General features: G+C 71.7%; 41 protein-coding genes (1 of these 41 only partly in view). 28 read left to right on the forward strand and 13 right to left on the reverse strand.

Annotated elements, in window-relative coordinates; genetic code table 11:
• The 4 genes in view from HW837_RS33440 to HW837_RS33455 are tightly spaced (at most 41 nt apart) and all read left to right on the forward strand, a layout consistent with a single transcriptional unit that may run on beyond the window.
• Nucleotides 1-37, forward strand: partial view of a CaiB/BaiF CoA transferase family protein gene (locus HW837_RS33440; RefSeq protein WP_193380904.1) — the end only. 1,337 nt of this gene lie to the left of the window's left edge; the window shows 37 of its 1,374 coding nt (coding positions 1,338-1,374); the start codon falls outside the window, past its left edge; it ends in the stop codon at nucleotides 35-37.
• Nucleotides 34-1,212 carry an acyl-CoA dehydrogenase family protein gene (locus tag HW837_RS33445; RefSeq protein ID WP_045562288.1) on the forward strand — a complete coding sequence of 393 codons (1,179 nt, stop codon included), beginning with the start codon at nucleotides 34-36 and terminating at the stop codon, nucleotides 1,210-1,212. Before HW837_RS33440 ends, HW837_RS33445 begins: the two co-directional genes overlap by 4 nt.
• A gap of 26 nt (nucleotides 1,213-1,238) precedes the next feature.
• Entirely contained in the window at nucleotides 1,239-2,021 is a 783-nt protein-coding gene (locus tag HW837_RS33450; protein ID WP_093789761.1) for an electron transfer flavoprotein subunit beta/FixA family protein, read from the forward strand.
• A 41-nt stretch (nucleotides 2,022-2,062) separates the two neighbouring features.
• Complete coding sequence (locus HW837_RS33455; protein WP_045562290.1) at nucleotides 2,063-3,028, forward strand: electron transfer flavoprotein subunit alpha/FixB family protein; 966 nt, start codon at nucleotides 2,063-2,065, stop codon at nucleotides 3,026-3,028.
• 189 nt (nucleotides 3,029-3,217) lie between these two features.
• Here HW837_RS33455 and HW837_RS33460 read toward each other — a convergent pair whose 3' ends face one another.
• The 5 genes from HW837_RS33460 to eno form a co-directional block, all read right to left on the reverse strand.
• On the reverse strand, nucleotides 3,218-4,084 hold the full coding sequence (locus tag HW837_RS33460; RefSeq protein ID WP_193380905.1) for a 3-hydroxybutyryl-CoA dehydrogenase: 867 nt from the start codon (nucleotides 4,082-4,084) through the stop codon (nucleotides 3,218-3,220).
• Nucleotides 4,085-4,317: 233 nt separating this feature from the next.
• Nucleotides 4,318-5,427: an alcohol dehydrogenase catalytic domain-containing protein gene (locus tag HW837_RS33465; protein WP_177261846.1), complete on the reverse strand. Its 1,110-nt coding sequence runs from the start codon at nucleotides 5,425-5,427 to the stop codon at nucleotides 4,318-4,320.
• 62 nt (nucleotides 5,428-5,489) lie between these two features.
• Nucleotides 5,490-6,041 carry a carboxymuconolactone decarboxylase family protein gene (locus tag HW837_RS33470; RefSeq protein ID WP_193380906.1) on the reverse strand — a complete coding sequence of 184 codons (552 nt, stop codon included), beginning with the start codon at nucleotides 6,039-6,041 and terminating at the stop codon, nucleotides 5,490-5,492.
• A gap of 46 nt (nucleotides 6,042-6,087) precedes the next feature.
• Nucleotides 6,088-7,104, reverse strand: a complete 1,017-nt coding sequence (locus HW837_RS33475) for a VOC family protein (protein ID WP_193380907.1) — start codon at nucleotides 7,102-7,104, stop codon at nucleotides 6,088-6,090.
• Between the two features lie 105 nt (nucleotides 7,105-7,209).
• A complete protein-coding gene (eno, locus tag HW837_RS33480) occupies nucleotides 7,210-8,520 on the reverse strand; it encodes a phosphopyruvate hydratase (RefSeq protein ID WP_045562295.1) in 1,311 nt (436 codons plus the stop codon).
• Between the two features lie 499 nt (nucleotides 8,521-9,019).
• On the opposite strand from eno, the gene HW837_RS33485 reads away from it, so the two are divergent.
• Entirely contained in the window at nucleotides 9,020-9,613 is a 594-nt protein-coding gene (locus HW837_RS33485; protein ID WP_078853891.1) for an NADPH-dependent FMN reductase, read from the forward strand.
• 154 nt (nucleotides 9,614-9,767) lie between these two features.
• On the opposite strand, the gene HW837_RS33490 is transcribed toward HW837_RS33485, so the two are convergent.
• Complete coding sequence (locus tag HW837_RS33490; protein ID WP_193380908.1) at nucleotides 9,768-10,799, reverse strand: LacI family DNA-binding transcriptional regulator; 1,032 nt, start codon at nucleotides 10,797-10,799, stop codon at nucleotides 9,768-9,770.
• 182 nt (nucleotides 10,800-10,981) lie between these two features.
• Here HW837_RS33490 and HW837_RS33495 point away from each other — a divergent pair, with 182 nt between their 5' ends.
• On the forward strand, nucleotides 10,982-11,761 hold the full coding sequence (locus HW837_RS33495) for a fumarylacetoacetate hydrolase family protein (protein ID WP_045562298.1): 780 nt from the start codon (nucleotides 10,982-10,984) through the stop codon (nucleotides 11,759-11,761).
• 77 nt (nucleotides 11,762-11,838) lie between these two features.
• Here HW837_RS33495 and HW837_RS33500 read toward each other — a convergent pair whose 3' ends face one another.
• The gene (locus tag HW837_RS33500) at nucleotides 11,839-13,107 is read right to left on the reverse strand and encodes an MFS transporter (RefSeq protein ID WP_093789766.1); all 1,269 of its coding nucleotides are present in this window, start codon (nucleotides 13,105-13,107) and stop codon (nucleotides 11,839-11,841) included.
• 720 nt (nucleotides 13,108-13,827) lie between these two features.
• On the opposite strand from HW837_RS33500, the gene HW837_RS33505 reads away from it, so the two are divergent.
• From HW837_RS33505 to HW837_RS33515, 3 genes are read left to right on the forward strand one after another with little or no spacing between them, the layout of a single operon-like run.
• Nucleotides 13,828-14,859: a C-terminal binding protein gene (locus HW837_RS33505; RefSeq protein WP_045562300.1), complete on the forward strand. Its 1,032-nt coding sequence runs from the start codon at nucleotides 13,828-13,830 to the stop codon at nucleotides 14,857-14,859.
• Nucleotides 14,856-15,905, forward strand: a complete 1,050-nt coding sequence (locus HW837_RS33510) for a phosphotransferase family protein (protein ID WP_045562301.1) — start codon at nucleotides 14,856-14,858, stop codon at nucleotides 15,903-15,905. The genes HW837_RS33505 and HW837_RS33510 overlap by 4 nt, the downstream gene beginning before the upstream one ends.
• A gap of 52 nt (nucleotides 15,906-15,957) precedes the next feature.
• Nucleotides 15,958-16,488: a cupin domain-containing protein gene (locus HW837_RS33515; protein WP_045562302.1), complete on the forward strand. Its 531-nt coding sequence runs from the start codon at nucleotides 15,958-15,960 to the stop codon at nucleotides 16,486-16,488.
• A gap of 15 nt (nucleotides 16,489-16,503) precedes the next feature.
• Here the strand turns inward: HW837_RS33515 and HW837_RS33520 are convergent, their stop codons facing one another.
• Nucleotides 16,504-17,817, reverse strand: a complete 1,314-nt coding sequence (locus HW837_RS33520) for an ABC transporter substrate-binding protein (RefSeq protein ID WP_193382534.1) — start codon at nucleotides 17,815-17,817, stop codon at nucleotides 16,504-16,506.
• Between the two features lie 359 nt (nucleotides 17,818-18,176).
• Here HW837_RS33520 and HW837_RS33525 point away from each other — a divergent pair, with 359 nt between their 5' ends.
• Nucleotides 18,177-19,241: a LacI family DNA-binding transcriptional regulator gene (locus tag HW837_RS33525; RefSeq protein ID WP_045563458.1), complete on the forward strand. Its 1,065-nt coding sequence runs from the start codon at nucleotides 18,177-18,179 to the stop codon at nucleotides 19,239-19,241.
• Nucleotides 19,242-19,304: 63 nt separating this feature from the next.
• Here HW837_RS33525 and HW837_RS33530 read toward each other — a convergent pair whose 3' ends face one another.
• On the reverse strand, nucleotides 19,305-19,919 hold the full coding sequence (locus HW837_RS33530) for a hypothetical protein (protein WP_193380912.1): 615 nt from the start codon (nucleotides 19,917-19,919) through the stop codon (nucleotides 19,305-19,307).
• A 327-nt stretch (nucleotides 19,920-20,246) separates the two neighbouring features.
• Between HW837_RS33530 and hisC the strand changes: the two genes are divergently transcribed.
• Both hisC and HW837_RS33540 read left to right on the forward strand, forming a co-directional pair.
• The gene (gene hisC, locus HW837_RS33535) at nucleotides 20,247-21,293 is read left to right on the forward strand and encodes a histidinol-phosphate transaminase (protein ID WP_045563456.1); all 1,047 of its coding nucleotides are present in this window, start codon (nucleotides 20,247-20,249) and stop codon (nucleotides 21,291-21,293) included.
• Between the two features lie 5 nt (nucleotides 21,294-21,298).
• On the forward strand, nucleotides 21,299-22,984 hold the full coding sequence (locus HW837_RS33540; protein WP_237270481.1) for an aldehyde dehydrogenase family protein: 1,686 nt from the start codon (nucleotides 21,299-21,301) through the stop codon (nucleotides 22,982-22,984).
• Between the two features lie 58 nt (nucleotides 22,985-23,042).
• On the opposite strand, the gene HW837_RS33545 is transcribed toward HW837_RS33540, so the two are convergent.
• On the reverse strand, nucleotides 23,043-23,534 hold the full coding sequence (locus tag HW837_RS33545) for an Lrp/AsnC family transcriptional regulator (protein WP_045563461.1): 492 nt from the start codon (nucleotides 23,532-23,534) through the stop codon (nucleotides 23,043-23,045).
• A 129-nt stretch (nucleotides 23,535-23,663) separates the two neighbouring features.
• Between HW837_RS33545 and pdhA the strand changes: the two genes are divergently transcribed.
• The 3 genes from pdhA to HW837_RS33560 are packed head-to-tail and all read left to right on the forward strand — an operon-like array spanning nucleotide 23,664 to nucleotide 27,316.
• Nucleotides 23,664-24,785, forward strand: a complete 1,122-nt coding sequence (gene pdhA / locus HW837_RS33550; RefSeq protein ID WP_045563454.1) for a pyruvate dehydrogenase (acetyl-transferring) E1 component subunit alpha — start codon at nucleotides 23,664-23,666, stop codon at nucleotides 24,783-24,785.
• 18 nt (nucleotides 24,786-24,803) lie between these two features.
• Nucleotides 24,804-25,910, forward strand: a complete 1,107-nt coding sequence (locus tag HW837_RS33555) for an alpha-ketoacid dehydrogenase subunit beta (RefSeq protein ID WP_390623595.1) — start codon at nucleotides 24,804-24,806, stop codon at nucleotides 25,908-25,910.
• Nucleotides 25,907-27,316 carry a dihydrolipoamide acetyltransferase family protein gene (locus tag HW837_RS33560; protein ID WP_093792871.1) on the forward strand — a complete coding sequence of 470 codons (1,410 nt, stop codon included), beginning with the start codon at nucleotides 25,907-25,909 and terminating at the stop codon, nucleotides 27,314-27,316. The genes HW837_RS33555 and HW837_RS33560 overlap by 4 nt, the downstream gene beginning before the upstream one ends.
• Nucleotides 27,317-27,323: 7 nt before the next feature.
• On the opposite strand, the gene HW837_RS33565 is transcribed toward HW837_RS33560, so the two are convergent.
• On the reverse strand, nucleotides 27,324-28,088 hold the full coding sequence (locus HW837_RS33565; RefSeq protein WP_045563452.1) for a hypothetical protein: 765 nt from the start codon (nucleotides 28,086-28,088) through the stop codon (nucleotides 27,324-27,326).
• A gap of 261 nt (nucleotides 28,089-28,349) precedes the next feature.
• Here HW837_RS33565 and paaN point away from each other — a divergent pair, with 261 nt between their 5' ends.
• From paaN to HW837_RS33620, 11 genes are all read left to right on the forward strand, one after another.
• Nucleotides 28,350-30,062, forward strand: coding sequence for a phenylacetic acid degradation protein PaaN (gene paaN / locus HW837_RS33570; RefSeq protein WP_045563459.1), 1,713 nt, complete (start codon nucleotides 28,350-28,352; stop codon nucleotides 30,060-30,062).
• Entirely contained in the window at nucleotides 30,055-31,278 is a 1,224-nt protein-coding gene (locus tag HW837_RS33575) for a thiolase family protein (RefSeq protein ID WP_045563451.1), read from the forward strand. Before paaN ends, HW837_RS33575 begins: the two co-directional genes overlap by 8 nt.
• The gene (locus HW837_RS33580; protein ID WP_045563450.1) at nucleotides 31,275-32,021 is read left to right on the forward strand and encodes an enoyl-CoA hydratase/isomerase family protein; all 747 of its coding nucleotides are present in this window, start codon (nucleotides 31,275-31,277) and stop codon (nucleotides 32,019-32,021) included. Before HW837_RS33575 ends, HW837_RS33580 begins: the two co-directional genes overlap by 4 nt.
• Entirely contained in the window at nucleotides 32,018-32,872 is an 855-nt protein-coding gene (locus HW837_RS33585; protein ID WP_045563449.1) for a 3-hydroxyacyl-CoA dehydrogenase family protein, read from the forward strand. Before HW837_RS33580 ends, HW837_RS33585 begins: the two co-directional genes overlap by 4 nt.
• Complete coding sequence (locus HW837_RS33590) at nucleotides 32,863-33,690, forward strand: enoyl-CoA hydratase/isomerase family protein (protein WP_045563448.1); 828 nt, start codon at nucleotides 32,863-32,865, stop codon at nucleotides 33,688-33,690. Before HW837_RS33585 ends, HW837_RS33590 begins: the two co-directional genes overlap by 10 nt.
• An 84-nt stretch (nucleotides 33,691-33,774) precedes the next feature.
• Nucleotides 33,775-34,770 carry a 1,2-phenylacetyl-CoA epoxidase subunit PaaA gene (paaA, locus tag HW837_RS33595; protein ID WP_193383541.1) on the forward strand — a complete coding sequence of 332 codons (996 nt, stop codon included), beginning with the start codon at nucleotides 33,775-33,777 and terminating at the stop codon, nucleotides 34,768-34,770.
• The gene (paaB, locus tag HW837_RS33600) at nucleotides 34,767-35,060 is read left to right on the forward strand and encodes a 1,2-phenylacetyl-CoA epoxidase subunit PaaB (protein ID WP_093790629.1); all 294 of its coding nucleotides are present in this window, start codon (nucleotides 34,767-34,769) and stop codon (nucleotides 35,058-35,060) included. The genes paaA and paaB overlap by 4 nt, the downstream gene beginning before the upstream one ends.
• A 10-nt stretch (nucleotides 35,061-35,070) precedes the next feature.
• Nucleotides 35,071-35,898 (forward strand): 1,2-phenylacetyl-CoA epoxidase subunit PaaC, encoded by an 828-nt coding sequence (paaC, locus tag HW837_RS33605; RefSeq protein WP_193382536.1) that lies wholly within the window; start codon nucleotides 35,071-35,073, stop codon nucleotides 35,896-35,898.
• Complete coding sequence (paaD, locus tag HW837_RS33610; RefSeq protein WP_193380918.1) at nucleotides 35,892-36,401, forward strand: 1,2-phenylacetyl-CoA epoxidase subunit PaaD; 510 nt, start codon at nucleotides 35,892-35,894, stop codon at nucleotides 36,399-36,401. Before paaC ends, paaD begins: the two co-directional genes overlap by 7 nt.
• Complete coding sequence (paaE, locus tag HW837_RS33615; RefSeq protein WP_045563558.1) at nucleotides 36,401-37,516, forward strand: 1,2-phenylacetyl-CoA epoxidase subunit PaaE; 1,116 nt, start codon at nucleotides 36,401-36,403, stop codon at nucleotides 37,514-37,516. The genes paaD and paaE overlap by 1 nt, the downstream gene beginning before the upstream one ends.
• 8 nt (nucleotides 37,517-37,524) lie before the next feature.
• Nucleotides 37,525-38,292 (forward strand): enoyl-CoA hydratase/isomerase family protein, encoded by a 768-nt coding sequence (locus tag HW837_RS33620; RefSeq protein WP_045563557.1) that lies wholly within the window; start codon nucleotides 37,525-37,527, stop codon nucleotides 38,290-38,292.
• A 101-nt stretch (nucleotides 38,293-38,393) separates the two neighbouring features.
• Here the strand turns inward: HW837_RS33620 and HW837_RS33625 are convergent, their stop codons facing one another.
• Nucleotides 38,394-39,842 carry a polysaccharide deacetylase family protein gene (locus tag HW837_RS33625; protein WP_064744374.1) on the reverse strand — a complete coding sequence of 483 codons (1,449 nt, stop codon included), beginning with the start codon at nucleotides 39,840-39,842 and terminating at the stop codon, nucleotides 38,394-38,396.
• 188 nt (nucleotides 39,843-40,030) lie between these two features.
• On the reverse strand, nucleotides 40,031-43,762 hold the full coding sequence (locus tag HW837_RS33630) for an nSTAND1 domain-containing NTPase (protein WP_045563556.1): 3,732 nt from the start codon (nucleotides 43,760-43,762) through the stop codon (nucleotides 40,031-40,033).
• A 578-nt stretch (nucleotides 43,763-44,340) separates the two neighbouring features.
• Between HW837_RS33630 and HW837_RS33635 the strand changes: the two genes are divergently transcribed.
• Both HW837_RS33635 and HW837_RS33640 read left to right on the forward strand, forming a co-directional pair.
• On the forward strand, nucleotides 44,341-45,102 hold the full coding sequence (locus tag HW837_RS33635; protein WP_045563432.1) for a ZIP family metal transporter: 762 nt from the start codon (nucleotides 44,341-44,343) through the stop codon (nucleotides 45,100-45,102).
• A gap of 202 nt (nucleotides 45,103-45,304) precedes the next feature.
• Nucleotides 45,305-45,910, forward strand: a complete 606-nt coding sequence (locus HW837_RS33640) for a dihydrofolate reductase family protein (protein WP_045563433.1) — start codon at nucleotides 45,305-45,307, stop codon at nucleotides 45,908-45,910.
• Nucleotides 45,911-46,170 lie beyond the last annotated feature (260 nt).

Below are 46,170 nucleotides of genomic sequence, written 5' to 3' on the forward strand. Positions count from 1 at the left end.
CACGATGAACACGACGAACCACAGGAGCCCACGATGAACGACGCCACGCCGCTGAAGGACCCGCTCGACCTGCTCGACCTGCCCTCCACCCTCTCCGACGAGGAGCGCGAGATCCAGGCCACCGTCGCCAAGTTCCTCGCCGACCGGGTCCGGCCGCACATCGGCGAGTGGTTCGAGAACGCCCACTTCGCCCGCGAACTCGCCCCGGAACTGGGCAAGTTGGGTGTCCTGGGCATGCACCTCGACGGCTACGGCTGTGCCGGCACCAACGCGGTCAGCTACGGCCTCGCCTGTCTGGAGCTGGAGGCGGCGGACTCCGGCTTCCGCAGCTTCGTCTCCGTGCAGGGCTCGCTGTCGATGTACTCCATCTGGAAGTGGGGGTCGGAGGAGCAGAAGCAGGAGTGGCTGCCCCGGCTCGCCGCGGGCGAGGCCATCGGCTGCTTCGGACTGACCGAGCCCGACTTCGGCAGCAACCCCTCGGGGATGCGCACCCGAGCCGTCCGCGACGGCGCCGACTGGATCCTCAACGGCTCCAAGATGTGGATCACCAACGGCGGGATCGCCGACGTGGCCACCGTCTGGGCGCAGACCGAGGACGGCGTCCGCGGCTTCCTCGTGCCGCGCGGGACCCCCGGCTTCACCACGCAGGACATCAAGCAGAAGATGTCGCTGCGCGCGTCCATCACCTCGGAGCTGTACTTCGACGACGTACGACTGCCCGACTCCGCCCGGCTGCCGCACGCCCAGGGCCTGCGCGGACCGCTCTCCTGCCTGAACGAGGCCCGCTTCGGCATCCTGTTCGGCGCGGTCGGCGCCGCCCGCGACTCCATCCAGTCCGCCATCGCGTACGCCGACTCCCGCGTGCAGTTCGACAAGCCGATCAGCGCCTTCCAGCTCACCCAGAAGAAGCTCGCCGACATGAGCGTGTCCGTCGGCAACGCCGCCCTGCTCGCCGTGCACCTGGGCCGGCTCAAGGACCAGGGCCGCATCCGCCCCGAACAGATCAGCGTCGGCAAGCTCAACAACGTCCGCGAGGCGATCGCCATCGCGCGGGAGTGCCGCACGATCCTCGGCGCCAACGGCATCTCCCTGGAGTACTCGCCGCTGCGCCACGCCAATAACCTGGAGTCCGTCCTCACGTACGAGGGCACCAGCGAGATGCACACCCTGGTCGTCGGACAGGCGATCACCGGCTACCCGGCGTTCCGCTGACCGGCGCGGACCCAAGGAAGACGACCGTGAACATCGTCGTACTCGTCAAGCAGGTCCCGGACACGGCTGCCGAACGCGCCCTCTCCGCCACCGATCTCACCGTCGACCGCGAGGACACCGATCTCGTCCTGGACGAGATCAACGAGCGAGCCGCGGAAGAGGCGTTGACGCTGAAGGAGACGGTGGGCGCCGAGGTCACCGTCATGTCGATGGGACCCGATTCCGCGCTGGAGGCCATCCGCAAGGTGCTGGCCATGGGCGCCGACCGCGGCATCCACATCAGCGACGCCAGGCTCCACGGAGCCGACGTGGTGACCACCGCGCAGGTGCTGGCCGCCGCCGTGCGGACGGTCGGGGACGTCGACCTCGTCCTCGCGGGCAACGCGACGACCGACGGACAGACGAGCGCCGTCCCCGCCGCCCTCGCGGACCTGCTCGGGCTGCCCCAGCTGACGCACGCCCGGGACGTGACCGTGGACGCGGGCCGCGTACGGGCCGAGCGCGAGACGGAGGACGGCGAGGCGACGCTCGACGCGCCGCTGCCCGCGCTGGTCAGCGTCACCGAGAAGATCAACGAACCGCGCTACCCCTCCTTCAAGGGGATCATGGCCGCGAAGCGCAAGCCGGTGCGGACCCTCGACCTCGACGACCTCTTCCCGGACGCGGACGGAACCGGGTTCCGTGTGAGCCGCACCCGTGTGCTGACGGCCGTACCGCGTCCGGCGCGGGTCGCGGGCACCCGCGTCACCGACGACGGCTCGGGCGGCCGGGACCTCGCCGCGTTCCTGATCGCCCAGAAGCTCCTCTGAACCACCCCGCTACACCAGCACCCCCCCGGAAGCAGGCACCCATGCCCGATGTCCTCGTCCTCGTCGACCACGACGGGGCTCGTGTGCACAAGTCCACCTACGAACTCCTCGCCGCCGCACGGCGGTTGGGCGATCCGGCCGCCGTAGTCGTCGGCGGCCCCGGCACCGCGTCACGCCTCGTGGAGTCCCTCGCGCGCCACGGCGCCACGACCCTCTACGCGGCCGAGTCGCCCGAGGCCGCGGAGTTCCTCACCACCCCGGCCGTCGACGCCCTCGAACTCGCGGTCCGCCAGGCCCCTCCCGCCGCCGTCCTGGTCTCGGCGACGACGGACGGCAGGGAGGTGGCCGGGCGACTCGCCGCACGGCTGGACGCCGGGCTGCTGGTCGACGCGGTCGACCTCGACCCCTCCGGCACGGTCACCCAGATCGTCTTCGGCGGCTCCTGCACCGTGCGCTCCCGGGTCACCCACGGCACACCCGTGATCGCCGTACGGCCGGGCTCCTTCGAGCCTGAGGAACGGCCCGTGACGGCCGTCCGGCACGACCTCGCCCTGCCACCGGTCGACCCCGCGGCCTCCGCCCGGGTCACCGACCGCCGCGCCGCGCCCGCCGGTGACCGTCCCGCACTCACCGAGGCGGACGTCGTCGTCTCCGGAGGCCGCGGCGTCGCAGGCGCGGACGGCTTCAAGGTGGTGGAGCGACTGGCAGACGCGCTCGGCGGTGCCGTGGGCGCGTCACGCGCCGCGGTCGACGCCGGCTACTACCCGCACCAGTACCAGGTGGGCCAGACCGGCAAGTCCGTCTCGCCCCAGCTGTACATCGCCCTGGGCATCTCCGGGGCCATCCAGCACCTCGCCGGCATGCAGACCTCCAGGACGATCGTCGCGGTCAACAAGGACCCGGAGGCCCCCGTCTTCGGCCTGGCCGACTACGGCGTCGTGGGGGACCTGTTCGCGGTGGCTCCCCAGCTCACCGACGAAGTGACCGCCCGCCGCGCGGGCGTCTGAGAGCCGGGCCCGAAGGCCGAGGCGGAGCTCCCGTCCCCGCTCACCCAAGAGGTGGGGGACCGCAGCTCCGCCTCGGCCTTCGGCATGCCCGGTGATCCGACGGTCAGGAGGTCAGGAGGTCCGGCGGTCACGGCCACGCGGCCGGCGCGCACCTGCGCACCGGCCGCGCGGCCGTGACCGCCGGACCCCTCACGCCGGCTGGTAGGTGAAGAACCCCTGTCCCGACTTACGCCCCAGCAGACCCGATTCGACCATGCGGCGCAGCAACGGGGGCGGCGCGTACAGCGGTTCGCGGTACTCCTCGTACAGCGCCTCACCTATCGCCGCCACCGTGTCCAGCCCGATGAGGTCGGCGAGGTGCAGCGGCCCCATGGGGTGGGCGCAGCCGGAGGTCATGCCCGTGTCGATGTCCTCGGCGCTCGCGGTGCCGGAGCCGACCATCCGCACCGCCGCCAACAGGTAGGGGATGAGCAGGGAGTTGACCACGAAACCCGCGCGGTCCTGCGTGACGATCGTCTTCTTGCCCAGCGTCTCGCCCGCGAAGGCGCGCACCCGTGCCTCGGTGGCCTTCGAAGTGTGCAGGCTGGGGATGATCTCGACCAGCGGCATGACGGGGACCGGGTTGAAGAAGTGCAGCCCGACCACCGCCTCCGGCCGGCCCGCCGCGGCGCCGAGCCGGGCGATGGGGATGGAGGAGGTGTTGCTCGCCAGCACGGCGGCGGGGTCGGTGACCACCTCGCCCAACTGCCGGAACAACGCCGTCTTGGCCCGCTCGTCCTCGACGGCGGCCTCGATCACCAGGTCCGCCCCGCCCAGTCGGGAGAGGTCGCCGGTGACCGAGATCCCGGCCAGCGCGAGGGCGCGCTCCTCGGGCCCGACGGAACCGCGCTTCTCCGCCTTGAGCAGGGAGTCCGCCACGCCCGCCAGACCGGCGCGGGCCCGCTCCTCGGTCACATCGCACAGCGTGACGCGCAGCCCGGCACGGGCGCACACCTCGGCGATGCCCCGCCCCATCTGTCCCGCGCCGACGACGCCCACGTGCTCGATCGCTGTCATGTGTGTCTCCGCCTGTCACTCCGTCGGGCGGCGGTCGACCACCGCCGACCCGGTGTGTGGTTCACATCGAGCGTAGGCCCGACACACCCCCTCTGACCTGCCCGGACAGTGCGACATCCGCGCACAGACATGCGCCGGACGCGCCATTCCCGCCCCCGGGAACGCCGAAGCACCCCGCGGCGGCGTCAGGGCAGAACAGGACCGCCGCGGGGTGCGCTTGAGGGGTACGCGGGTCAGGGGATGACGACGTAGTTGCCGAAGCCGCCGTCGGGATCCGTGGCGCGCCCCGAGATCGCCTCGTTGACCTCGGCCAGCGGGAACGGCTTGGTGATCAGGTAGGACAGGTCCAGGGTGCCCGTCGCCACCATGTCGGCCACCTCCTGGCCCTGTGCCGTGGTGAACCAGTTGGAGCCGATGAGCTGGACCTGCTCGTCCATGAGCCACTTCACGTCCACGGGCAACCGGTCGGCCACACCGCCGACGTTGACCACCTTGCCGCCCCGGCGCACACCTCGCATCGAGTCCAGCATCGTCTCCACCGGGGCCTTGGCACCGAGCGCGCTGATGACGAAGTCGGCCCCCTCACCGCCGGTACGGGACTTGGCCCACTCGCCGGTGGAGCCCTCGCCCAGCCGCATGACCTCGATCCGGTCCGGAGCCAACTCCTTGACCCGCTTGAGGAGTTCCTCGTTGCGGCCGGTTCCCAGCACCTTCGAGACACCCGACGCCAGCGCGAGCAGGGTGGAGGCGACGCCGAGCGTGCCGGTGACCCCGTCGATCAGCGCCACCTGACCGGGGCCGGCCGTGGCGTGCCGGAGCGCCCCGTAGGAGGTGCCGATGTAGCCGAGCTTGCCGGCCTGCTCGAACGTCATGGTGTCGGGGATGTTGACGATCGCGTACTGCGGTGCGGTCATGTACTCCGCGAAGCCGCCGTAGGGGTACAGGTCGAAGATCCGCTGGCCGTCGCGCGAGGTGCTGAAGTAGCCGTTCAGGGTGAAGTAGCGGCAGCGGCTCAGCTCACCGCCCCGGCACACCTGACAACTGCCGCAGGAGCGCAGCGGACTCACATAGACCCGGTCGCCGGGTCTGGTGTTGAGGACCGCCTCCCCGACCGCCTCGACGACGCCCGCCGGGTCGAGGCCGAAGATCGCGGGAAGCTGGGGCAGCGGCTGGTGCGGGTACCAGGTGGGCCAGTTGTTGATCACATTGGCCATGTTCGGCACGATGCCGCAGGCCTTCACCCGCACCAGCACATCCGTCGGGCGCGGAGTGGGTACGTCGATCGTGTCCACGGACATCGGCTCACCGAGCGCGTGGAGTCGTGCAGCGAGCATTTTCGCCATGGAAATACTCCTTGGAACTGCTCCGCCCCGAGCGGCCGGGCGCGGAGAAAACAAGAATGCGGCTACGAATTGGGGAAAGGGTTCGGGTAGTTGTCTTCGAGGTCGATGCCCAGCAGTCCCATGATGCGGACGCCGGAGTTGTACCAGGCGACGGACAACGAGAGTTCGACCATCTGCCGGTTCGTCAGATGAGCCGCGGCGGCGCGCCAGGTCTCCTCCGAGACGTCGACCCGGAGCGTGGACTCCGCGGCCAGACGCATGACCGCCTTCTCCGTCTCGTCGAACAGGTCGGACGACTCGAAGTCGGCCACCGCCGCGAGCTGTTCCTCGCTGAGCCCGGCCTTGAGCCCGTGCGACTGGTGGTGTGCGACCTCGTACGCCGACCGGGTCGCGTGGCCCACGGTCAGGATGGCCAGTTCCCTCAGCCGGGGGCTGAGGTCGGCGGCCCGCAGCGAGTTGGCGTAGGTCAGGAAGGCGTCCAGCTGGGCCGGCGCGTGGGTCAGGGCGAGGAAGATGTTCGCCGTCGGGACCTTGCGCTCGGCTTCCAGCCGGTCGTACAGGGGCTTCTGCGACTCGTCGGCGTCCTCGCGGCGCAGATAGGGGACGCGTGCCATGGGTGTCTCTCCTCCGGGAACGAAATGGTCGGCGTGACCGGGACGGTCAGCGGGTGGGCCGGGGCTGTTCGAGCAGGAACCGCTCCAGCGACATGGGTTTCGGCGGCTCGGCCGGCGCGATCTGCTCGACCCCGGCGAAGGGCGACGCCTCGAAGTACCACCTCTCCAGCGCCGGCAGGCCCCAGCGGGCGTTGGTGCTCAGCGATCCCGCGTCCCAGCGCACCGGCTCGATCTCGGTGTCGATCGTCTGGTAGTGGCTGTTGAAGACCTCCACCCGGTGTCCGTCGGGGTCCCGGAGGTAGGCGAAGAGCATCCCGCCCGGACCGTGCCGACCGGGACCGCGCTCCACGCCCTCGCCGTACCCGTGGAGACCCGCGAAGTCGCAGGCCGTGAAGATGTCGTGGCTCTCGGAGACGGTGTACGCGAAGTGGTGCAGGGCGGGACCGGTGTTCTCGACGATCGCCAGGTCCAGGCAGGTGCCCTTGCGGTACATGAACGCGCCCAGCAGCTTGTCGCCGTGCGCCAGGTACTCGGAGTTGCGGAAGCCGAGTTCGCCGTAGAACGCGCACAGTTCGTACGTGTCCGGCGCGAAGGTCTGGAAGTGGTCCAGCCGCTGCGCGTGCGCGCCCCTGTGGAGCTGGAAGTCGATGTGCAGCCTCGGCCTGGTCTCCATGTGCGCGCAGAGTTCGAGCGCCGTACCGACCGGGTCGCTGACGTGCAGGGTCCGGCCCTGGTACGGGGCGTCGACCCAGACGGCGGGCAGTCCCCGCTCACGGAACCAGGCGTACGCGAGGTCGAGGTCCTCGTCGAAGAAGACCCGGAACCCGATCCTCCCGCAGGAGCCCGCCTCCGCGCCTTCGTCGGCCTGCTCCAGGACGAGGCTGTGGTGGCAGGCCTCCGACAGACCGCGGAGGTAGCAGGTGCGTTCGTCCTCGTCGCTGACGACGAGTCCCAGCACGTTCACATAGAAATTCCGGCTCTCGGCCAGATCGGCGACGGTGAGCCGCACATGACTGGAGCGGGTGATGTTGAAACTCGGGCGCAGATTGACGGGCGGCAGCATGCTGATCTCCGTGCTCGGAACGGCTCTGGATTTTTCGCCGGCTGTGCTCTTCAGTGTCGCGCGGCGTTTTTCTGTTCGGCGGCGAGGGCCTGAGATATTCCGGTATTACGGCTCGGCCCTGGCGGTGTCGGATCCGGCGAAGGTGAGAGCGGACCAGCCGCTGAATTCGGCGGCGTTCCCGAGGGACTCCTCGATACGCAGCACCTCGTTCCACTTGGCCATGCGCTCGGAGCGGGTGAACGACCCCACCTTCAGCTGGCCGGCGTCCCAGCCGACGCTCAGATGGGCGATCGTGATGTCCTCCGTCTCGCCTGAACGGGCCGAGACGATCGTGCCGAAGCCGGCCTCCTTTCCGGCCCGCAGCGCCTGGAACGCCTCCGTGACCGTCCCGGCCTGGTTCGGCTTCACGAGGACCGCGTTCACCGCGCCGCCGCTCGCCGCGGCCTCCACCCGCTTGGCGTTCGTGACCAGGTAGTCGTCGCCGATCACCTGGCAGCGCCGACCGTGGCGCCGGGTGAACTCCACCATGCCGTCGTGGTCGTCCTCGCCGACCGGATCCTCGACGGACAGGATCGGGTACCGCTCGATCCAGCCGCCCAGCATGTCGATCAACGCCTCGGTGTCGAGCGTGCGGTCGTCCAGGGCGAGCGTGTACCGTCCGCCGCTGCCGAACTGCGACGCCGCGACGTCCAGGGAGATGCCCACCTCGGTCCCCGGGGCGAAGCCCGCGGTGACGATCGCTCGGGTCAGCATCTCCAGCGCCTCCTCGTTGGAGTCGAACGCCGGCCAGAAGCCGCCCTCGTCGGCCACGCCCTGGGCCTTGCCGGCCGCGCGCATCAGGCTTCCGGCGGCTCGGTAGATCTCGGCGGTCCAGTCCAGGGCCTCGGCGAAACTGCCGGCGGCCGGGCACATCACCATGAAGTCCTGGACGTCGACCCGGCGGTCCGCGTGGGCGCCGCCGCCGAAGATCTGGATCTCGGGCAGGGGGACGCGGACCGGCCGTCCGCCCGCCAGGTGCTGCCACAGCGGTACGCCCGCCGACGCGGCGGCGGCGTGCAGGACGGCCATAGACGTGGCCACGATCGCGTTGCCGCCGAGACGGCCGCGGTCGGTGGTTCCGTCGAGGTCCACCAGGAGCCGGTCGACGTCTGCCTGGTCGGCCGCGTCCTGGCCGGTGAGGGCGGGGGCGATCTCGTCGTTCACGGAGGCCACCGCGCCCCGGACGTCGAGACCGCCGAAGCGGCTGCCGCCGTCCCGGAGGTCGAGTGCCTCGCCCTGGCCCGTCGAGGCGCCCGCCGGCGCGATGGCCCGACCGAGCGCGCCGTCCGCGAGGCGGACCTCGACCTCCACGGTCGGCCGACCGCGGGAGTCCCACACCCTGCGGCCCTGGAGCTTGGCGATCCGCGCGTCTGACATGCGCTGCAACCTTTCGGAGTTCGGATGCGACCGGGCGGGCGTCGGGGAGCTCGTGCCGCCCGTACAGCTGGTCCGGTCGTCGGGGGAGGGAGGTCCGCACGACGGAAGGCGTGCGGGGTCGTCGTCGGTGAGCGGGAGCGGGTGGCCCCGGGGGCCCGGGCCCTGAGGGGGCGCTCCCCGCGTCGGTTCGGCGGCGCCGAGAGCGAGCGAAGGCTCGTGCGGCTCTCTCGAGGCGAAGACGAAGACGAAGGCGAAGTGCTAACGATAGCGCAATCGTGCGAACTGTTGAGGGTGATGTCAAGGGGCTGGCTGTTCAAGACTTCGCCCGGCCCGCCCCGTCGGGGAGCCTCTTGGTTCGACATGCCGTGAATGCTATCGTTCGCACAATCCCGCTCCGACAAGGCTCCGGCGGGTCCGCACGCTTCCTGGACGGACGGACAGCACAGGAACGGACGGGCCCGCCGGTCCGGGGCGCGGCCGACAGGAAAGTGAGCCCGATATGGCAGCCGAACCCGCTGGGGCGCCGATGACCCTCACCACCGTGGTGGCCAGCACTCGACCGGGACGGGTGGGACGGTCCGTCGCGGACTGGTTCACCACCCGGGCCGCGGAGTGCGAACACTTCACGTCCCACACCGTCGACCTGCGCGAACTCTCCCTCCCCTTCTTCGACGAACCGCATCCGCCCGTCCTGCGGCAGTACACGAGGGAGCACACCCGCGCGTGGAGCCGGATCGTCGAGGCGTCGGACGCGTTCGTCTTCGTCACCCCCGAGTACAACGGCGGCTTCCCCGCCCCTCTGAAGAACGCCTGGGACTACCTGGTGGTGGAGTGGCAGCACAAGCCGGCGGCGTTCGTCAGCTACGGGGGAGTCTCGGCGGGCACCCGGGCGGTCCAGATGGGCAAACAGGTCGTGGCGAACCTCAGGATGCTGCCGATCGGCCCGACCGTCAGCATCCCCTTCGTGGGTGAACTCGTCGAGGACGGCGCCTTCCGGCCCGGCAAGATCCATGAGGCCGCGGCCGAGCAGGTGCTCGACGAACTCCTGCGTACCGCCCGGGTCATGCGCCGGCTGCGCGGCGACGTGTACTGAAGAGGCGGCGCGTACTGAACCGGCGGCGCGTACTGAACCGGCGACCCCTGCTGAACCGGCGACCGTACCGAACCGAGGACGGACCGCGGGCGGGCGCCCGAAGCACGATGCTTCGGGCGCCCGCCCGCGGTCCGTCCCGTTGCGTCTCGGGGGCTCAGCGCTCCCGGGACGGGGCCCGCCCGCCCGGTGACGCCGTACTGCCGCGCACGATCAGGGAGCCGGGGGAGACGGACGCGTACGGCCCGTCGTTGCCCGGCTCGGTCTTGAGGCGGCGCAGCAGCCACAACGCGCAGCCGGTGGCCATCTCCTCGATCGGCAGGCCGGTCGTGGTGAGTCCGCGGCCCCACCAGGAGAATCCCGGCTCATCGCCGAAGCCGACCACGGACAGCTCGCGGGGCACCTCCACGCCCTGCGTGGACAGCTCCTCCAGGACTCCCCGGGTCAGCTGGATCGACCCCAGGACCAGCGCGGTGGGCGCGTCCGGGCCCTCCAGCAGCCGGCGCGTCGCCCGGCGCCCGTGGTCCACGGACGACGGCGGTGCCAACTCCGTTCGCGCGGTGTCGGCCGACAGCCCGCCCTCGGTCAACGCGGTGTGGAAGCCACGCAGTCGCTCCGCGCCGGTCGGCAGTTCCTCGGGGCCGCCGAGGTACGCGATCCGCGTGTGCCCCTGGGTCACCAGGTGCGCGGTGGCCCGGCGCAGCGCCTCATGGTCGTCGACGCCGAACCACTGGGCGCCGAGCGAGGGGTGGCGGCGCAGCAGTTGCAGGTGCGGCACCGTGCGCAGGAGCTTGACCGCATCGCCGTGCGGGCGTGCGGTGGGCACGATGATGACGCCTGCCACGCGGGTCGCGGACAGCTCGCGCAGATGGCGCAGCTCCACCATCCGGTCGTCGTCGGTCTCCGCGAGCATCAGCTGGAAGCCCTCGGCTTCCATGTTCTTGGACAGCTCGTGCGCGATCGTCGAGTAGAAGCTGTTGCGGATGTCCGGGATCACCAGCCCCACCACGTTGCTGGACGCCCCGCGCATCATGCGTGCCGCGCGGTTGCCGACGTAGCCCATCTCCGAAGCCGCCTGGCGGACCTTGAACTTGGTCTCCTCGCTGATCCGGGGATCGTCGGCGAGCGCCCGGCCGACCGTCGAGACGGAGACCCCGAGGCGTTCGGCGATGTCCCTGGTCGTGATCACGTGAAGGTCCCCTCGACTCGCTGATCCCGCGCCGTCACTTTCCGTATGCCAACGATAGCATTCGCGTCGCGCTCCGTGTCGGGGAGGGCGGGGCGCGAGGACGTTCGGGTCGCTCGTGCTAACGTTAGCACTGCTGGATGGGTCATGCAGCCGTCTGCGGCTGCCTAGCTGCGGAGGTTTCCGTGCGCATCATCAGATATGCCCTCGGCGGTGTGTGTCACTACGGAGAACTCGTTTCCGGTGACCGCCGTATCGCGAGATGCGAGGGCGATCCCTTCACCGGACTTTCCCCGACCGGGCACGTCGACGAATTCGCCGACGTGGCCGTTCTGGCACCCCTGGAACGCCCCCGGATCTTCGGTTTCGCCTACAACTACGCCGCACATGTCGACGAGACCGATCGTGAACTCCCCGACGTCCCCGTGTGTTTCATGAAACCGAGTACCGCGGTGATCGGTCCGAACGAGGCCATCGTCTATCCGGCGGACGGAGAACTGGTCCATTTCGAAGGCGAGTTGGTCGTCGTCATCGGAAAGGAGGCCCGGCATGTGAAGCCTTCGGAGGCGCACGAGTACATCCTCGGCTACACCTGCGGCAACGACGTCAGCGACCGTGTCGTCCAGCGCAGGGAGAGCGCGTTCGGCACGCTGCTCATCGGGAAGGGGCAGGACACCTTCGCCCCTCTCGGTCCGGTCGTCGAGACGGAACTCGATCCCTCGGCACTGCGGCTGACGACCCGGGTGAACGGCGCGGTCATGCAGTCGGCCAGCACGGCCGACCTGCTGCTCACCGTGCCCGACCTCATCGGTTACCTCAGCCGCCATCTCACGCTGCTGCCCGGAGACGCGATCATGACCGGCACTCCGGCCGGCGTCGGGCCGATCCGCCCGGGGGACGAGGTCGAGGTGGAGATCGAGGGCATCGGTGTCCTGCGCAACCCGGTGGTGGCCGCGGACCGTTGACCTCGGTCGCCCGCCGGGACGCACGAAAGGGCCTGTCCCACCGCCAGGCGGTGGGACAGGCCCTTTCGTGCGTCCCGCTAGCGGACCGCGTTGTTGAACTGCGAGGTGCGGACGAAGGCCAAGGCCCCGACGCCCACCAGCGGCAGCAGCGTGACCTGCAGCAATCCGGCCTGGGCCCAGCCGAAGGAATCCACCAGGGCGGCGAACAGCAGGCCCGAGAACGCCGCCGGCCCGTAGTAGCTGGTGACGAAGAGGCCGGACGCGCGTCCGATCTGCCCGGGACGCACGGCCCGCTGTATCGCGCTGTTGGTGTTCGGGTAGACGAAGCCCAGCCCGAAGGCGCCCATCAGGAAGGCGAACACGCACTGCGTGCCCACTCCGGCGTCGGTCCGGTAGATGCACACACTGACGGCCGAGACGGCCAGCAGGCTCAGTATCAGCAGGTTGCGCTGGTCGAAGCGGTCGCCGAGCCAGCCGCCGAACACCGCGGTCATGCCGCCGAAACCGAGGAGGCTCATGGCCAGGGCGGCCTGGCCGGGCGTGTAGTGCAGCGAGGTGATGAGGAAGGTCGGGTAGAGGCCGAGGAAGCCGTAGATGGCGACGCCGCTGACGACGGCGTGCACGGCCAGCGCGACGGTGTTGCGGTTGTAGGCGGAGGCCGGCATGTACTCGTACGTCCCGGTGGCGGCGACCTTCTCGACGGAGTGCTCGGTCAGGCCCGTGCGCACCAGGAACAGCGAGGCGGCGGCGATCAGCAGGCCCGCCGCGCCGAACAGGTAGAACGGCGAGTGCCAGGTGCCGTGCATGCTCATGAGCTCGACACCGATGAGCGGGGCGATGAACACGCCGATCGAGTAGCCCACACCGATCACGCCGAAGGCCAGGCCGCGGCGGTGTGCGAAGAAGGCGCCGAGGGCCGCGAAGATGGCGGCGGACTGCATGCCCTCACCGAAGCCGGAGACGACCCGGTACAGCGTCATGTCGGCGAAACCGGTGGCCAGCGGTGTGGCCATGGTGCCCAGGGAGTAGATCACGATGCTGGCCAGCAGCACGGTCTTGCGGCGGAAGCGGTCCAGGAGATAGCCGGCGGGAAGGCCGGCCAGGGCCATGCCGAGGGTGAAGTTCGTGGCCAGCAGTCCGCCCTGCTCCAGGGAGAACCCGTACTCCTCGCGGATGTTGGGCAGCAGCGGCGGGAAGACCTGGCGGTCCATCGCGTTGACCATGTACGACAGGACGATCAGCAGGAAGCCCACGCCGATCATGGGGCGGGAGAGGGGCGGTCGACCGCTCGCCGGTGTCGCGTCGGCGGGCGTCGCACTGGTGTCGACCTGTGCTGTGTGAGACATAGCGGCTCCTGATGGGGACATCGCCGGGGAGTGCCGCGGCGGATCCGTCGACGTCCGGGACCGTACGGACCAGGGCGGTCGGCGGTGTACGGGCGACGACGGGAAAGGGCGAGCTGAACACGGACTCGGGGCCGGCGACGGTGGTGCGGCCGGCGGCCGGTGGAATGGGGACGGTGAGGGGCTGACGCGCGGTCGGACGCCGCATGCGGAATTCAGCCGGGTACCGCCCGTCGGTGACGTCCGTGGCTATGGCGTCTTCGACAGCGGACTTCGTGTGGACGCTGGTCGGTCACACGGTCGGCGCTGGCAGAAACCATGAAGGGAACTGCCGGGCGCGTCAAGATGTGGACAGGGTTTTTCTTCGTTGCCCTTTCTTTCGGGTTTTTCAGCTGCTTCGGTCCTCGGCTGCTTCGGCTGCATGGGCGGGTTCTGCGGGTTCTTTGGGCTGTGCGGTCTTGACGCGCTGGCGACGGCTGGTGCTATCGTTAGCATCACGTGGCTGTGACACAGTGATTCGACGTGCCCCATCACCCCACCATCCCGCCCCCAGGACGGCCTACGGCCCTTCGGACAAGCCGTGGGCCGTTCCATCGGGAGCGAGTGCGAGCGCCCTCCCCGCCGCGACCGTACGATTCTGCGAGGACACCTGCCATGAACCCATCGACAGACCCGTCGACAGACCCATTGACAGACCCATCGAGGGTTCCGTCGAGTAACCCGTTGGACCGCCCGGGAACCGTGCTGCTCACCGACTACGCCTGGCCCGACGACCTCGTCGAGCGTGCGGTCGTCGAGGGGGCGGGCCACACCCTGGTGACCGGCCCCGCCGAGCCCGCCTCCGCCGAGGCCGTCGAGGACCTGGTGGCCGCGCACCGGCCCGACGCGATCCTGACCTGCTGGGCGCCCGTCTCGGCCACCGCGATCGGCACCTCGCCGGACCTGCGGATCGTGGCCCGACTCGGCGTCGGCCTCGACAACATCGCCGTGCAGGCCGCCACCGACCGGGGCGTCTGGGTCACCAACGTGCCGGACTACTGCGTCGAGGAGGTCGCGGACCACGCCGTCGGCATGGTGCTGTCCTGGACGCGGGGCCTCGCCCGTTTCGACCGCGAGGTCCGCGCGGGGCGCTGGGATCCGGCGAGCGCCCGGCTGCGCCGGCTGTCCACGCTGACCTGCGGTGTCATCGGATACGGACGCATCGGACGAGCCACCGCGCGACGGCTCGCCGCGTTCGGCTGCCGTGTCCTCGCGCACGACCCGCACCCGCCGACCGACACCCCGGGCGTGGAGATGGCCGATCTGGAGGAGCTGCTGCGCCGCAGTGACGTGGTGATCCTCCACCTGCCGCTCACGCCGGACACGCACCACATCATCGGAGCCGAGCAACTGGCGCTGATGCCGCAGGGCGGCCTGCTGGTCAACGTCAGCCGGGGTGGTCTCGTGGACACCGACGCCGTGATCAAGGCACTCGACAGCGGACATCTGGACGGGGCCGCCCTCGACGTGCTGGAGAGCGAGCCGCACGTCCCCGACGGACTGCTGGCCCAGCCGGGCGCGCTGCTCACCCCGCACGTGGGGTTCTCCTCCGACGCCTCGGTCACCGAGCTGCGCCGCCGTGCCGCCGAGGAGGTCGTACGGATCCTGGCGGGCGAGGCACCGGCCCATGCCCGCAACCACCCACGCGGTCTGCCGCCGGAGGCGACGGGGTCGAGGCAGGCGTCGGGGTCGGCGGGGACGGGTGACGCGCGATGAGCTCGCCCACAGTGCCGACGGGGCCGGCTCCGGAGCCGGGCGTTTCCCCGGCCGACTTCCTGCTGGCCCATGGTCTGGCCCGGCCCGGTGAAGCCGCCCGCTGGACGCCGCTGGCCGGTGGGGTCTCGTCCGACCTGTGGCGGGTGGAACTGCCGGGACGCTCGCTCTGTGTGAAGCGGGCACTGTCCCGGCTGCGGGTCGCCGCCGACTGGCGGGCACCGGTCTCGCGCAACGCCTACGAATGGGCGTGGATGCGGTTCGCGTCCCGGCACCGGCCGGACAGCGTGCCGGAGCTGCTGGCCCACGACGCCGAGGCCGGCCTCTTCGCGATGGCGTTCCTGCCGCCCGAGTCGTACCCGGTGTGGAAGACGCGGTTGTTCGACGGCCGGGTGGAGGTGACGACGGCCGCGGCTGTCGGAGAGCTGCTCGGCACCCTGCACGCCGCGAGCGCGGCGGACGCGGAACTGGCCGCGGAGTTCGCCACCGACGACAACTTCCACGCACTGCGCGTCGAGCCGTATCTGCTCGCCACCGCGACGGCCCACCCCGAACTGGGCGACCACCTGCACTTCCTCGCCCGACGCACGGCCACGACCCACCTCGCCCTGGTGCACGGCGACGTCAGCCCCAAGAACATCCTCGTGGGACCGTCCGCGCCCGTGCTGCTGGACGCCGAGTGCGCCTGGTACGGCGACCCGGCCTTCGATCTAGCCTTCTGCGTCAACCATCTGCTGCTCAAGAGCCTGGTGCTGCCCGCGTCCCGGGACGGTCTGCTGCGGTCCGCGCAGGTGCTGACCGAGCAGTATCTGCGCTGTGTGGACTGGGAGCCCCGGCAGGCGCTCGACGCGCGGGTGGCCTCGCTGCTCCCGGCACTGCTGCTCGCGCGCGTGGACGGCAAGTCCCCCGCGGAGTACCTCACGGACGAACGGCACCGACAGTTCGTACGCGCCACGGCATCGTCCCTGCTGAGGTCGCCGCGACCGACGACGGCAGACCTTCTGGCCGCGTGGACGACCGCACTCGCCGCCTCGCACGAGACGGCCTGATCCGACCGACGAGACGGGCCCGTCGCGCGGGAGCCCCGACCAGGAGAGACACATGCGCAGAGTTGTCACCGGGCATGACGAGCACGGCAGATCGGTCGTCGTCAGCGACGGCCCCGTCCCCCGCAGCCGGGAGTTCACCAGCCTGCCGGGCTGGGTCTCCCGCCTGCCGTGGGCGACGGAACCCGGGGAGCCGGTCCGCCGGAGCGGCGAGGACCCGACGCCGAAGGTCACCAGCCTGCTCCCGGCGCCGGGCGGCACGCGGTTCATCGTGCTCACGTTCCCGCCGGACAGCGCGATGGCCGACCCGTCGTTCGACCCTGTCGCGTTCGACCGGGAACAGCGGGAGGACTCGCCCGGCATCGCCGACCTCATGGAGCCCGACGGAATGCACACCACGCCGACCGTGGACTACGGCATCGTGCTGCACGGCGACATGGTCCTCGAACTCGACGACGGCCACCGCACCCCGCTCTCCACCGGCGACATCGTGATCCAGAACGGCACCCGCCACAGCTGGCGCAACCCCGGCGACCGGCCGGCCACGATGGCCTTCGTCCTCATCGGGACGGAGCGCGCAGGCTGATCGCGTCGGGCCCGGTCAGTCGGATGCGAAGATCGTCTTCTTCTGCCGCTCGATCGAGCTGAGCAGGCTGTCGACGCCCTTGGGGTCGCGGATGAACTTCTGCAGCGCCGGCTGCATCACCGTGGAGGTGAAGTCGGGGCGGCTGTCGCGGTCCATGAACTGCGTCAGGGTCTTCGCCCCGCTGATCATCTCGAACGCCTTCTGCTGGAGGGGCGTGTACGCGGAGACGTCGGCCTTCCTGGAGGCGGCCACGACGCTGGGGTCGGCCTTGAGGTAGATCTGCTCGGCCTCGGGGGTGCCGAGGAACTCCATGAGCTTGACGGCGCCGGCCTTGTTCTTCGGGGCCTTGCTCATCATGAAGCCGTCGGTGGGGGCCTCGACGGTGTCCTGGCCGTACGCCGGGTCGATCTCCGGGAAGGCGAAGAAGTCGAGGTCGTCCAGGTCCGCCTTGTCGGTGAACTGCTGGCCCACGAAGGTGCCCAGCAGGTACATGCCCGCCTTCTTCGACACCAGCGTCTGCGCCGCGTCCTGCCAGGTGCGGCCGACGGCGCCCTCCTGGTGGTACGGCAGCAGCTCGGCCCACAGGTCGAAGACCTTGCGCACCTTGGCGTCCGTCCACGACGCCTTGCCCGCCATCAGGTCGACGTGGAAGTCGTAGCCGTTGGTGCGGAAGTTGATCTGGTCGAAGGTACCCAGCGCCGGCCAGGCGTCCTTGTCACCGAACGCGATCGGGACCAGCTTGTCCTTCTGCATCTGCTTGCACAGGGCGATCAGCTGGTCCCACGTGGTGGGAACCTCGTAGCCCTTCTCCTGGAAGACGCTCTTGCGGTAGAAGAGCGCCCAGGGGTACGTGGTCATCGGTACGAAGTAGTACTTGCCGTCCTCACCCCTGCTGAGCTGCCTCATCGCGTCGGGGAAGTTGCCGCCGATCTTGTCCCACACGTCGTCGACGGGGGAGGCCAGGCCCTTGGCCGCGAAGAACTGCGCGCGGTAGCCGGCGAACCAGTTGAACACGTCGTCCGGGGTGCCCTGGAGGTAGGTGTTGATCTGCTCCTGGAACGTGTTGTGGTCCTTGGTGTTCACGTCGACCGCGATCCCGGACTGCTTCGTGAAGGCCGCGTAGATGTCGGCGAACGCCTTCTTCGGCACCGCGTCCGAGGCGTTGGAGCCGACGGTGACGGTCTTCGAACCCGCGGTGCCACCGCCGCTGCCGCCGCAGGCGCCGAGCAGGGGTATGCCCGCGCCGAGTACGGCGGCGCCGCCCATGCCCCGCAGCAGGGAGCGGCGGCTCGGACCGGACATGGACTGACCGAAGGACGGAAGGTGCATTTCGGCTCCTGACGGGCGGCCGCAGGTCGGTCATGGGTCGTCGGCCCAACGGGCGTGCGGCGGGAAAGGAGGTCGCCGAGCGACCATAATCGAACACAACCACACAGACCTGACCGGTGGATGGCAGGAAGAGTGAACGGCACAGGGGCGTGCTGTCAAGGCTCTGAGAATCACCGTCGAGGGCGCTCGCGTGTGAGGGGGACGCGTATCGAAGTAGAGCCGCACGAACTCTTGACGCGCACCCCGTCGGCTGCGTAGACATGACCGCGCGATCAGGCCGCGGGGGCGTGGTCGCTGACGTCGTTCGTCGCAGAGGCACAGCGCAGGCCGGTTCAGGGACACAGTCGCCAGGAGAGTTCATGACACCAGCAGAGGGGCGCGCCGAGGCCGCCCCCGTGCCGCGCAGCGCGGACGTCGCGCGGCTGGCCGGAGTGTCGCGCAAGACGGTCTCGCGGGTGTTCAACGACGAGCCGTACGTGTCCGAGGAGGCACGGCGCCGTGTCCTCGCGGCTGCCGAGGAGCTCGGCTACCGGCTGAACCACGCGGCCAGGGCACTGGCTTCGGGGCGCAGCCGCTCCCTCGGTGTCGTGGCCCTGGGAACGGCGGGTTACGGCACGGCCTCTCTGCTCGTGCACATCGAACAGGCCGCGCGGGACGCCGGATACGCGCTCCGCGTGGTGAACACACCGGACGGCGACCCCGACGGCATCGCCGGCGCCGTGGAATCGCTCCTGGAGCAGGGCGTGGACGGCGTCGTCGTCTCCGAACCCGTCGTGAAGGGCGAGGTCCCGCTCCGTGTGGAGGTGCCGGTGCTCTTCCTCGGAGCACCGCCGTCCTTCGACGCCGGCCGAACGGTGAGCGTGAGCGTGGGTGCCCATGAGCTGTCACGAGCGGCGACCGAGCACCTGTTGGGCCTCGGGCACACGACGGTGCATCACCTCGCGGGCCCTCGGCAGTGGTACGCCACGGAGGACCGCATCGCGGGATGGCGGGCGGCGCTGGCTGCTCGGGGCGCGCACGAACCCCCTCTGCTCAACGGCGACTGGTCGGCCGCGTCCGGCTACGCGGCGGGGGGCGCGCTGGCCGCGGACGACTCGGTGACCGCGGTGTTCGCGGCGGGCGACGAGATGGCCATCGGCCTGATCCACGCCCTGCGGGAGGCCGGGCGGCGCGTGCCGGAGGACATCAGCGTCGTGGGCTTCGACGGCAACCCGGTCTTCGCCTATGTCTCACCGCCGCTGACCACCGTCCGCCAGCCGTTCGCCGCCGCGGCGTCGGAGGGGATCCGCCTCCTCGTGCACGCCATCGACCATCCCGACACCGCGCCGCCGCAGCCCGCCGAGCCGCCCGTCGAACTCGTCGTCCGTGGCTCGACCGCGCCGCCGCCGCGCCATCGACGCCGACTCCCGTTCCGCACCGGCTGACCACCGCTCGGCGCGAGCCCTCCCTGCTGACCGTCGACGACGGACCGGGGCTCGCGCAGGAGGTCACGGGTGGTCGCCGCCCCACGGGTTCGGTGTGGTCCCTCCGGACGTGCCGCACGCGGTCGCGGGCGGGAGGAGGTGCCGGGCGGCGACCCGGGTGGTGCCGAACGGTGTGTCCGCCGTGGTGGAGGAGGGCGTCAAGGGGGTCGAGAGGTCGGGCAGTTCGGCCCGCGTCAGGGGTGCGCCCGGGTAGGCCGCCATGAGGACGCCGGTGCAGTCGCCGCGTTCCTCCGGGGCGAGGCTCGTGGGCAGGCCCACGGTCCAGGGCCTGCTTCCGTCGGTGGTCAGGCGGACGCGCAGGACGGACTTCAGGTCGGTCCCCGCCGTTGTGACGGTGGCCGCCCAGAACTCGACCCGCACCGAGATCGGTGCGCACAGGGGCCCGCCGGTGTGCGCACCGATCACCACCGCCTCGTCCTCGTCCGCCGCCCCGCCGGGGAACGACAGGGCGGGGCGAAGCCACGCCGCCCGCTTCCGCACCGACCATCCGCCGTCCGCCCGGCAGACATCGGCGCCGCCCCGTACACCGTCGGCCTGCTGCGCACAGCCGGTCGTCAGCAGCGTCAGAGCCGCCATGAGTGACGTCAACGACCCATGGGCGAGCTGGGGCCTGGACATGTTCTCCCTCGATCGGCGCGGGCGAGGCGCCGGTGGCCCCGCGAGTGAGGGCAGTCTTCGCGGAGCGCGGCGGCGGCCGGGAGGCCGGGAAGGGGCATGTGGCCCACTTGTGATCAACACACGGCGGCCGGGCCGGGCCGTCCGTCTCGTGGGAGCGGGCCCCACGGGGCCCCGGCAGGACTACTTGCCGGTACATGTGCGGAAGACCGGCATTCTGTCGCCTGATTTCCCAATTGGTTGAACGGTTGTCGATCGCTGTCCACGATTCTCCTGTCAAGTGCCCGGAGGCACGACTTCCGGCCCCACCGCTGCAGAAGTGAGTCGAGCATGGTGCGTGTCCGTTCGTCCCTGGCCCAGTTGCCCCCCTACGTCCCCGGCCGCAAGATGCCCGGCGCCATCGCTCTGGCCAGCAACGAGTCTCCGTACGGGCTGCTGCCCGGCGTCGCGGCGAGACTCGCGGAACTGGCCGGCGGGGTGTCCCGGTATCCCGACCTGAGCGCCACCGCACTCGTCCGGGCCCTCGCCGAGCACCACGGTGTCGAGACCGAGCGGATCGCGCTGGGCGCCGGTTCCTCGGAGGTCTGCGCCCAGCTGCTGCACTCGGTCGTCGGACCCGGCGACGAGGTCGTCTTCGGCTGGCGGTCCTTCGAGGCGTACCCGATCCTCACCGCGGTGGCGGGCGGCACCGCCGTGCGGGTCCCGCTGCGGGAACACGGACTGGACCTCGACGCCATGGCCGAGGCGGTCGGTGACCGGACCCGGCTGGTCTTCGTCTGCAACCCCAACAACCCCACCTCCACCGCCGTCGGCGAACAGGCGCTGCGCGACTTCGCGGACCGGGTGCCACAGGACGTCATGATCGTCGTCGACGAGGCCTACCGGGAGTACGCCGACCCGGAGCTGGTCCCCGACGCCCTCGCCCTGCTCGGCGACCGGCCGAACGTGGTGGTGCTGCGGACCTTCTCCAAGGCGTACGGCCTGGCCGGGCTCCGGGTCGGCTACTGCGTGGCCCCGCCCGGCATCGCCGAGCACGTCCGCAAGACGCAGATCCCGTTCAGTGTCAGCGCGCTCGCCCAGGAGGCCGCGACCGTCGCCCTCGGCGAGCACGCGGAGGTCGTCCGGCGGGCCGCCCTCACGGTCGCCGAACGGCAGCGGGTGACACGGCGGTTGCGCGACCTCGGCTTCGAAGTCCCGGGCTCCGAGGCCAACTTCGTCTGGCTGCCGCTCGCCGCCGACAGCGGGGACTTCGCCCTGCACTGCCTCGGCGGCGACGTCGTCGTGCGCCCGTTCGCCGGCGAGGGCGTCCGGGTGACGATCGGGCTGCGGGCGGAGAACGACGCCCTGCTCGCGGCCGCCGCGAGCTGGAGAGGCTGACGGCCATGCGCGTGGGGCCGTACGAACGGCATCGCGGGCTGCTCCAGCAGGCGGTACGGGCCATGGCGGCCGGCGAGTGCTGCGCCCTGTTCACCCGCGCGGGACGGGGCGGCACCGACGCGGGCATGCGGTCGGCACGGACCGCGGAGAAGGTGTTCGGCTCGCTGCTGGGCCGCCCCTTCGACCTCGGCCAGCCCGGTGAACTCGGCCGGGTGCGCACCGAGACCTCGCCGTACGGCGTCGCCATGGACATCGACCACCCGCGGTGCGACCCCGCGGTGCTGATGGCGGCGGCCCGCCGGGCGATGGCCGGCTGGCGGGCCGACGGGCCGTACCAGCGGGCGGGGGTGGCGGTGGAGATACTGCGCCGGCTGAACACCCGCAGCCATGAACTGGCGCTCGCGGTGCACCACACCACGGGCCGGTCCCTCACGGCCGCCTTCCGGGCCGCCGGGCCGCCCGCCCAGGACCGCGCGCTGGAGGTGGTGGCCCGCGCGTTCGCCGAGTCGGAGCGCGTTCCCCCGGACCTGCACTGGGAGAGTCCGCGCCGCCGCAAGGAACCGCTGGCGATGGCGGGCACGTGCGCCCTGGCGCCGCGCGGTGTGTCGCTGCTCGTCGGCTGCCCCGAGCATCCGACCTGGAACGGCTGGCCGGGCCTGTTCGCCAGCCTGGTGACCGGCAACCCGGTGATCGTGGCCCCGCACCCCAGGTCCGTACTGCCGCTGGCGATCACCGTGCGCGTCGCGCGGCAGGTGCTGGCGGAGGCGGGACACGACCCCGACCTCGTCACCCTGGCGGTGGCGGCACCCGGGGAACCCCTGTGGCAGCGGCTGGCGACGGACCCGGCGGTGCGCATCGTCGACTTCACCGGCCCGGCCCGGTGCGCCGACTGGCTGGAGCGACACGCCCGGCAGGCCGCCGTGTTCGCCCACCGGACCGGACTGAATACCGTGGTCCTCGACTCCACCGAGGACTACCGGGGCCTGGTGCGCGGCCTCGCGCGCTCCCTGTGCCTGTGCAACGGAACGGTCCGTACGACACCGCAGAACATCCTGGTGCCGGCGACGGGCATCACGACCGACGAGGGGCGCAAGACCCTCCGGGACCTCGGCGCCGACCTCGGCGAGGCCGTCGACCGGCTGCTCGGGCACCCGGCGCGCGTGGCGAGGCTGCTGGGCGCGATCGTCGACGACGAGGTGCGCACGGGACTGACGCAGGCCGCGCGACACGGCGCGGTCGTGCACGCTTCCGGGGCACTGCGCCATCCGGACCATCCCGGCGCCGACCTGCGCAGCCCGCTCGTGGTCCGGCTGGGGGCGCGCGACGAGCGGGTCTACGCCCGTGAGTGGCCCGGCCCCGTCTCCTTCCTGGTGGGCACCGACTCGACCTCGCACAGCCTGGAGATCTTCCGCCGCACGGTCGGCCGCCACGGCGCGCTGTTCGCCGCGGTGCACTCGACGGACCCGCTGGTGCTGGCGGCCGCCGAGGCGGGAGCGCTGGACGCCGGGGTCCACCTGGTGGAGAACCTCGCCGACGACCTGCCCGCCGATCCCTCCTCGACCGCGCCCGAACCGCCGGACGGGGGCGCGCACTTCGTCACCGGACGTTTTCGCGTGGTGCGCTCGCGCGGCCGCCTCGCCGCTCCCGAGCGCCCGCCCGCGCGCGACCCCGAGGAACTCGTCGGCGCCTGACCGGCCGGGCCCGCCCCACGGGACGGGCCCGGTGGCGCGGTCCGCCCGGTACCGCCGGTCAGACCGTCCAGTCCGCCCCGCGCCCCCGCACCTCGTCGAACACCAGCCACGTCCGTGTCGACCGCACCCCGGGAACGGCCTGGATGCTCTCCAGCACGACCGAGCGCAACGCCTCGTTGTCCGGCGCGCGCACCAGCACCAGGACGTCGAAGTCGCCCGTCACCAGGGAGACATGCTCCACGTACGGGATCTCGCGCAGCTCGCGCGAGATGTCCCGCCAGGCGGCCTGCTCGGTGCTCAGGGTGACGTAGGCGCTCGTGCCGAGGCCGGCCCGCTTGGGGTTCAGCTGCGCGGTGAAGCCTGTGATCACCCCTTCGGTCAGCAGCCGGCCGATGCGGGTGTAGGCGTTGGCGCGCGAGATGTGCACCTGTTCGGCCAGCGCGCGGACCGATTGGCGGGCGTCCTTCAGCAGCCGGGCCAGGATCTGGCGGTCGGTGTCGTCGAGCGGCACGGCAGTTCGTCCGGGCACGGGCCCCGTCGGCGAGTCCATCTCGGACACATTGCTCTCCAGAACATCGGAATGCGGCACTTCATCTGCGGTTCACGCGAAGTCTTGAACACATATTCCCTCGTCGTCACCATTCTCCTGTCAAGCGTCCAGAGAAAGCGAGTGGCCTCCATGTCCGTGAAGAGCCTCCGACAGACGGTCCAGGGGTTCCTGCCGTCCCTCACGCCGGTGCGGTTCGTGGCCGAGGACGGTACCCCCGTGGCCAAGCCCCCGGTCGGCTACCCCGAGCCCTCGGAGGAGGCCCTGCGCGAGGCCTACCGCCTGATGGTCCTGGGGCGCCGCTTCGACACCCAGGCCACCGCGCTCACCAAGCAGGGCCGGCTCGCCGTCTACCCCTCCAGCCGGGGCCAGGAGGCCTGCCAGATCGGCGCCGTCCTCGCACTGCGTCCGGACGACTGGCTGTTCCCGACCTACCGGGACTCCGTCGCCCTGGTCACCCGGGGCATCGACCCGGTCGAGGTGCTCACCCTGCTGCGCGGCGACTGGCACTGCGGCTACGACCCGGCCGCCACCCGCGTCGCCCCCCAGTGCACCCCGCTGGCCACCCAGGTGCTGCACGCCACCGGCATGGCGGAGGCGCAGCGCCGCAAGGGCGAGGACGGCGTGGCCCTGGCCCTCGTCGGCGACGGCGCCACCAGCGAGGGCGACTTCCACGAGGCGCTGAACTTCGCGGCCGTCCTCCGCGCGCCGGTCGTCTTCTTCGTCCAGAACAACCAGTACGCGATCTCCGTCCCGCTGGCCCGGCAGACCGCGGCCCCCGCCCTCGCCTACAAGGGCATCGGCTACGGGATGCGCTCCGAGCAGGTCGACGGCAACGACCTGGTCGCCGTACTCGCGGTGCTCACCGACGCCGTCGCGCACGCCCGCGCCGGGCACGGCCCCGTCCTGGTCGAGGCGCACACCTACCGCATGGACGCGCACACCAACGCCGACGACGCGACCCGCTACCGCGACGCCGAGGAGGTCGAGCGCTGGAGCGCCGCGGATCCCCTCGGCCGGCTGGAGACACATCTGCGCGCCCGGGGCGCGCTCACCGACGCCGACGCGGCGGCGGCACGGGAGGAGGCGGAAGCGCTGGCCGCGGACCTTCGCACCCGGATGAACGCGGACACCACCGCCGACCCGATGGAGCTCTTCGACCACGTCTACGCCGAGCCGACCCCGCAACTGCTGGAGCAGCGCGCCCAGTTGGCGGCGGAACTCGCCGAGACCGCACAGCCCGAGGAGGACTGACCCATGACCGATGCCACCATGACCACCGATGCCGCCACGGCCACCGATGCCGCCACGGCCACCGATGCCGCCAGGGCCACGGACGCGGACAGCACCAGGGCCGCCGCCGCCAAGATCACCATGGCGCAGGCGCTCAACACCGCGCTGCGCGACGCACTGCGCGAGGACGACCGGGTGCTCGTCTTCGGCGAGGACGTCGGCCCGCTCGGCGGTGTCTTCCGCATCACCGACGGACTGACCCGGGACTTCGGCGAGGAGAGGTGCTTCGACACCCCGCTCGCCGAGGCCGGCATCGTCGGGCTCGCCGTCGGCATGGCGATGGGCGGCTTCCGCCCCGTGGTGGAGATGCAGTTCGACGCCTTCGCCTACCCGGCCTTCGAGCAGATCGCCTCCCATGTCGCCAAGTTGCGCAACCGGACCCGGGGACGGCTCACCCTGCCCATGGTGATCCGCGTCCCGTACGCGGGCGGTATCGGCGGGGTCGAGCACCACTGCGACTCCAGCGAGGCCTACTACGCGCACACCCCCGGCCTGAAGGTCGTCACCCCGGCGACGGCCGAGGACGCGTACTGGCTGCTGAGGGACGCGATCGCCGACCCGGACCCAGTGGTCTTCCTGGAACCGAAGAAGCTGTACTGGTCCCGCGAGGACACCGACCTGGAGCGCCGGGGCGCACTGCCGTTCGGGCGGGCCGCCGTACGGCGGGAGGGCCGTGACGCCACGGTCGTCGCGTACGGGCCGTCGGTTCCGGTGGCCCTGGCCGCGGCCGACGCCGCGGCGGCCGAGGGCATCGAGCTGGAGGTCGTCGACCTGCGCACGATCGTCCCCTTCGACGACGAGACGGTGACGGCTTCCGTACGGCGGACCGGGCGCTGTCTGGTCGTCCAGGAGGCGCAGGGCTTCGCCGGGGTGGGGGCGGAGATCGCCGCACGCGTGCAGGAACGCTGCTTCCACTCGCTGGCCGCCCCCGTCCTGCGGGTGAGCGGTTTCGACATCCCCTATCCGCCGCCGAAACTGGAGCACGCGCATCTGCCCGGTGTCGACCGGGTCCTCGACGCCGTCGACCGCCTCCAGTTCGGGGACGAACCCGACACCCTGCATCTGGTGAAGGGAGCGGTCGCATGACCACGGCAACGCGTCCGGAGCAGTTGTTCCGGCTGCCCGACCTCGGCGAAGGGCTGACCGAGGCGGAGATCGTCGAATGGAAGGTCGCCGTCGGCGACACGGTGACCGTCGACCAGGTCGTGGTCGAGGTCGAGACCGCCAAGGCCGCGGTCGAGGTGCCGGTCCCGTACGCGGGCACCGTGCTCCGGCTGCACGCGGAGGCGGGCTCGGCGCTGCCGGTGGGGGAGCCGCTGATCACCGTGGGGGCGGAGGCCCTCGCCGGGGCCGACGGTTCCGCGCGCGTGCCCCGGCGAGAGGACGCGGGTGGCGCACCGGACCCGGTGGCGCCGGCCGACGCTGCGGCGGAGCGTTACCGGGAGGAGGAACAGGCCGGATCCGGCAATGTGCTGATCGGCTACGGCACCGGCCACGGCCCGACGACCTCGCGCCGGCGCCGGCGTCGCCCCGCCACGTTCCACAGCGCGGCACCGGCGAGCGCCGCCGCCGCTGCCACGGAAACTCACGCCCCGCGGGCGATCTCGCCCCTCGTGCGGAGGATGGCCCGGGACCACGGCGTCGACATCACCGGTGTGTCACCGTCCGGCCCGGCGGGAGTCGTCCTCAGAAGGGACGTCGAGCAGGCCATCGCCCTGGCCGGCCGGACCACGAGCCGGAGCCCGGCCGACCAGGCCGTGGCGCCCGCCCCCGCACCGCGGGGGACGACCACGACGACCGGCCCCGAGCGCATTCCCCTGCGCGGAGTCCGCCGCGCCGTCGCCGACAAGCTCTCCCGCAGCCGGACCGAGATCCCCGACGCCACCACCTGGGTCGACGTCGACGCGACCGGGCTGCTCCAGGCCAAGAAGGCGTTGGAGTCCGCCGGAACCGGCACCCGTGTCGGTCTGCTGGCGCTCTTCGCCCGCATCTGTGTCGCCGGGCTGCGCCGCTTCCCCGAGCTGAACTCCACGGTCGACACCGAGCGCCGGGAGATCCTCCGTCACGCCGAGGTGCACCTGGGCTTCGCCGCCCAGACCGAACGCGGGCTGGTCGTCCCGGTCGTCCGTGACGCCCACCTCATGACCACCGTCCAACTGGCCGCCGAACTGGCCCGGTTGACCGAGCTCGCGCGCGGCGGGAACCTGCCGCCGCACGCACTGACCGGGGGCACGTTCACCCTGAACAACTACGGGGTGTTCGGCGTCGACGGGTCCACCCCGATCATCAACCACCCGGAGGCCGCCCTCCTCGGCGTGGGCCGACTCGTCGACAAACCCTGGGTCGTCGACGGGCAGTTGACGGTCCGCAAGGTCACCCAGCTCTCGTTCAGCTTCGACCACAGGGTCTGCGACGGCGGAGTGGCCGGTGGCTTCCTGCGCTTCGTGGCCGACTGCGTCGAGCGCCCGGCGACCCTCCTCGCGGATGTCTGACCCGCGGTCAGGGCCGAGCCGGCGCGTCCTCCGCCGTGGTGCCGTCGGTCGCGGCGGGCGGGGGACCGCTCTGCCGGAGTCGGCGCTGTCTGTGGACGACGAGCATCGCGGCCGTGGCACCGGTGGCGACCGGGACGAGCGGCCAGAACCGGGGATGGTCGGTACCGAGGGCGGCGGGGACCAGGGCCAGCGGGACGATCGTGGCCGCTCCGACGATGATGCCGAACGTGCTTCCCCAGAAGACGTCGTGCGAGTCGGTCGCGTCGGTGCCGCCCCGGCGCGACCCCCGGACGCGTGCCGCCACCAGCAGGACGATCGAGTAACCCATCGCCAGGGGGTAGAGGACGAGGAGGACGGCGCCTCCGGGGCCGCTGTTCCACCCGTGCCAGACATAGTCCCCGTCGAGCTCGACCACGTGTCCGTGCCACAGGCCGACCCGGGCGTGATCACCCATGTCCAGCCCGCTGCTGCCGTCGTCCGTCACCGACCGGACCTCGCCGTTCACCCGCAGGTCGAGCGTGACCTCGTGGCGGATCGTCACCTCCGCGGTGCGGTCCTGGCCCGTACCGCCGAGCGACTCCTTGCGTTCGTCCGTCCGGTTCACCACGGTGGCGTCCGCCCGTTCCAGGGTCCCCGAGGAACGGGCCGCCGCGATGGCCACCTCCTCGTACGTCCGCCAGGCGAACAGCGCGATCACCACCGCCATGGCCAGGCGGAACACCATCATGAACACCCGGGCCCGTCTCGACCGGCCCTCGCGTACGTCCGACATGGCTGCCTCCCCTCCCACACCCCGCGACCCGCAGGATCAGGTGTTACCCCCACCGGAGATCTTTGACGCGACGGAGCAGGTGACGGAGCACGTGACGGCACGTGACGGAGCGCGCGCCGGCGGACGTCGCGTCCGCGCGAGATCCAACTGAGTGGCACGTATCACGATTTCTCGCGCCTTGTCTCCCGACCGAACATTCGGTTAGCGTGCGGCACGGCTCAATGATCCAGTCGCACCGCCGCAAGCCAAGAGGTGGAACACATGCCCCCAACTCCCCCTGACCGCCCGGACTTCTTCACCCGCCACCGCGCCCTGCTGGAGGAGGCGGTCGCCGCCACCGCCGCCCGGGACCACTGGACGCCGTATCCCGAGTCGCCCAGCAGATCCGCGTACGGCGAGGACGCCGCCAAGGAGGGAGAGGCCGCGTACCGGGCGAGCCTGGGCGGCCACTTCGAACTCCCCGGCCATCCGGGGCACGGCGCGGTGGCGGCGGCCGAGAAGTCCCCGTACGGCTTCGCGCTGGGCGTGACCTACCCCCGAGTCGCCCCGCAGGAGGCGCTGTCGGCCGCGAGGACCGCCATGGTCTCGTGGCGCGACGCAGGGCCGGACGCCCGTGCGGGGGTGGCCGCGGAGATCCTCGCCCGGCTGAACGCGTCGAGCTTCGAGATCGCCCACGCCGTGCAGCACACCACCGGCCAGGCGTTCGTGATGGCCTTTCAGGCGGGTGGCCCGCACGCGCAGGACCGCGGCCTCGAAGCGGTCGCCCTCGCCTGGGCCGAGCAGAGCAGGCACCCGGCCACGGCTCGCTGGAACAAGCCGCGGCCCAAGGGCGCGCCGCTGGTGATGGACAAGAAGTTCACGCCCGTCGGACGCGGGGTGGCGCTGTTGATCGCCTGCAACACCTTCCCCACCTGGAACGGTTATCCGGGCCTGTTCGCCTCCCTCGTCACCGGCAATCCGGTTGTCGTCAAACCGCACCCGGGTGCCGTCCTGCCGCTCGCGATCACCGTGCGCGTCGCCCGCGAGGTGCTGGCCGAGGCGGGCTTCGACCCGAACGTGGTGATCCTGGCCGCCGAGAGCCCCGAGGAGCGCACGGCCTCGGTGTACGCCCTCCACCCGGACGTGCGGATCATCGACTTCACCGGCTCCACCGAGTTCGGCGACTGGCTGGAGACCCACGCCCGCCAGGCCGTCGTGCACACCGAGAAGGCCGGTCTGAACACGGTGGTGCTGGACTCCACCGACGACTACCGCGGACTGCTGGGCAACCTCGCCTTCTCGCTGTCCCTCTACAGCGGCCAGATGTGCACCACCCCGCAGAACCTGCTGATACCGCGCGACGGCATCGCCACGGACCAGGGCGTCAGGAGCGCGGACGACTTCGCCGTCGACCTCGGGGCCGCCCTGGACCGGTTGCTAGGCGACCCGGCCCGCGCGGCCGGGACCTTGGGAGCCATCGTCGGCGACGGGGTGCGCGCACGTCTGGAGGAGGCCGCCGGGCTCGGCCGTACGGTGCGCGCGTCGGCGCCGGTCGAGCACCCGGAGTACCCGGAGGCGGTGGTCCGTACGCCGCTGGTGGCGCGGCTGGACGCGGAGAGCGACCGCGAGATCTACACCCGCGAGTGGTTCGGGCCCGTCTCCTTCGTCATCGGCACCGACTCCACCGAGCACAGCCTCGCGGTCCTCCGCGAGACGGTGCGCGCACACGGCGCGCTGACCGCAGCCGTCCACTCCACGAGCGAAGACGTGCTGGCCACCGCCGAGTCGGCCGCCCTGGACGCCGGCGTGCACCTGTCGGAGAACCTCACCGGCGCGGTCTTCGTCAACCAGTCCGCCGCCTTCAGCGACTTCCACGGCAGCGCCGCCAACCCGGCGGCCAGCGCCACCCTGTCCGACCCCGCCTTCGTCACCGGCCGTTTCGCGACGCTCCAGTCGCGCCGGCCCGTTCCCGCCGAGGAGTCCGCCCATGTCTGACGACGTCTTCCTGATCGACGGCGCGCGCACCCCGCAGGGCCGCTACGGCGGCGCACTCGCCTCCGTTCGCCCGGACGACCTGGCCGCCCTCGTGGTGGGAGAGGCCGTGCGCCGTGCCGGAGTCCCGGCGGAGGCCGTGGACGAGGTGGTCCTGGGGGCCGCCAACCAGGCCGGTGAGGACAACCGGGACGTGGCGCGCATGGCCGTGCTGCTGGCGGGGCTGCCGCACACCGTCCCCGGCTACACGGTCAACCGGCTCTGCGCCTCCGGCCTCACCGCCGTCGCGAGTGCCGCCCAGGCGATCCGGTCAGGGGAGGCGGACCTGGTGGTCGCGGGCGGGGTGGAGTCCATGACCCGCGCCCCCTGGGTGATGGCCAAGCCCGGCACCCCCTGGGCCAAGCCGGGGGAGGTGCACGACACGTCACTGGGCTGGCGTTTCACCAACCCCCGCTTCGCCGCCGCCGACCGGGCCGTGCCCGCGGGCGCCGGTCCCGAGACGGTCAGGGTGACCCTCGCGATGGGGGAGACGGCCGAGGAGGTCGCGGCGCTGGACGGCATCACCCGGGCCGAGTCCGACGCGTTCGCGTTGCGCAGTCACCAGCGGGCCGTGGCGGCACGGGAGGCCGGGCACTTCGACCGCGAGATCGTGCCCGTTCCGGTGAAGGGCGGCGAGGTCACCCACGACGAGGGGCCGCGCCCCGGCACCACCCTGGAGAAGCTCGGCGCTCTGCGGACCAGTTTCCGCGAGGGCGGCATCGTCACCGCCGGTTCCTCCTCGCCGCTGTCGGACGGCGCCGCCGCGCTGGTGGTCGCGAGCGCCGACGCCGTACGGCGGTACGGGCTCACCCCGCGGGCGCGGATCGTCACCTCCGCGTCGGCCGGCGTCCAGCCCCAAGTCATGGGCCTCGGCCCGGTCCCCGCCACACAGAAGGCCCTGACCCGCGCCGGCTGGCAGGCCGGGGACGTGGACGCCGTCGAGTTGAACGAGGCGTTCGCCGCCCAGGCGCTGGCCGTCATGCGCCGTCTCGGACTCGACGAGGAGAAGGTCAACGCCGACGGCGGCGCCATCGCGCTCGGCCATCCCCTCGGCTGCTCCGGAGCCCGCATCCTGCTGACGCTGATCGGCAGGCTGGAGCGCGGGGACGCCCGCCGGGGCCTGGCGACGCTGTGCGTGGGAGTCGGCCAGGGCGTCGCCATGCTCGTGGAGCGGGTGTGAGCACCGCCTACGAGACGCTGCTCGTCGAGGAGCGGGAGGACCGGGTCGTCGTCACCCTGCACCGGCCCGAGGCCCGCAACGCCATCAGCGCCCGCATGATCGCCGAACTGCACGAGGTGTGCGGCCTGCTGGAACGCGACCCCAGGCTGCTGCTGCTCACCGGACACGGCCGGGTCTTCGCGGGCGGCGCCGACATCGCCGAACTGCTGCGCCGGGGCCGCGACGAGGCCCTCCAGGGCATCAACAGCCGACTCTTCGAGCGGGTGCGCGGACTCCCCATGCCCACGCTCGCCGCCGTCGACGGCTGGGCACTGGGCGGCGGCGCCGAACTGGCGTACGCCTGCGATCTCCGCATCGCCGGTCCGGACGCCGTCTTCGGCAACCCCGAACCGGGGCTCGGCATCCTCGCCGCGGCCGGAGCCTGCCGGCGGCTGCCCGAACTGGTCGGCTCGTCGATCGCCAAGCAGGTGCTGCTCGCCGGGCGGAACCTCGACGCGGACGCGGCACTCGCGGCCGGGCTGGTCGTCGACGTCGTACCGGCGCGGCGGCTGCTGGACGAGGCGCACGCCCTGCTCGACCGGATGGCCCGCTCCTCCGCCACCGCCCTGCGGCTGACGAAGCTCGTCCTCGACGCACCCGGCTCCCACCCGGTCCTCGACGACCTGGCCCAGGCCGTGCTGTTCGAGGGACAGGACAAGAAGGACCGCATGACACGCTTCCTGGAGAAGAGGAGCCGGGCATGACCTCAGCACCCGCAGTCGTCGGGGTGATCGGCGGCGGCCGCATGGGCGCCGGCATCGCACAGTCCTTCGCGACGGCCGGTTCCGCCGTGACCGTCGTGGAGAGCGGTGCACAGGCCGCGGCCGCGGCACTGGACCGCGTGGCCGCCGGACTCAGGAGGGCGGCCGAACGCGGCGCACTCGCCGAGCCCCCGGAGGAGGTGCTGGCCCGGGTGACCACGGTTCCCTCCGTCGAGGTCCTGCCCCCGCACGCCGACCTGGTCGTCGAGGCCGTCCCCGAGAACGCCGCGCTCAAGGCCCGGCTCCTCGCCGCCGCCGAACAGACGGTGAGCCCCGGCACGGTCCTGGCCAGCAACACCAGCTCCCTGTCGGTCACCGACCTCGCCGCCGCCCTCAACCGGCCCGAGCGCTTCCTGGGCATGCACTTCTTCAACCCCGTGCCCGCCTCCGCACTCGTCGAGATCGTCCTCGCGCCCGGCACCGGGGCCGACACCCTCGAAGCCGCCCTCGGCTGGACCCACTGCCTCGGCAAGAAGGACGTCGTCGTCCAGGACTCGCCCGGCTTCGCCAGCAGCCGCCTCGGCCTGGCCCTGGGCCTGGAGGCGATCCGCATGGTCGAGGAGGGCGTCGCCGAACCGGACGCCATCGACGACGCCATGCGGCTCGGCTACCGGCACCCCATGGGCCCGCTGCGCCTGACCGACCTGGTCGGACTCGACGTACGCCTCGCCATCGCCGAGCACCTGCACAGCACCCTCGGCGAACGGTTCGCCCCGCCCCGGCTGCTGCGGGACAAGGTCGCCCGCGGCGAACTCGGCCGCAAGACCGGAAAGGGGTTCCACACATGGGAGTGAGCGCCACCGACCGGCCTCCGGCCGACGAGACGCGGCACGGCGTCGGCTGTGCCCTGGACGGCGGCGTTGCCGTCGTCGCACTCCGCAGGCCCTCCGCGGGCAACGCCCTGGACGTGTCGATGCGCGCGGAACTGATCGCCGCCGTACGCCGGGTGCGCGGCGAGGGTGACCGCGTCCGGGCGGTGCTGCTCACCGCCGAGGGCCGGCACTTCTGCGTCGGCCAGGACCTCAAGGAGCACGCGCGGGCCCTGGAGCGCGCGCCCGCCTCCGCCTTCGCCGTCGTCCGGGACGAGTACAACCCGCTCGTCGAGGAGTTGCGCGCGCTGCCGCAGCCCGTGGTCGCGGCCGTCGAGGGGGCCTGCGTCGGAGCGGGGCTGGGGCTCGCGCTCTGCGCCGATGTACGGGTCGCGGGGGCAGGGGCCCGTTTCTCGACCGCGTTCACCGGGATCGGCCTGGCCGCCGACAGCGGCCTGAGCGGGGCTCTGGCGCAGGCGGTCGGTCCGTCGCGGGCCGCTGCCCTGATGCTCCTCGGCGACCGCTTCGACGCATCGGCGGCGCAGCGGTGGGGCCTCGTGCACAGCGTCGTGCCGGACGGCGGTGCCGCCGCTGAGGGCCTGGCTCTCGCCCAGCGTCTCGCCGCCGGACCCACCGCCGCGTACGCCGAGGTCAAGGCGCTGCTGCGGGCCGACGCGGCACCCCTGTCCGCCGTGCTGGAACGCGAGGCGGCGGCCCAGGAGCGGCTGGGCACGACCGAGGACCACCGGACCGCCGTGCGGGCCTTCCTCGAAGGCCGGCAGCCGTCCTTCACCGGGCACTGAACCGGCTGCCGCACAACGCCGGAACACGAAACACTCAGCCATGAAGTCTACCGAACGAATGGTCGGTAGGGAAAGTAGGGGCAGATGACCGCGTCACACGCCGACGTGTCGGCGGGGGAGTGCGCAGGGCCGGAGCTACGGGAGCACTTCGAGGCGACGATCGCGCGGGACCAGCGGATCGAGCCGCGTGACTGGATGCCGGAGGGTTATCGCGGGACGCTGGTCCGGCAGATCGCGCAGCATGCGCATTCGGAGATCATCGGCATGCAGCCGGAGGGTGAGTGGATCACGCGTGCGCCGTCGTTGCGGCGCAAGGCGATCCTGTTCGCGAAGGTGCAGGACGAGGCGGGTCACGGGCTGTATCTGTACTCGGCGGCGGAGACGCTGGGTGCGGACCGTGGGGATCTGACGGCTCGGCTGATCGAGGGCCGGCAGAAGTATTCGTCGATCTTCAACTACCCGACGGCCAGTTTCGCCGATGTGGGGGTGATCGGCTGGTTCGTGGACGGGGCGGCGATCTGCAATCAGGTGCCGTTGTGCCGGAGTTCGTACGGGCCGTATGCGCGGGCGATGGTGCGGATCTGCAAGGAGGAGTCGTTCCATCAGCGGCAGGGTTATGAGTTGCTGTTGACGATGATGCGTGGCACCCAGGCGCAGCGTGGGATGGTGCAGGAGGCGGTGGACCGATGGTGGTGGCCGTCGCTGATGATGTTCGGGCCGCCCGATGACGCCTCGCCCAACTCCGCGCAGTCGATGGCGTGGAAGATCAAGCGGCACAGCAACGACGAGTTGCGGCAGCGTTTCGTCGACATGACCGTGCCGCAGGCCGAGAAGTTGGGTGTGACGCTGCCCGACCCGGAGCTGCGGTGGAACCAGGAGCGGGGCCGGCATGACTTCGGCACTCCCGACTGGGACGAGCTCAAGCGTGTGATCTCCGGCGACGGACCGTGCAACGACGAGCGTGTCGCCCGGCGGCGCACCGCTCACGAGGAGGGCGCCTGGGTGCGCACCGCGGCCGCCGCCCACGCCGCCAAGCAGGCCGACCGTAGCCGCCGTGCACAGAGGGGAGCGGTGGCATGACCGCTGAGAAGCAGAACTGGCCGCTGTACGAGGTGTTCGTGCGTGGCAAGCGCGGCCTGAACCACGTCCATGTGGGCTCGCTGCACGCCGCCGACGACCAGATGGCTCTCACCCACGCCCGCGACCTGTACACGCGGCGCAATGAGGGTGTCTCGCTGTGGGTCGTGCGTTCCGCGCACATCGCCGCCTCCACCCGCGACGAGAAGGACCCTTTCTTCGAGCCCAGCGCCGACAAGGTGTACCGCCATCCCACGTTCTACGACATCCCCGACGACGTCCCGCACATCTGAGGAGCAGGGAATGAGTGACGACCACGTCTACCTGACCCTCGCCGAGGGACACGAGGACGACACCCGCTGGGCGTACGGCACCGGTTTCGAGGACCCCCTGCACGGGGTCGACACCACGGTGCCCGAAGGCGTGGACCCCGCCGAACTGGCCGCCGACTGCGTGGCGTTGGCCGACGACGCCCTCGTCAGCGCCCAGCGGCTGGCCGAGTGGACCACCCGTGCGCCCGAGCTGGAGGAGGAGGTGGCCCTGGCCAACATCGGCCTCGATCTCCTCGGCCAGGCCCGTCTGCTGTACTCCCGCGCCGGGCAGGTCGACGGCACCGGACGCGGCGAGGACGCCTACGCCTACTTCCGCGACGCCGACGACTTCCGCAACGTACGCCTCGCCGAACTCCCCTGCGGAGACTTCGCGTTCAGCGTCGCCCGGCTGCTCGTGCTCTCGGCCTGGAGGCTCGCTCACTTCGAGCGGCTCACCGCTTCCGACGATCCGGTGCTCGCCGCGATCGCCGCCAAGGGCGTCAAGGAGCTGAGCTATCACCGGCAGTACGCCGCCGAGTGGGTCGTCCGCCTCGGGGACGGCACCGCCGAGTCGCGTCACCGGATGCGGGACGCGCTGGCCCAAGTCGCTCCGCATCTGGGCGAGTTGTTCACCGCGTACGACGTCCAGGGCGAGGTGGGGGCGGTGCTGACGCAGGTCACGGAGGCGGCCGGAGTGCCCCTGCCGGTGGTCCGGCCGCTGCCCGGCGCCGGCCGCGACGGCCAGCACACCGAGCATCTCGCCCCGCTGCTGGCCGAGTTGCAGAGCGTGGCCCGCGCCCACCCGGACGCGACATGGTGACCGTACCGCCGGATGTGCGCCGGGCCCGGCGCATCGCCGCGTGCGTACCTGATCCCGAGCTGCCCATGCTCACCCTGGCCGACCTCGGTGTGCTGCGGGGCGTCGAGGCCGGGGAGGACGGGACGGTCGTCGTCAGCCTCACCCCGACCTACTCCGGCTGCCCGGCCATGGCCGAGATGCGCGCCCAGGTGGACGCCCGACTCAAGGAAGCCGGATACGAGAAGGTCCGGGTGCGCACGGTGCTCGATCCGCCCTGGACCACGGACTGGATCACCCCGGACGGCCGTCGCACCCTCGCCGAACACGGCATCGCACCCCCTGGTCCGGCGCCGCGCCCGGGCCCGGTGCCGCTGACACTGGACCCCGTCCGCCCCGTTGTGCCCTGCCCCCGGTGCGGCGCGGCCGACGCGGAGGAGACCTCGCGTTTCGGCGCCACCTCCTGCAAGGCGCTGTGGCGCTGCCGCGCCTGCCGCGAACCCTTCGAGCACCTCAAGGAGATCTGATGCAGGACCTGCTGCCACCCGGCACCTCCGCCCCCACGTCCGTACGACGCCGCCGCCCGGCCTTCCACCACCTGCGCGTGGCCGCCGTGCAGCGGCTGTGCGAGGGCGCGGTCGCGCTCGGCTTCGATGTCCCGGACGACCTCGCCGAGGAGTTCGCCTTCACCCCGGGCCAGTCGCTCACCCTGCGCCGCGAGGTCGACGGGCGGGACGAGCGCCGCTCCTACTCGATCTGTTCCCCGGCGGGCACACGGCCGCGCATCGGGGTGCGCGAGGTGCCCGGCGGGCTGTTCTCCTCCTGGCTGGTCCACGACGTACGGCCCGGCGACACCGTCGAGGTGATGGCTCCGACCGGCGCCTTCACTCCCGACCTCAGCGCACCGGCCCACCATGTCCTCGTCGCCGCGGGGTCCGGCATCACGCCCATGCTCTCCATCGCCGAGTCGGTCCTAGCCGCCGACGACCGCTCCACCGTGACCCTCTTCTACGGCAACCGCCGCACCGGCTCCGTCATGTTCGCCGACGAACTCGCCGACCTGAAGGACCTCCACCCGGGGCGCTTCCAGCTCGCCCACGTCCTCTCCCGCGAGCCGCGCGAGGCCGAGGTGCTCTCCGGCCGCCTCGACGCCGACCGCCTCTCCGCCCTCGTCGGCGCCCTGGTCGACGTCGGCACCGCGGACCACTGGTGGTTGTGCGGCCCGCACGGCATGGTCCGCGACGCCCAGCGGGTCCTCGACGGGCTCGGCGTACCCGCCGACCGCGTCCACCGGGAGCTGTTCCACGCGGACGACGCGCCGGTGCAGCCGACGTGGAGGCACGAGGAAGCCGTGGTCGAGGGCCCGGTCAGCCGGGTCACCGTCACGCTCGACGGCCGCTCCACCACCGCCGCGCTGCCGCGCGCGGCGACGGTGCTGGACGGCGCCCAGCGCACCCGCCCCGACCTGCCCTTCGCCTGCAAGGGCGGCGTCTGCGGCACCTGCCGCGCCCTGGTCACCGAAGGCGAAGCCGACATGCGCCGCAACTTCGCCCTGGAGGCCGCCGAGATCGAGGCCGGCTATGTGCTGACCTGCCAGACCTATCCCGTCTCCGAGACGCTGACCGTCGACTTCGACAGCTGAGGAAGCCCATGTCCGTGCATCTGGACGTCGCCGACGGCGTCGGCACGATCCGCCTCGACCGCCCGCCGATGAACGCCCTCGACATCGCCACCCAGGACCGGCTGGGCGCCCTCGCCGCGGCGGTGACCGAGCGCGACGACGTCCGGGCGGTGATCCTCTACGGCGGTGAAAAGGTGTTCGCGGCCGGCGCGGACATCAAGGAGATGGAACTCCTCGACCACGCGGCGATGGTCAGGCGCTCGCGCCCGCTCCAGGACGCGTTCACCGCCGTCGCGCGCATCCCCAAACCGGTGGTCGCCGCGATCACCGGTTACGCGCTCGGCGGCGGCTGCGAGCTGGCCCTCTGCGCCGACTTCCGGATCGCTGCCGACAGTGTCGGGCTCGGCCAGCCCGAGATCCTGCTCGGCCTGATCCCCGGCGCGGGCGGAACCCAGCGCCTGTCCCGGCTCGTGGGCCCCTCCAAGGCCAAGGACCTCGTCTTCACCGGCCGCATCGTCAAGGCCGACGAGGCCCTTCGGATCGGCCTGGTCGACCTCGTGGTCCCGGCCGTCGAGGTGTACGAGCAGGCGCGGGCCTGGGCCGTCCGCCTGGCCAAGGGCCCCGCACTCGCCCTGCGGGCCGCCAAGGAGTCGATCGACCAGGGCCTCGAGACCGACCTCGACACCGGTCTCACCATCGAGCGCACCTGGTTCGCGGGCCTGTTCGCGACGGAGGACAGCGCCCGGGGGATGCGCAGCTTCGTCGAGGAGGGCCCCGGCAGGGCGACGTTCCGCTGAGCGGCCCGGCCCCTCGGATCCTCCGGTCGATCAGGGCCGACGCCAAGTGCTCATATTGAGACGGAGTGCTCGCCGCGGCGAACATCGGTAGGTCGGCGTATTCAGAGGGTGGCACGCAGATGGCTGACGGTGACGAAGTGGTAGCCGCGGGCCGTCAGCGTGCGCAGGATCTCGGGGACGGCGGCGACGGAGGTGGGGTGGATGTCGTGCATGAGGACGACGTCGTTGCGCTTGGTCTCGGCGATCACCGTGCGGGCGACCCGGGCGGCGTCCCGGTACTTCCAGTCCTCGGTGTCCACGTCCCACAGCACCGGTGAGAGCGTGGTCGCGGCCTTCACCTGGGCGTTCACCGCGCCGTAGGGCGGGCGGAAGAGGGTGGGCTCCTTCCCGGTGGCGGCCTTGACGGCGGCGCTGGTGCGGTTGAGTTGGGAGGCGACCTGGGCGGGGGTGAGCTTGGTGAGGTCGGGGTGGTTCCAGGAGTGGTTGCCGACCTCGTGTCCGGCGCGGGCCTCGGCGCGGACCAGGTCGGGGTGGGCGGCGACGTTCTGTCCGGTGGTGAAGAAGGTGGCGCGGGCCTTGTACTGGGCCAGGTGGGTCAGCAGGGTCGCGGTCTCGGGTGCCGCCGGTCCGTCGTCGAAGGTCAGCGCTATGCAGGTGACCTGCTTGCAGTCGGTGTCGTCGTCGCCGGAGGCGGTGTGGGTGGGGGTGACCGGGGTGGGGGTACTCGGCGCTCCCAGTTCGAGGGAGCGGCTGGGTGCCAGGGTCTGCCGCCGGGCACGCTGTCCGAAGGCGGACAGCCAGGGGGCGACGGTCTTCTTCGGGAGCGTCACCACGTGGTCCCCGCCGGCCGGGGCGCCCACGTCACCGCGGTCGAAGGTCACCCGCAGTCCGCCGTCGCCGGTGAAGGCCATGTCGTCGAGGACGGCGGCGCGGGAGGCCGGTTCGGCGAACGTGGTGTCGAGGGCGGCGGTATCAACGCCTTCGCGTCCCGCGAGCCGACTCTTCAGGGCGGTGAGGAAGCCGTCCCGGGAGCCCTCGGCGACCAGGTCCAGCGCCGTGCGGTACTCGCGGTCCTTGCCGTCGTACCAGTACGTCCTGGCACTCAGCCCGGACCCGGCTCCGCTCCGGTCCTCCGTGGTGAGCCGGACGCCGAGGACATCGCCGGAGGCGACGAGGAAGCGGTGGCTGATGTTCAGCTCCTGGCCCTCCGCGTCGCCCTCGCACGCCCCGGCGCGGAAGGTGGCCAGACGCTGCTCCACGTCCTTCTTCATCGCGGCCGTCATCGCCTCGGCACCGGGTACGTCCGGGTAGCTCGTCGCGAACGGGCAGGAGCGCTGCTCGCTGTTGTCGCCGACGATCCGCAGCCCCTTGATCCGAGAGGGATCGACGACGCCGCCCGCCGGTGAATTCGTGGCGGAGGACCCGGGGCGCGCGCCGGCGGACGCCGTGTCCGAGGACCCGGCGGGCCGGTCCTGTCCGGACGAGCAGGCCGTGGTGACGCTGAGAGCGCCGAGCAGCAGGAGGGAAGGGAGAAGAGTGTGAGCGCGCATGGGACCAGAACCTGACTGAGAGGGGCTCGCGGGACGTCGCCGACGGGACGTCGCGGTTGTTCTGGTCATGGATCGTGCAGGTCAGAGGTATTTTTCAGCGACCCCCGGAGTCACCCTGAACAATCTGCCGATGGTCTTCCCTGCCGTCTGCCGTCTGCCGTCTGCCGTCTGCCGCCCGCGGCTCTCGCTCAGTCCGTGCCACAGATCTGCCGGTAGGGCGCGTCAGGGATGTAGGACCGCCACTGCTCCCTGGTGAGTCCGCCACCGGTGCGGGCACAGACGGCCCGGGCGGCCCGGTCCGGGGCGACGGTCAGACGCTGGAGCGGTACGTGCGGACTGCCGGCGTAGAGCATGCCGTCGTCGGGGGCGAAGGCGAGGGAGTGGATCTCGTCGCCGGGCGTGGGCAGGTCCGTGCCGAGGGGTTGCTGGCCGGCGGTGTCCCACAGGCGCAGAGTGCCGCTGGTGCCTCCGACGGCCAGGGTGCTGCCGTCGGAGGAGAAGGCGAGGGCACCCACAGCTTCAGGTGTGCTTGAGAAGGAGGTGTCCGAGGTGCCGGTGAGCGCGCCGGTACGCCGGCGGAGGTCGCCGTCCCAGAGGGTGACGTGCCCGGTGGAGTCACCGACGGCGAGCCGGGTGCCGTCCGGGCTGAACGTCAGCGCCGTGGCCTGGCGGCCGTTGGCGAGGGCACTGCCGCCGGTCCTGCCCGACTCCGGTTCGGCGTACTGGTCGTCGGAGCTCACGAGCAGACGTCCGTCCGGACGCATGGCCAGTACGTCGCCGGCCAGGCCGGGCACGGTCCTGGACCGCCGCCGTTCAGCGGTGTCCCAGACCTCCGTCCCGTAGCTGCCGCCCGTGGTGGGGCGCACGGCCAGCAGGGTGCGGCCGCCGGGGGCCAGGGCGAGGGCGGTGACCGGGCGGTCGGCCGCTCCGGAGGTCTCGATGACCGTACGGATCCGGTGTGCCCCCACATCCCACACGGTGAAGCGCAACCGGAGCGAGTCGCCCACGGACGTGCTGTCGGCGACGGCCAGCGTGCGGCCGTCCGGGCTGAAGGCCGGCACCAGGGTCTGGTCGGAGGAGACGGCCGGCATCGGACCGAGTGTCGCGTGGGCACGCAGTGCGCCGGTGCGGGTGTCCCGCAGCTCGAAACGGTGGTCGCCGTCAGGGGAGTGGGTGACGGTGGCCAGGGCGCTGCCGTCCGGGCTGAGCGCGCTCGCGTCGGCGGGAGTGGTCTGCCAGCGCGGGGTGAGCCGGTCGGTCAGGTCGAGGGTGTGGACGGTGGCTCCGTCGAGGTGGCGCAGGAGACGCTCCCTGCCCGGATCCCAGGTCAGCCAGGTCGGCTCGGCCCCCGACAACGGCCGGTGGAAGACCTGGGTGCCGCCGGTGGCCAGCCGCCACACGGCCAGTTCGGCGTCGTCCGCCGTCGCCAGGAACTGCCCGTCGGCGGTGAGTTCGGCCTGCGAGAAGCCGGTGAGTCCGCCACTGGCGAAGTCGGCCGCCACGCTCCCGCGGCGTACGTCCCACACCCGGGCCGCCGTGCCGTGGACCGCGACCAGCCGCTCACCGTTCCCGCTGAACCGCAGCAGGTGGGCGCCGCTGTCCGCACCGGAGCCGGTACCGCACACGGTCTTGTCCGCCTTCTCCCAGGCGCCTGGCAACAGCTTGCCGCCGGCCGTGTCCCAGAGCTGGAGCGGCCCGTCGGCGGGACACAGGGCGAGCAGTCGGCCACCCGGACCGACGGCCGACGTGGAGAGTGTGCGCGTGACACGGGTGGAGAAGAGGACCTTGCCGTCACTCGCCCGGTGCAGGGTCACCGTCCCCGGGCCGCTCGGCGGCCCGGTGAGGTACGCGTGCCCGTCGGACGCACTGCCCAGCATCGCCGCGCCGTCCAGCTCGGCCACGGAGCGGCCCTCGGCGAGGTTCCACAGCCTTTCGCCCCCGTCCGGCCCGATGATGTCGAGGTGGCGGGAGCCGGGACCGATGCCGCCCGCCTCCGTGCCGCCCGGCAGGTGGTAGGTGGCGGTCACCTTGTGATCGGCCACGTTCCGTACGGTCACCGCGGTGCCGTCGACGCTGAGCAGGGTCCGGCCGCCATCGGTGAGGAAGCGCTGGACGTTCTTGCCTGTGGTGCCGTCGGTCAGGGCATCGCGTTCCGGCTGTGCCAGGGCGTCCAGCAGTGCCGAACGGGACTCGGTGAGCGGGGCGATCCTCCAGGCGGCCACGCCGAGCAGGGCGGCGGTGCGCGGGTCGGTGGCGCGCAGGCTGTCGGCGACCGTGGCCAGCCGGCGGGCGGCGGCCTTGGCGGCCTCCGCCTCACTCACCCGGTCGCGCTGCCAGGCGACCAGCCCCGCGGCCAGCGCCAGCACGAGGAACACGGACAGACCGACGGCGAGGGAGCGCGTACGCCGCGCGGTGCGGGCCCCGGCCTTCCGCTCGGCGTCGCGGGCCGCCAGGGACGCGGTGAGAAAGGCCCGTTCCGGCGGGGTGAGGTCATCCTCCCCGCGCGAGCCGTACGAGGCGAACAGCTCTTCGGCGCGGGTCAGCCGACTGCCCCGGTACAGGGCGCCGGGGTCGCGCTTCAGCTCGTCCCAGCCGCGTGCCGCCTCACCGAGCAGGCGTTGTGCGCGCAGCCGGTCCCGGCCCTCCTCGATCCATCCGGCCAGTCGCGGCCAGCCGGTGATCAGTGCCTCGTGCGCGAGCTCCACCGTGTCGCCGTCCAAGGCGACCAGACGGGCGACGACGAGGTGTTCCAGTACGTCCCGGACCCCAGGGCCCAGCTCGGCCCGGGACGCCGGACGACGGGTGTCGGCCGCCCCGTCACCAGGGGCGATCAGCCGGAGGAGGACGCGCCGGGCGATACGGCCCTGATCCGCCGGCAGCCCGCCGTACGCCTCCTCGGCGGTGGCCGCGATCGCACCCCGTACACCGCCCGTCTCCTCGTACGCCGCCAGCGTCAGCAGCCGGCCTCGGCGGCGGCGCCAGGTCTCCAGCAAGGCGTGGGACAGCATGGGCAGGGCGCCCGGCCGGTCGACGACCTCGTCGATGACCGCGGCGGTGAGCGCCCGTTCCACGTTCAGACCGACGGACGTGGCGGGGCCGGTGATCGCCTCGCGCAGTTCGTCCCGGCTCATCGGCCCGACCAGCAGATTGGCCCGGGAGACCGTCTCGGCCAGCTCACGGTGGTCCGCGCAGTGGCCGTAGAAGTCGCCACGGACCGCGACCACCACACGCAGCCGGCTCTCCGGGTCCTTGGCGGCGAGCAGCAGCTCGATGAACCGGTCGCGTTCCGCCCGGTCGTGGCAGAGGGTGAACACTTCCTCGAACTGATCGACGATCACCCAGGTGTCCCCGTCATCGTCCCGGGGAACGAACGCCTTCTCGTGCGTCTGCGCGGGCCGCTCGCCCGGCGTGAGTACACGCACCACCGCCGGTCGCTCGACCCCCGCCGCCTGCCGCAGCCTCGGGATCAGCCCCGCCCGCAACAACGACGACTTACCGCTGCCGGACGGCCCGAACACCGCCGCGCACCGGTGCTCGCGCACCAGCTCCACCAGCTCGGCGACCAGCGTCTCCCGGCCGAAGAACAGACCGCTGTCATCCGCCTCGAAACGGGCCAGCCCCCGGTAGGGCGGCCGCTCGTCCGGCGCGGGCGCCCGGACTTCGGCCTCCGTCTCCCGCCAGCGCCGCTCCCATGCGTCCGGGTCCGCGTCCAGCGCCTCGGCGTACGCCCGCACCACCGCCAGGGACGGCAACTGGTCCCCGGCGGCCGCCTGGGACAGCGCGGTCGTGGAGTAGCCTGCCCGCCCGCCCATCTCCCGGTACGGCGGTTTCCCGGCCTTCTCCCTCAGGACCCGCAGTTCGTGCGCAAGCCGCTGGACGGGGCCGGCCTCAGGATCGACCGGCTTCTCGCGTCGTCCCACCCGCGACACCTTCCACACTGCATGACTCGGACAACAAGACGCTCACGCTATGTTTCCGCCCTATCCGACGCAATCCACACCGAGGTGTGAGCCGTCCCACTGACCCGGCCCACTGAGCAGGCCAACTCAGCGGGACGGCTGCGCTGCGTCGGCGCCGGAGGGCGAGGAGACATCGACGGCTCCGGATCTTCCCGATGCGAAGACGGTCCCGCGGCTCATGGCGTTCCAGGGAGAGGACCGTTCATGTCGTCCGTCCGTCCGGACAGCCGCTCTGCACGCCCGGTCCCAGCACCGGCTCCAGCGTCGTCAGGACCGCATCCCTCTCACTCACGCTCGACAGGGGGCAGCCATGCCAGACCCGAATGCCGAAGGCCCCATTGCGGAGCCACGAAAAACGTAACGGGGGGCAGGATCAGCGCCGTTGGGATCCTGATGCGAGACCTGTGGGGCCGGCCTCAGATGCCCGCCCCGCCTTGCGTCACGTGTCCTTCCCTCCTTCTGCGTGCGTAAGGCTCACCTTCCGCTCGGCCGCGCCGGTTGCCCGTTGACGCACATCCATAGCGGGTAGACGGGGCGGCATGGTTGACGTGGTGGAGGCTGGACTGTGGGGGTTGGTGGCGGGCTCGGCACTGTTGCTCGGTGCCGCGTTGGGTTACGGGCTGCGGGTGCCGCAGAAGGTGATCGCGACCGTGATGGCCTTCGGCGCCGGGGTGTTGATCTCAGCGGTCTCCTTCGAGTTGGTCGGTGAGGCGTACGAGCAGGCAGGGCTTGCTCCCGCGGTCGTCGGCACCCTGATCGGCGCGTTGGCCTACACCGGGGGCAATGTGTGGCTGGCCCGTAGGGGCGCGCGCCACCGCAAGCGCTCCGGTCACGAGCGGACCAAGGCGCAGCCCTCGGAGGCCGACCAGGGCGGATCCGGGCTGGCGCTCGCGCTCGGCGCTCTGCTCGACGGGGTGCCGGAGTCGGCGGTCATCGGCGTGAGTCTGCTGGACGGCGGCGCGGTGAGTCTGGTGACCGTGGCTGCGGTGTTCATCAGCAACGTCCCTGAGGGGCTGTCCAGTTCGGCGGGTATGAAGAAGGCCGGCCGTGGCCGGGGGTATGTCTTCGGTGTCTGGGCCGCGATCGCCGCGGCCAGCACCGTGGCGGCCCTCTTCGGTTACACGGTGGTCGGTTCCTTCTCTCCTGCCGTGATCGCTGCCGTGACAGCTGTGGCGGCCGGGGCGATCCTCGCCATGATCGCGGACACGATGATCCCCGAGGCGTTCGAGGACGCTCACCTGGCCATCGGCCTGATCACGGTGAGCGGCTTCCTCGTGTCCTTCGCTCTCTCCCACGCCTGACCGCTGGGGCCGTGAGCGGGTGTGTGCGGAGGGAGACCACAAGAACAGGCCGGTCAGGAATCCCTTCGACTCGGGACAACCCGCGCGCGTGTGGGGATCCTCCCTCGCAGGCGTGAGTTTTCGCTGTGCTCCACAGCGCGGCCGATGAGTTTGTGGCTTCCGGCCGGTCCAAGCTTGTGACACCTCAGGAAAGGACACCGCTATGTCGGAGCTTCTCGTCGACTTCATCACCTCCCTCGACGGCTACGCATCGGGAGAGGGATGGCCCGGCTTCTGGGGCCTCGAAGGCCCGGAGTACCTCGCATGGCTCGGCGAGCAGCCCAAGGCCACCTATCTGATGGGAGCGAACACCTACCGTCTGATGTCCGGCTTCGCCGCAGGCGAGGTCCCGACGGGCCAGGACGAGTTCAGGCCCGAGGAGGAGGCATCCGTCGACGAGCTCACGCAAGCGTCCAAGGTGGTGTTCTCCTCCTCCGTGGAGGAGCCCCTGACGTGGGCAAACTCCACGCTCATCCGCGATGACGCCGTTGAGGCGGTCCGCGCCATGAAGTCGAGTGGCTCGGGGCTCCTCAGCACGATCGGCAGCCTCAGCCTGTGCCGGTCCCTGCTACGAGCCGGACTCGTCGACCGCTTCCGGGTCGTGATGTTCCCGGTGATCACCGGGGCCACGGGCGAGGAACGCATCTACGACGGTTACCCGGACGTGGCCCTCGAGATGATCGACCACCGTACCTTCGACGGCCGCACCCAGCTGGTCGAGTACAGGCCCCGAGTGCTCGAGCACCCGCCGCTCGGCGTCCCTGCGTAACGTCGTGCTGGCGCCGGCGGGCGCGGACGAGCAGATCGCGGTGGTCGTTCCAGGCGGAGCTGTCGGGTGCTTTGCGCTTGCGGTGGCGGCGCGGCCGGTGGATCGGCCAGACGTCCCGCCCGGCTCGCACCAGCACATGGCCGCGATCGACCAGCGGCGCTCCCGTTATGTTTTCTGCGGTCCTGCAAGAGGGCCGCTGGCCTCCGGTTCCGGCATGACTGTGTCCCCCTGTCGAAGGCATGACCTGGGGGGTGGTGTCA

It is taken from the genome of Streptomyces caniscabiei (assembly GCF_014930365.1).
Lineage (GTDB): Bacteria > Actinomycetota > Actinomycetes > Streptomycetales > Streptomycetaceae > Streptomyces > Streptomyces caniscabiei.

Excerpts from the sequence above, each read along its gene's own strand:
- HW837_RS33445 (WP_045562288.1), top strand. The coding sequence starts at position 34 with ATGAACGACGCCACGCCGCTGAAGGACCCGCTCGACCTGCTCGACCTG.
- HW837_RS33455 (WP_045562290.1), top strand. The coding sequence starts at position 2,063 with ATGCCCGATGTCCTCGTCCTCGTCGACCACGACGGGGCTCGTGTGCAC.
- HW837_RS33460 (WP_193380905.1), bottom strand. The coding sequence starts at position 4,084 with ATGACAGCGATCGAGCACGTGGGCGTCGTCGGCGCGGGACAGATGGGG.
- HW837_RS33465 (WP_177261846.1), bottom strand. The coding sequence starts at position 5,427 with ATGGCGAAAATGCTCGCTGCACGACTCCACGCGCTCGGTGAGCCGATG.
- HW837_RS33470 (WP_193380906.1), bottom strand. The coding sequence starts at position 6,041 with ATGGCACGCGTCCCCTATCTGCGCCGCGAGGACGCCGACGAGTCGCAG.
- HW837_RS33475 (WP_193380907.1), bottom strand. The coding sequence starts at position 7,104 with ATGCTGCCGCCCGTCAATCTGCGCCCGAGTTTCAACATCACCCGCTCC.
- eno (WP_045562295.1), bottom strand. The coding sequence starts at position 8,520 with ATGTCAGACGCGCGGATCGCCAAGCTCCAGGGCCGCAGGGTGTGGGAC.
- HW837_RS33485 (WP_078853891.1), top strand. The coding sequence starts at position 9,020 with ATGGCAGCCGAACCCGCTGGGGCGCCGATGACCCTCACCACCGTGGTG.
- HW837_RS33500 (WP_093789766.1), bottom strand. The coding sequence starts at position 13,107 with ATGTCTCACACAGCACAGGTCGACACCAGTGCGACGCCCGCCGACGCG.
- HW837_RS33510 (WP_045562301.1), top strand. The coding sequence starts at position 14,856 with ATGAGCTCGCCCACAGTGCCGACGGGGCCGGCTCCGGAGCCGGGCGTT.
- HW837_RS33515 (WP_045562302.1), top strand. The coding sequence starts at position 15,958 with ATGCGCAGAGTTGTCACCGGGCATGACGAGCACGGCAGATCGGTCGTC.
- HW837_RS33520 (WP_193382534.1), bottom strand. The coding sequence starts at position 17,817 with ATGCACCTTCCGTCCTTCGGTCAGTCCATGTCCGGTCCGAGCCGCCGC.
- HW837_RS33525 (WP_045563458.1), top strand. The coding sequence starts at position 18,177 with ATGACACCAGCAGAGGGGCGCGCCGAGGCCGCCCCCGTGCCGCGCAGC.
- HW837_RS33530 (WP_193380912.1), bottom strand. The coding sequence starts at position 19,919 with ATGTCCAGGCCCCAGCTCGCCCATGGGTCGTTGACGTCACTCATGGCG.
- hisC (WP_045563456.1), top strand. The coding sequence starts at position 20,247 with ATGGTGCGTGTCCGTTCGTCCCTGGCCCAGTTGCCCCCCTACGTCCCC.
- HW837_RS33540 (WP_237270481.1), top strand. The coding sequence starts at position 21,299 with ATGCGCGTGGGGCCGTACGAACGGCATCGCGGGCTGCTCCAGCAGGCG.
- HW837_RS33545 (WP_045563461.1), bottom strand. The coding sequence starts at position 23,534 with ATGGACTCGCCGACGGGGCCCGTGCCCGGACGAACTGCCGTGCCGCTC.
- pdhA (WP_045563454.1), top strand. The coding sequence starts at position 23,664 with ATGTCCGTGAAGAGCCTCCGACAGACGGTCCAGGGGTTCCTGCCGTCC.
- HW837_RS33555 (WP_390623595.1), top strand. The coding sequence starts at position 24,804 with ATGACCACCGATGCCGCCACGGCCACCGATGCCGCCACGGCCACCGAT.
- HW837_RS33560 (WP_093792871.1), top strand. The coding sequence starts at position 25,907 with ATGACCACGGCAACGCGTCCGGAGCAGTTGTTCCGGCTGCCCGACCTC.
- HW837_RS33565 (WP_045563452.1), bottom strand. The coding sequence starts at position 28,088 with ATGTCGGACGTACGCGAGGGCCGGTCGAGACGGGCCCGGGTGTTCATG.
- paaN (WP_045563459.1), top strand. The coding sequence starts at position 28,350 with ATGCCCCCAACTCCCCCTGACCGCCCGGACTTCTTCACCCGCCACCGC.
- HW837_RS33575 (WP_045563451.1), top strand. The coding sequence starts at position 30,055 with ATGTCTGACGACGTCTTCCTGATCGACGGCGCGCGCACCCCGCAGGGC.
- HW837_RS33585 (WP_045563449.1), top strand. The coding sequence starts at position 32,018 with ATGACCTCAGCACCCGCAGTCGTCGGGGTGATCGGCGGCGGCCGCATG.
- HW837_RS33590 (WP_045563448.1), top strand. The coding sequence starts at position 32,863 with ATGGGAGTGAGCGCCACCGACCGGCCTCCGGCCGACGAGACGCGGCAC.
- paaA (WP_193383541.1), top strand. The coding sequence starts at position 33,775 with ATGACCGCGTCACACGCCGACGTGTCGGCGGGGGAGTGCGCAGGGCCG.
- paaB (WP_093790629.1), top strand. The coding sequence starts at position 34,767 with ATGACCGCTGAGAAGCAGAACTGGCCGCTGTACGAGGTGTTCGTGCGT.
- paaC (WP_193382536.1), top strand. The coding sequence starts at position 35,071 with ATGAGTGACGACCACGTCTACCTGACCCTCGCCGAGGGACACGAGGAC.
- paaD (WP_193380918.1), top strand. The coding sequence starts at position 35,892 with ATGGTGACCGTACCGCCGGATGTGCGCCGGGCCCGGCGCATCGCCGCG.
- paaE (WP_045563558.1), top strand. The coding sequence starts at position 36,401 with ATGCAGGACCTGCTGCCACCCGGCACCTCCGCCCCCACGTCCGTACGA.
- HW837_RS33620 (WP_045563557.1), top strand. The coding sequence starts at position 37,525 with ATGTCCGTGCATCTGGACGTCGCCGACGGCGTCGGCACGATCCGCCTC.
- HW837_RS33625 (WP_064744374.1), bottom strand. The coding sequence starts at position 39,842 with ATGCGCGCTCACACTCTTCTCCCTTCCCTCCTGCTGCTCGGCGCTCTC.
- HW837_RS33635 (WP_045563432.1), top strand. The coding sequence starts at position 44,341 with ATGGTTGACGTGGTGGAGGCTGGACTGTGGGGGTTGGTGGCGGGCTCG.
- HW837_RS33640 (WP_045563433.1), top strand. The coding sequence starts at position 45,305 with ATGTCGGAGCTTCTCGTCGACTTCATCACCTCCCTCGACGGCTACGCA.